The sequence below is a fragment of the Bradyrhizobium sp. NBAIM03 genome (assembly GCF_020194055.1).
Lineage (GTDB): Bacteria > Pseudomonadota > Alphaproteobacteria > Rhizobiales > Xanthobacteraceae > Bradyrhizobium > Bradyrhizobium yuanmingense.
On record NZ_JADYVS010000014.1, the window covers coordinates 112,058 to 169,728 of the forward strand.

Annotated in this window: 47 protein-coding genes and 1 pseudogene (2 of these 48 running past the window's edge); 27 read left to right on the forward strand and 21 right to left on the reverse strand. The window is 65.7% G+C overall.

Annotation, left to right across the window (positions count from 1 at the left end; translation table 11 throughout):
- The 4 genes from I6F21_RS21670 to I6F21_RS21685 form a co-directional block, all read left to right on the forward strand.
- Positions 1-272, forward strand: partial view of an aspartate/glutamate racemase family protein gene (locus tag I6F21_RS21670; protein WP_225142152.1) — the final stretch only. Its footprint begins 400 nt before the window's first position; the window shows 272 of its 672 coding nt (coding positions 401-672); its start codon lies off the left edge, out of view; its stop codon occupies positions 270-272.
- Between the two features lie 147 nt (positions 273-419).
- Positions 420-2,141, forward strand: coding sequence for an AMP-binding protein (locus I6F21_RS21675; protein WP_225183408.1), 1,722 nt, complete (start codon positions 420-422; stop codon positions 2,139-2,141).
- Positions 2,142-2,149: 8 nt separating this feature from the next.
- Entirely contained in the window at positions 2,150-5,455 is a 3,306-nt protein-coding gene (locus tag I6F21_RS21680) for a carboxyl transferase domain-containing protein (RefSeq protein WP_225142150.1), read from the forward strand.
- Between the two features lie 96 nt (positions 5,456-5,551).
- Complete coding sequence (locus I6F21_RS21685) at positions 5,552-7,405, forward strand: sigma-54-dependent Fis family transcriptional regulator (RefSeq protein WP_225142149.1); 1,854 nt, start codon at positions 5,552-5,554, stop codon at positions 7,403-7,405.
- 174 nt (positions 7,406-7,579) lie between these two features.
- On the opposite strand, the gene I6F21_RS21690 is transcribed toward I6F21_RS21685, so the two are convergent.
- Both I6F21_RS21690 and I6F21_RS21695 read right to left on the reverse strand, forming a co-directional pair.
- On the reverse strand, positions 7,580-8,134 hold the full coding sequence (locus I6F21_RS21690) for a flavin reductase family protein (protein WP_036009648.1): 555 nt from the start codon (positions 8,132-8,134) through the stop codon (positions 7,580-7,582).
- A 115-nt stretch (positions 8,135-8,249) separates the two neighbouring features.
- On the reverse strand, positions 8,250-9,347 hold the full coding sequence (locus tag I6F21_RS21695; protein WP_157284997.1) for an LLM class flavin-dependent oxidoreductase: 1,098 nt from the start codon (positions 9,345-9,347) through the stop codon (positions 8,250-8,252).
- Between the two features lie 217 nt (positions 9,348-9,564).
- Here I6F21_RS21695 and I6F21_RS21700 point away from each other — a divergent pair, with 217 nt between their 5' ends.
- From I6F21_RS21700 to poxB, 3 genes are all read left to right on the forward strand, one after another.
- Positions 9,565-10,479, forward strand: a complete 915-nt coding sequence (locus tag I6F21_RS21700) for a 2-dehydro-3-deoxygalactonokinase (RefSeq protein WP_225142148.1) — start codon at positions 9,565-9,567, stop codon at positions 10,477-10,479.
- Between the two features lie 15 nt (positions 10,480-10,494).
- A complete protein-coding gene (locus tag I6F21_RS21705) occupies positions 10,495-11,127 on the forward strand; it encodes a 2-dehydro-3-deoxy-6-phosphogalactonate aldolase (RefSeq protein WP_225142147.1) in 633 nt (210 codons plus the stop codon).
- 109 nt (positions 11,128-11,236) lie between these two features.
- The gene (gene poxB, locus I6F21_RS21710) at positions 11,237-12,973 is read left to right on the forward strand and encodes a ubiquinone-dependent pyruvate dehydrogenase (protein ID WP_225142146.1); all 1,737 of its coding nucleotides are present in this window, start codon (positions 11,237-11,239) and stop codon (positions 12,971-12,973) included.
- Positions 12,974-12,975: 2 nt separating this feature from the next.
- Here the strand turns inward: poxB and I6F21_RS21715 are convergent, their stop codons facing one another.
- Together I6F21_RS21715 and I6F21_RS21720 are read right to left on the reverse strand one after the other, a co-directional pair.
- On the reverse strand, positions 12,976-13,335 hold the full coding sequence (locus tag I6F21_RS21715; protein ID WP_225113897.1) for a hypothetical protein: 360 nt from the start codon (positions 13,333-13,335) through the stop codon (positions 12,976-12,978).
- A 68-nt stretch (positions 13,336-13,403) separates the two neighbouring features.
- Positions 13,404-14,312 carry a PaaI family thioesterase gene (locus I6F21_RS21720; RefSeq protein ID WP_225126717.1) on the reverse strand — a complete coding sequence of 303 codons (909 nt, stop codon included), beginning with the start codon at positions 14,310-14,312 and terminating at the stop codon, positions 13,404-13,406.
- A gap of 136 nt (positions 14,313-14,448) precedes the next feature.
- On the opposite strand from I6F21_RS21720, the gene I6F21_RS21725 reads away from it, so the two are divergent.
- Positions 14,449-14,769: a hypothetical protein gene (locus tag I6F21_RS21725; protein WP_036009675.1), complete on the forward strand. Its 321-nt coding sequence runs from the start codon at positions 14,449-14,451 to the stop codon at positions 14,767-14,769.
- A gap of 232 nt (positions 14,770-15,001) precedes the next feature.
- Here I6F21_RS21725 and I6F21_RS21730 read toward each other — a convergent pair whose 3' ends face one another.
- Both I6F21_RS21730 and I6F21_RS21735 read right to left on the reverse strand, forming a co-directional pair.
- A complete protein-coding gene (locus tag I6F21_RS21730) occupies positions 15,002-16,474 on the reverse strand; it encodes an amidase (RefSeq protein WP_225142144.1) in 1,473 nt (490 codons plus the stop codon).
- Positions 16,475-16,590: 116 nt separating this feature from the next.
- Positions 16,591-17,700, reverse strand: a complete 1,110-nt coding sequence (locus I6F21_RS21735; RefSeq protein WP_225142143.1) for a ring-opening amidohydrolase — start codon at positions 17,698-17,700, stop codon at positions 16,591-16,593.
- A gap of 242 nt (positions 17,701-17,942) precedes the next feature.
- On the opposite strand from I6F21_RS21735, the gene I6F21_RS21740 reads away from it, so the two are divergent.
- Positions 17,943-20,279: a Tex family protein gene (locus tag I6F21_RS21740; protein WP_225142141.1), complete on the forward strand. Its 2,337-nt coding sequence runs from the start codon at positions 17,943-17,945 to the stop codon at positions 20,277-20,279.
- Between the two features lie 39 nt (positions 20,280-20,318).
- On the opposite strand, the pseudogene I6F21_RS21745 reads toward I6F21_RS21740, so the two are convergent.
- Positions 20,319-20,675, reverse strand: a pseudogene (locus tag I6F21_RS21745) (helix-turn-helix transcriptional regulator); the annotation flags it as partial.
- On the reverse strand, positions 20,672-21,538 hold the full coding sequence (locus tag I6F21_RS21750) for a S1C family serine protease (protein WP_225142139.1): 867 nt from the start codon (positions 21,536-21,538) through the stop codon (positions 20,672-20,674). The pseudogene I6F21_RS21745 and the gene I6F21_RS21750, both read right to left, overlap by 4 nt.
- Before the next feature lie 191 nt (positions 21,539-21,729).
- Here I6F21_RS21750 and I6F21_RS21755 point away from each other — a divergent pair, with 191 nt between their 5' ends.
- From I6F21_RS21755 to I6F21_RS21770, 4 genes are all read left to right on the forward strand, one after another.
- Positions 21,730-22,695, forward strand: coding sequence for a VOC family protein (locus tag I6F21_RS21755; protein WP_036009665.1), 966 nt, complete (start codon positions 21,730-21,732; stop codon positions 22,693-22,695).
- Between the two features lie 63 nt (positions 22,696-22,758).
- Positions 22,759-23,634, forward strand: a complete 876-nt coding sequence (locus tag I6F21_RS21760) for a dihydrodipicolinate synthase family protein (RefSeq protein ID WP_036009666.1) — start codon at positions 22,759-22,761, stop codon at positions 23,632-23,634.
- Positions 23,635-23,801: 167 nt separating this feature from the next.
- Positions 23,802-24,908, forward strand: coding sequence for a trypsin-like peptidase domain-containing protein (locus tag I6F21_RS21765; RefSeq protein ID WP_036009668.1), 1,107 nt, complete (start codon positions 23,802-23,804; stop codon positions 24,906-24,908).
- Between the two features lie 126 nt (positions 24,909-25,034).
- Positions 25,035-27,359, forward strand: a complete 2,325-nt coding sequence (locus I6F21_RS21770; RefSeq protein ID WP_225142137.1) for a xanthine dehydrogenase family protein molybdopterin-binding subunit — start codon at positions 25,035-25,037, stop codon at positions 27,357-27,359.
- A gap of 213 nt (positions 27,360-27,572) precedes the next feature.
- On the opposite strand, the gene I6F21_RS21775 is transcribed toward I6F21_RS21770, so the two are convergent.
- Genes I6F21_RS21775 through I6F21_RS21785 form a run of 3 tightly spaced genes read right to left on the reverse strand, consistent with a single transcriptional unit; the run spans position 27,573 to position 30,791 of the window.
- Positions 27,573-28,769, reverse strand: a complete 1,197-nt coding sequence (locus I6F21_RS21775; RefSeq protein WP_225142135.1) for an acyl-CoA dehydrogenase family protein — start codon at positions 28,767-28,769, stop codon at positions 27,573-27,575.
- A gap of 13 nt (positions 28,770-28,782) precedes the next feature.
- Entirely contained in the window at positions 28,783-29,931 is a 1,149-nt protein-coding gene (locus I6F21_RS21780) for an acyl-CoA dehydrogenase (protein ID WP_225142133.1), read from the reverse strand.
- 5 nt (positions 29,932-29,936) lie between these two features.
- A complete protein-coding gene (locus tag I6F21_RS21785; protein ID WP_036009680.1) occupies positions 29,937-30,791 on the reverse strand; it encodes an enoyl-CoA hydratase in 855 nt (284 codons plus the stop codon).
- Between the two features lie 143 nt (positions 30,792-30,934).
- On the opposite strand from I6F21_RS21785, the gene I6F21_RS21790 reads away from it, so the two are divergent.
- The 6 genes from I6F21_RS21790 (at position 30,935) to I6F21_RS21815 (ending at position 36,313) form a co-directional block, all read left to right on the forward strand.
- A complete protein-coding gene (locus I6F21_RS21790) occupies positions 30,935-31,543 on the forward strand; it encodes a LemA family protein (protein ID WP_036009681.1) in 609 nt (202 codons plus the stop codon).
- A gap of 131 nt (positions 31,544-31,674) precedes the next feature.
- Entirely contained in the window at positions 31,675-32,589 is a 915-nt protein-coding gene (locus tag I6F21_RS21795) for a YgcG family protein (RefSeq protein WP_036009682.1), read from the forward strand.
- Positions 32,590-32,594: 5 nt separating this feature from the next.
- Complete coding sequence (locus I6F21_RS21800; protein ID WP_036009684.1) at positions 32,595-33,092, forward strand: TPM domain-containing protein; 498 nt, start codon at positions 32,595-32,597, stop codon at positions 33,090-33,092.
- 361 nt (positions 33,093-33,453) lie between these two features.
- Positions 33,454-34,437: a hypothetical protein gene (locus tag I6F21_RS21805; protein WP_225183414.1), complete on the forward strand. Its 984-nt coding sequence runs from the start codon at positions 33,454-33,456 to the stop codon at positions 34,435-34,437.
- Positions 34,438-34,530: 93 nt separating this feature from the next.
- Entirely contained in the window at positions 34,531-36,069 is a 1,539-nt protein-coding gene (locus I6F21_RS21810; protein WP_225142131.1) for a hypothetical protein, read from the forward strand.
- 79 nt (positions 36,070-36,148) lie between these two features.
- Positions 36,149-36,313: a hypothetical protein gene (locus I6F21_RS21815; RefSeq protein WP_225142129.1), complete on the forward strand. Its 165-nt coding sequence runs from the start codon at positions 36,149-36,151 to the stop codon at positions 36,311-36,313.
- Between the two features lie 158 nt (positions 36,314-36,471).
- Here the strand turns inward: I6F21_RS21815 and I6F21_RS21820 are convergent, their stop codons facing one another.
- The 3 genes from I6F21_RS21820 to putA all read right to left on the reverse strand — a co-directional run bounded on the left by I6F21_RS21820 (position 36,472) and on the right by putA (position 41,604).
- Positions 36,472-37,119 carry a glutathione S-transferase family protein gene (locus tag I6F21_RS21820; protein WP_225142127.1) on the reverse strand — a complete coding sequence of 216 codons (648 nt, stop codon included), beginning with the start codon at positions 37,117-37,119 and terminating at the stop codon, positions 36,472-36,474.
- Positions 37,120-37,283: 164 nt separating this feature from the next.
- Positions 37,284-38,489, reverse strand: coding sequence for a CoA transferase (locus I6F21_RS21825; RefSeq protein WP_225142125.1), 1,206 nt, complete (start codon positions 38,487-38,489; stop codon positions 37,284-37,286).
- A gap of 115 nt (positions 38,490-38,604) precedes the next feature.
- Complete coding sequence (putA, locus tag I6F21_RS21830; RefSeq protein WP_225142122.1) at positions 38,605-41,604, reverse strand: bifunctional proline dehydrogenase/L-glutamate gamma-semialdehyde dehydrogenase PutA; 3,000 nt, start codon at positions 41,602-41,604, stop codon at positions 38,605-38,607.
- Between the two features lie 114 nt (positions 41,605-41,718).
- On the opposite strand from putA, the gene I6F21_RS21835 reads away from it, so the two are divergent.
- A complete protein-coding gene (locus tag I6F21_RS21835) occupies positions 41,719-42,180 on the forward strand; it encodes an Lrp/AsnC ligand binding domain-containing protein (RefSeq protein ID WP_036009699.1) in 462 nt (153 codons plus the stop codon).
- Between the two features lie 173 nt (positions 42,181-42,353).
- Here the strand turns inward: I6F21_RS21835 and I6F21_RS21840 are convergent, their stop codons facing one another.
- The 4 genes from I6F21_RS21840 to I6F21_RS21855 form a co-directional block, all read right to left on the reverse strand.
- The gene (locus I6F21_RS21840; RefSeq protein WP_008563500.1) at positions 42,354-42,554 is read right to left on the reverse strand and encodes a cold-shock protein; all 201 of its coding nucleotides are present in this window, start codon (positions 42,552-42,554) and stop codon (positions 42,354-42,356) included.
- 208 nt (positions 42,555-42,762) lie between these two features.
- Entirely contained in the window at positions 42,763-43,071 is a 309-nt protein-coding gene (locus I6F21_RS21845; RefSeq protein WP_036009702.1) for a cytochrome c, read from the reverse strand.
- 12 nt (positions 43,072-43,083) lie between these two features.
- Entirely contained in the window at positions 43,084-44,283 is a 1,200-nt protein-coding gene (locus tag I6F21_RS21850) for a molybdopterin-dependent oxidoreductase (RefSeq protein ID WP_225142120.1), read from the reverse strand.
- A gap of 220 nt (positions 44,284-44,503) precedes the next feature.
- Positions 44,504-46,231: an adenylate/guanylate cyclase domain-containing protein gene (locus tag I6F21_RS21855; RefSeq protein WP_225142118.1), complete on the reverse strand. Its 1,728-nt coding sequence runs from the start codon at positions 46,229-46,231 to the stop codon at positions 44,504-44,506.
- Between the two features lie 192 nt (positions 46,232-46,423).
- Between I6F21_RS21855 and I6F21_RS21860 the strand changes: the two genes are divergently transcribed.
- A complete protein-coding gene (locus tag I6F21_RS21860) occupies positions 46,424-47,986 on the forward strand; it encodes a glycosyltransferase family 39 protein (RefSeq protein ID WP_225142241.1) in 1,563 nt (520 codons plus the stop codon).
- Between the two features lie 8 nt (positions 47,987-47,994).
- Here I6F21_RS21860 and I6F21_RS21865 read toward each other — a convergent pair whose 3' ends face one another.
- Positions 47,995-49,122, reverse strand: coding sequence for a threonine synthase (locus I6F21_RS21865; protein WP_225142106.1), 1,128 nt, complete (start codon positions 49,120-49,122; stop codon positions 47,995-47,997).
- Positions 49,123-49,446: 324 nt separating this feature from the next.
- Between I6F21_RS21865 and I6F21_RS21870 the strand changes: the two genes are divergently transcribed.
- The 4 genes from I6F21_RS21870 to I6F21_RS21885 all read left to right on the forward strand — a co-directional run bounded on the left by I6F21_RS21870 (position 49,447) and on the right by I6F21_RS21885 (position 53,030).
- Complete coding sequence (locus I6F21_RS21870) at positions 49,447-50,703, forward strand: GTP cyclohydrolase II (RefSeq protein ID WP_036009713.1); 1,257 nt, start codon at positions 49,447-49,449, stop codon at positions 50,701-50,703.
- Positions 50,704-50,708: 5 nt separating this feature from the next.
- Entirely contained in the window at positions 50,709-51,953 is a 1,245-nt protein-coding gene (locus tag I6F21_RS21875; RefSeq protein ID WP_036009714.1) for a URC4/urg3 family protein, read from the forward strand.
- Between the two features lie 167 nt (positions 51,954-52,120).
- Positions 52,121-52,750 carry a uracil phosphoribosyltransferase gene (gene upp / locus I6F21_RS21880; protein WP_036009715.1) on the forward strand — a complete coding sequence of 210 codons (630 nt, stop codon included), beginning with the start codon at positions 52,121-52,123 and terminating at the stop codon, positions 52,748-52,750.
- A gap of 67 nt (positions 52,751-52,817) precedes the next feature.
- A complete protein-coding gene (locus tag I6F21_RS21885; RefSeq protein ID WP_036009716.1) occupies positions 52,818-53,030 on the forward strand; it encodes a hypothetical protein in 213 nt (70 codons plus the stop codon).
- An 18-nt stretch (positions 53,031-53,048) separates the two neighbouring features.
- On the opposite strand, the gene I6F21_RS21890 is transcribed toward I6F21_RS21885, so the two are convergent.
- Together I6F21_RS21890 and I6F21_RS21895 are read right to left on the reverse strand one after the other, a co-directional pair.
- Positions 53,049-54,158: a M48 family metallopeptidase gene (locus I6F21_RS21890; RefSeq protein ID WP_225142104.1), complete on the reverse strand. Its 1,110-nt coding sequence runs from the start codon at positions 54,156-54,158 to the stop codon at positions 53,049-53,051.
- 3 nt (positions 54,159-54,161) lie between these two features.
- The gene (locus tag I6F21_RS21895; RefSeq protein WP_225142239.1) at positions 54,162-55,307 is read right to left on the reverse strand and encodes a DUF898 domain-containing protein; all 1,146 of its coding nucleotides are present in this window, start codon (positions 55,305-55,307) and stop codon (positions 54,162-54,164) included.
- Between the two features lie 309 nt (positions 55,308-55,616).
- On the opposite strand from I6F21_RS21895, the gene I6F21_RS21900 reads away from it, so the two are divergent.
- Both I6F21_RS21900 and I6F21_RS21905 read left to right on the forward strand, forming a co-directional pair.
- On the forward strand, positions 55,617-56,882 hold the full coding sequence (locus I6F21_RS21900) for a cytochrome P450 (RefSeq protein ID WP_036009721.1): 1,266 nt from the start codon (positions 55,617-55,619) through the stop codon (positions 56,880-56,882).
- Positions 56,883-56,906: 24 nt separating this feature from the next.
- Positions 56,907-57,671, forward strand: partial view of a cytochrome P450 gene (locus I6F21_RS21905; RefSeq protein WP_225142102.1) — the 5' portion only. 510 nt of this gene lie beyond the right edge of the window; only the first 765 of its 1,275 coding nucleotides appear in the window; the start codon lies at positions 56,907-56,909; the stop codon falls past the right edge of the window.

Genomic DNA, 57,671 nt, shown 5'->3' on the forward strand with positions numbered 1-57,671 from the left:
TGCCTGATACGCTGGGCTTGCGCGCGAGCTACACGGGCACGCGCTTCGCCGACGGCGATCCGCAAGAGCTGATGCGCGATCCGGCGCAGCTGCGCGCAGCGCTCGCCGGCGCGGTTGAGGCCTGCATTGTGCGAGACAGAGCGGAAGCGGTCATCATCGGCGGCGGGCCGCTGGCTGAAGCGGCGCGCGAGCTTCAGCCGATGTTCGCGGCGCCAATCATCGCCCCGATCCCATCTGCCGTGCGACGGATCATTCGTCTCGTCGCGGCGTAACCTCCGGTTTTTCCGCGCCGCGGCATCGGCCGTGCTGCGGAAAACTGTTTTCCTTGACATCAACTCTGTGGTGCTCGACGTGTAACGAGGTCGAGCGATGCTGCCTTGCGTCCCTCGCGAAAGGAAAAGCAACACGGGAAGGACGTCATGAACACGGGCCTCGACGAGAATGACTACCTCGCCACCTTGCGCGGCCTGTGGGACAAGGCCTGGCCGAAGGGCCTGCCGCGCTCGCCGAACTATCTGCACGGCGAAGTTCCCCTGACGGAATATCTGCGCACCTGGGCAAAGCGGAGTCCGGAGCGGCCCGCGGTGATCTTCTACGGGCATGTGACCACCTATGCCGATCTCGATCAGAAGAGCGATCGCTTTGCGGCGCTGTTGCAGGCAAAGGGCGTGCGCAAGGACGATCGCGTCGCCGTCTTCCTGCCGAACTGCCCGCAATTCCACGTCGTGTTCTTCGGTATCCTGAAGCTCGGCGCGATCCACGTCCCCATCAGCCCGCTGTCGCGCGCGTTCGAATTGTCCTACCAGCTCAACGACACCGAGGCCGAGGTGATCGTCGCGCTCGACCAGCTCATGCCTATCGTTGATCAGGTCCGCGGCGAGGTGCAACTGCGCGAGATCATCGTCACCAGCTTCGCCGACGTCGTGCCGGCGGCGCCTGCGTTTCCCGCGCCGGACTCGATCCGCACGCCGCGCGTTGCGGTCTCCGGCGCAACTGATCTCCTGCCGGCGCTCGCGGCACTGCCCGCACCGACCCCGCTGCCGCCGCCTCACCTCGATGATGTCGCCGCGCGCAATTACACCGGCGGCACCACCGGCATGCCCAAGGGTTGCGTCCATACCCATCGCGATATGGTCTACACGGCCGCCGCCAATTACGGCATCTCGTTTCCCTCGGATGAGAGCAGCGTGTTCCTGTCGTTCTTTCCGGAGTTCTGGATTGCTGGCGAGAATTCCGGTCTGATCTTCCCGCTGTTCTCGGGCGGCACGCTGGTTCTGCTCGCGCGCTGGGACGCTGTCGGCGCGATGGCGGCGATCGACAAGTATAAGGTCACGATGACGGCGATGCCGGTCGACAGCGCGGTCGAGATGATGGACCATCCGCGCTGGAGCGAGTTCGACCTGTCGTCGCTGCAACAGGTGCGCGTGGTCTCCTTCGTCAAGAAGCTCAACGCCGGCTATCGCAGGCGCTGGAAGGATCTCACCGGCACGATCCTGATGGAGGCGGCCTGGGGCATGACCGAGACCCACACTTCCAATACTTTCACCGCTGGCTTTCAGGACGGGGATTTCGACCTCAACAGCCAGCCGATCTTCGTCGGCCTGCCGGTCCCCGGCGCCGAGTTCAAGATCACCGATTTCGAGACCGGTGCGCTGCTGCCGCTGGGAGCCGAAGGCGAGATCCGCGTGCGTACGCCGTCGCTGCTCAAGAGCTACTGGAACAAGCCCGAGGCGACGGCGGAATCGCTCGTCGACGGCTGGTTGCGCACCGGCGATATCGGCACCATCGACAAAGACGGCTTTCTGCACTTCCTCGGCCGGCGCAAGGAGATGCTGAAGGTCAAGGGCATGAGCGTGTTTCCGCCGGAGATCGAGGCGTTGCTGGGGCAGCATCCGAAGGTGCTGGGCTCGGGCGTGATCGGCCGTGATGATCCGGACAAGGGCCCGGTGCCGGTTGCTTACATCCAGCTCAAGCCGGAAGCGATCGGTACGGTCTCAGAACAGGAACTGCGCGCCTGGTGCGCCGAGCGCATGGCCGTCTACAAGGTTCCGGAAGTCCGCATTATCGATGCGCTGCCATTGACGGCAACGGGCAAGGTCAGGAAGCAGGACCTCATTCCAAATCCTCCTGCCGTCCAGTGAGAGAGACGATGTCGTTCAAGAAGCTCCTGATCGCCAATCGCGGCGAGATCGCCATCCGCATCGCACGGGCGGCGGCCGATGCCGGCATTGCGACGGTCGCCATCCATCCCGCCGACGATGCGCTGTCGCTGCACGGGCGCGTTGCGGACGAGGCGATCGAGATCCCCGGCCGCGGCGCACGGGCCTATCTCGACATCGAGGCCGTGGTGATGGCGGCCAAGAGCGCAGCTTGCGATGCCGTGCATCCCGGCTATGGCTTCCTCAGCGAGAACGCGGCATTCGCGAAAGCCTGCGCCGACGCCGGAATCACCTTCGTCGGGCCGAAACCGGCTGCGCTCGAGCTGTTCGGCGACAAGGTTGCGGCACGTCAGCTGGCCAAACGCTGCGGCGTGCCGATCATTGCCGGCACCAGCGGGCCGTCGAGTCTCGAGGAGATCACGGCATTCTTCACCTCGCTCGGCAGCAATGCTGCGATCGTGATCAAAGCGATGGCGGGCGGTGGCGGCCGCGGCATGCGCGTGGTGGAGAACGCGTCCGATCTTTCGGAAGCCTATGCGCGCTGCCAATCCGAGGCCAAGGCGGCGTTCGGCTTCGAGGGCGTCTATGCCGAGCGGCTGATCCGGCAGGCGCGCCACATCGAGGTCCAGATCATCGGCGACCGCCATGGTGCGATCTCCCATCTCTGGGAACGCGAATGCACCATCCAGCGCCGCCACCAGAAGCTGATCGAGGTGGCGCCGAGCCCGTCATTGAGCGATGCCCTGCGCGGCCGCATCATCGAAGCGGCAAAGCAGCTGGCGGGCGCCGCGTCTTACGATAATCTCGGCACGTTCGAGTTTCTGGTCGACGGAACCGCCGAGGAAAGCTTTGCCTTCATCGAGGCCAACCCGCGTCTCCAGGTCGAACACACCGTGACCGAAGAGGTGCTCGGCGTCGATCTCGTCCGCGCCCAGCTCGCGGTCGCCGCAGGCAGCACATTGAGCTCGCTCGGTCTAGCGCAGGCGTCGATCCCGAAGCCGCGCGGCCATGCCATGCAGCTTCGCGTCAACATGGAAACGCTGGACGTGTCAGGCGCCACGCATCCGACCGGCGGCGTGCTCGCCGTGTTCGAGCCGCCGTCGGGCCCCGGCGTGCGCGTCGATAGTTTCGGCTATGCCGGCTACAAGACCAGCGCGGCCTTCGACTCGCTGCTTGCCAAGGTGATCGTGCACACGCCGAGCGAGGCCTGGCATGACGTCGTCGCGAAAGCCTTGCGTGCGCTACGCGAGTTCCGGATAGATGGCGTCGTCACCAATATTGCCTTCCTCCAGTCGGTGCTCGCGCATCCCGATTTCAGGACCAACCGCATCGCGACTGATTTCATCGACCGCAACATTGCCAGGCTCGTGGAAGCATCGGATGGTGCCGCCAAGCCGCTTTACTTCGCCGCGGCAGAGCGCGGCGCCGGTCACAGCGCGGAGGTGCACGTCGCGCCAGCCGTACCCGAAGGCACGGTGATGGTCGCGGCCCCCTTGCAGGGAACCATCGTCACCATCCAGGTGAAGAAAGGCGAGATCGTCCGCCCCGGCCAGCAACTCGCCGTGATCGAGTCCATGAAGATGGAGCACCTCGTCATGGCCGAGCAGGGCGGGCGGGTGACAAAACTCGTCGCAGGTGACGGCGTCACGCTGATGCATGGCGAGCCGATCCTCTATCTCGAGCCGCTCGATGTCGCCGCCGACAGCACAACGGCAGAAGCCGACATCGATCTCGACCATATCCGTCCCGATCTTGCCGAGCTGATCGCCCGCCAGGCCAACACGCTCGACGAGAACCGCCCCGCTGCGGTCGAGCGCCGCCGCAACACCAACCAGCGCACCGCGCGCGAGAACGTCGCCCAGCTCGTCGACGACGGCTCGTTCATGGAGTACGGCAGTCTCGCGATCGCGGCGCAGCGCCGCCGTCGCAAGCTCGACGATCTCATCAAGAACACGCCGGCGGACGGCCTTGTCATGGGAGTCGCCACGGTCAATGCCGAGAAGTTCGGGCCCGAAGGCGCGCGCTGCATCGTCGTCGCCTATGACTACACCGTGCTCGCGGGCACGCAGGGCCACATGAACCACAAGAAGATCGACCGCATGCTGACGCTGGCGGAAGACTGGCGCGTGCCGCTGCTGTTCTATGCCGAAGGCGGCGGCGGCCGGCCCGGCGACACCGACCGGCTCGGCATGACCGGCCTCGACGGGCCGTCCTTCGTGCAGTTCGCGCGGCTCTCGGGCCTTGTGCCTGTCGTCGGCGTTGTTTCCGGCTATTGCTTCGCCGGCAACGCCGCGATGCTCGGTTGCTGCGATGTCATCATCGCCACCAAGAACGCTTCGATCGGCATGGGCGGTCCTGCCATGATCGAGGGCGGCGGCCTCGGTGTCTATCATCCGGCCGAGGTCGGCCCCGTATCATTCCAGTCGCCGAACGGCGTCATCGACATCCTGGTCGAGGACGAGGAGGAAGCGACCCGCGTCGCGCAAAAATATCTGTCCTATTTCCAGGGTGCGGTGGCGGATTGGGAGGCTGCTGACCAGCGCCTGCTCCGCCGCGCCATCCCCGAGAACCGCCTGCGCGTCTATGACATCCGCAGCGTGATCGACCTCGTCGCCGACAAGGATTCCGTGCTGGAGCTGCGCCGCGACTACGGCGTCGGCATGATCACCGCGCTCATCCGAATCGAAGGCAAGCCGTTCGGCCTGATTGCCAACAATCCGCGCCATCTCGGCGGCGCAATCGATGCCGATGCCGGCGACAAGGCTGCGCGTTTCCTCCAGCTCTGCGACGCCTTCGATCTGCCTGTTGTCTCGCTGTGCGACACGCCCGGCTTCATGGTCGGCCCCGAGGCGGAGAAGACCGCGATCGTGCGCCACGTCTCACGCATGTTCGTGACCGGCGCCAGCCTCACCGTGCCGCTGTTCGGCATCGTGCTGCGCAAGGGCTATGGTCTCGGCGCACAATCGATGATCGGCGGCGGCTTCCACGCCTCGTTCTTCACCGCGGCCTGGCCGACCGGGGAGTTCGGCGGCATGGGCCTGGAGGGCTACGTCCGCCTCGGCTTCCGCAAGGAGATGGAGGCGATCGCCGATCCCGAGGAGCGCGAGACCTATTACCGCAACAAGGTCGCCGAGCTCTATGCCAACGGCAAGGCGGTCTCGATCGCCTCCGTGTTCGAGATCGACAACGTCATCGACCCGGCCGAGACGCGGCGCTGGATCATGGCGGGCTTGCGCACGGTGCCGAAGCCCGAGCCGAGGACGGCGAAGAAGCGGCCGTGCATCGACACGTGGTGAGGGCGGTGCAGCAATAGCTGCTTTCCCGGTTCCCGATTGACATCCCCGCCCTTGCTGCCAGACTTTGCACAATAATACAGGGTGGAGACGTCCGCGATGGCCAGCCTCTCGGCCTCGAACCATGTCGCCCGTGTCTTGTCCGTCGCCAATCATGTGGCCGACGTCGATGCCTCCTCGCGGATTGCGAGTTCCTGGCGGCGCTGCCTCGTCAACCACAAGCTCGATCCCGCCCGCCAGGGCCCACCGCAGACGCTCACCGAAGCCGAAATCCGCCATGTCGCCGAGCCGATGGAGGAGACGATCCGGCTCGTCACGCCCGAACTCGACGATCTCGCCCGTGTGCTGCACGACGCCGGCTACTGCGTCAATCTCGCCGATGTCAACGCGACCATGCTGTTCAGCCGTCTGCCGGGCGAAGCCGATGCAAGGATGTTTCTGGATTGGAAGATCTACACCGGCTCGAACTTCGCCGAGGCTTGCGAGGGCACCAATGGGCTCGGCACCGCGCTGGCCGAGCAGAAGCCGATCCTGGTGCATCGCGACGAGCATTTTCGGGCGCAATGGCACATGTTCTCCTGCGCGGTGGCGCCGCTGTTCGATCCGGTCGGCCGGCTCGCCGGTGCCGTCAACATCACCTCCTGCCGTGAGGATCTGGAGCGCGCCGCGCATCAGCTTGCACTCGCGGTGACGATGGAGGCGACGCGGCGGATGGAGGGTGCGATCTTCCGCGGGCATTTCCGCAATGCCTGGATCGCCACCGTGCCCGGTGACGGCGGCAGCGGCCTCGTCGCCTATGATGACGACCGCCGTATCGTCGGGGCCTGCCGCTCGGTGCGTGCGCTGCTCGGCCTCACCGACGGCATGATCGCCTCCGGCATCGACCTGTCGCGCTATCTCAAGTTCGACCATCACGCTGCGCGTGGCAGCGGCGAGATCGTCGAGCTGCGCCATGGCGACGGCCGTCCGTTGGGGCAGGGGCATGTTGCTCCGCCCCTGCGTGCGAGATCGCATGCGCCGCGCCGCGATGCGCAAGTCGATCGCTTTGATGCGTTGCACCGGCTCGCCGGCCGCGACCCCGGCCTGATCCGAAGCGTCAAACGGCTGCGGAGCATCGGCGATCACAATCTGCCGGTGCTGCTGCATGGCGAGACCGGCGTCGGCAAGGACGTGTTCGCGCGGGCTATTCACGGTGCGAGCAACCGCGCGCGCAACAATTATGTCGCGCTCAATTGCGCGGCGATGCCGGAAAGCCTGATCGACGCCGAGCTGTTCGGCTACGAGGCGGGCGCCTTCACCGGCGCGCGGCGCGAGGGTTCGAAGGGCCTGATCGTGCAGGCCGACGGCGGTACGCTGTTCCTCGACGAGATCGGCGACATGCCGATCGGCTTGCAGACGCGCCTGTTGCGCGTTCTGGAAAACCGCGAGGTCTGGCCGCTCGGCGCGCTCAAGCCCGTCACCGTCGATATTCGCCTGATCAGCGCCACGCATCGCGATCTCGGCCGCATGGCGGAAGCGGGGGCCTTCCGCGCCGACCTCTATTTTCGCCTGCGCGGCATCGAAGTGCGCCTGCCCGCCTTGCGCGAGCGCGCCGACCGCGACGACATTATCCGCCAGATCGCGCGGGAGGAGGCGCCGAGCTGCCGGCTCTCGGAGGAGGCATGGTCGCAGCTCGCGGCCTACCCGTTCCCCGGCAACATGCGCCAGCTCCGCCACGTGCTGCGGCTCGCCGGCTGCACGGCGGAAGATGGCGTCATCACCGATGCCGATCTCGATCTGCCGCCGTTTGGCGGACCGACGGAGCCTGATCTCGAAGCAGCCGAGCGTGCGACGATTGTCGCGGCGCTACGTAAGCATGATGGCCGCGTGACGGAAGCCGCGCGCGCACTGAAGCTCAGCCGCGCGACGCTCTATCGCAAGATCAAGCAGCTGAAGATCGAGACGACGCAGTAGCTCTTTCTTCCCCTCTCCCCTTGTGGGAGAGGGTGGCTCGCCGCGCCGCGGCGAGACGGGTGAGGGGTCTCTCTCCGCGTATGACTCTGGTGAGTTTGCAGAGAGATACCCCTCATCCGGCGCTTGGCGCCACCTTCTCCCACAAGGGGAGAAGGAAGAAAGCGAGCACTCGTCCTACGAAAAATCCGTCCAGCTCAGATGTCGTGCGTCGAGATCGCCGATCGTCACGTTCTCGCGGAGTTCTCGTGGCGTGTGGAAATTGCTGCGCAAGTACACGAGCGGCGTGACGGCAGCGGAATGCGAGGCGCTGCGGACCTCGCCGACGAAGATCGAATGCGTCGTTGTCTCGAACTCCTGCGCCAGCACGCAGTCGAACGCGGCCACCGCGTCCGCCAGCACCGGTGCGCCGGTCACGCCACGCGTCCATTGCCCGAAGGCGAAGCGATCGTCGCCGTCGACGCCCTTCTGGCCGCTGAAGGTGAGGGCGAGCAGCGCGTGATCCTCATGCAAGAAGTTGATGGCGAAAGCACCTTCCTCCCGGATGCGGGCATGGGCGCTGGCGTTGCGGTTGACGCAGACGATCAGCGAGGGCGGCTTGTCCGACAACGAGCAGGCCGAGGTCACCGTCAGCCCCGTGCGCCTGCCGTGCTCGGCGCCCACCGTGACCAGCGCTACCGCGCCGGCACATTGGCGCATCGCCTGCTTGAAGTCCTTCGCGTCCACCGTCACGCGGAAATCTCCCAGAATAGAAGCGGGTGCGGCACGATCGCGCCGCACCCGGCGCCAAGAGTCTAGCATGATCTCTTCGGAAAACCGCTATGCACTTTTCCGGATCATGCTTGCGTCAAGCCGCCTTCTTCGCGGAGCCGAGATGCGCAAGGCGCGGCATCACCTCGTTCTTCAGCAGCGAGAGCGAGTGGTGCCAGGCCTCGGCCTTGTGCTTGTAGTCGAAGCCGAACACGAGTAGCACGCCGAAGCCGCCGACCTCGTCGTAGATCTTCTCGATCTTCTCGGCGACCGTCGCGGGCGAGCCGACGATCCAGTTCCGCTTGGCGCAATATTCGACCGTGACGTCGCTGTCTGGCACATCGGGCGCGTGCTTCAGATAGTCCTTGAAGCCGAAATGCCCGAGCAACGGCAGGAAGTACTCGCTCATCATTCGGCCCATCATGTCGCCGGTCGAGAGCTTCCAGGCCTCTTCGTCGGTGTCGGCGACGAATACCTCGCGCACCAGGCGCCAGTCCTGGCGGTTTGGCTTGCGGCCGGTCTTGGCCGCCCCGATCTCGACCGAGTCCCAATGGCTCGAGACATAGGCCGGGTTGAGGTTGAGGCTCATCGGGATGAAGCCGCGCTCGCCGGCGAGCTTCAGCGTGTCCGAGTTCTTGGAAAGGCCAGCAACGCCGATCGGCGGATGCGGCGCCTGCAGCGGCTTGATATGAGGCTTGAGGAAGTCGAACATCGTGTCCGGCTTGGTCACCGTCCAGTACTTCCCCTTGTGGGTGAAGGGTGCAGGCTCGGTCCACAGCTTCAGGATGATCTCCAGCGCCTCGCGTGTCATGTCGCGGTTCTGCCCGCTCATGCCGTCGACGTTGAACATCGCCCAGTCGCTCGGTAGCCCGCTCGCCGCCACGCCGAAATTGAGCCGGCCTTCGGAGAGATGGTCGAGCATCGCGACGCGGTTGGCGAGCTCGGCCGGGTGGTGATAGGGCAACAGGAAGCCGCCCGGTCCGATGCGAAGCTTCTTGGTTTGCATCAAGGCCTGCGCGATCAAGAGGTCCGGCGTGGGATTGGGTTCCCAAGGCGCGGTGTGGTGCTCGCCGACCCAGGCCTCCTGGTAGCCAAGCTCGTCGAGCCAGCGCATGACCTGCAGGTCCCAGTCGTTGCCTTCCTTGAGGCCGCACTCCGGCGGATGCGAGGGCATCGTGAAATAGCCGATCTCCATGGGTTTCCTCATCTGATGTTGACGCGTCTTGTCGCGCGTTGACGGAGTTGAGTGACGAAGTGTCAGCAAGCGGTGTGCCAGCGCGGCGAAGCCTCAAATTCAAGAGAAAAGGCTGGTTTGCCCGCGCAATAGCCGGTATCTCGACGGGAGCCTGCCGGACATCGTCTCATATGTCGCGAGACGGCGTCTTGGCCATGAGACGAGGACGAGACTTGAAATGACCGAACCCGCCTATGTCGCGGTGGACTGGGGCACCAGCAGCTTCCGGCTCTGGCTGGTCGATCGCGCCGGTCAGGTGCTGGCCGAGCGCCGCAGCGGCGAAGGCATGCTGGCGGCGGCGAAGACCGGCTTTCCCGCGGTGCTGCAAGCGCATCTGGCCGCGGTCGAAGCGCCCGCGCATCTGCCGGTTCTGGTCTGCGGCATGGCCGGTGCCAAGACCGGCTGGGTCGAGGCCGGCTATGTCGACACGCCGGCACGGCTCTCCGCCGTCCTGCAACAGGCCGTGCGTGTCCCTGGCGAAGCGTGCGACATCCGCATCCTGCCGGGTATCGCCCAGCGCGATGCCAAGGCGCCGGACGTCATGCGCGGCGAGGAGACGCAGTTGCTCGGCGCGCTCGGCCTCGATGCCGCGGGCGAGGCGCTGGTCTGCATGCCCGGCACGCATTCGAAATGGGTTCGGGTGAAGGACGGCACGGTCGAGCGCTTTTCCACCTTCATGACCGGCGAGCTGTTCAGCGCTGTCTCGCGCGAGACGATCCTGTCGCTCGCAGTCGCCGGTGCTGATGACGCCGAAGACATCGCGAGCTTCAAGGCGGCCGTGAAGGCCGCATTCGCCGCCCCGGCCTTCGCCGCCAACCTGCTGTTCACCGCGCGGTCGCGCCAGCTTCTGTTCGGCGGCACGCCGGCCGCGGCGCGCGAGACGCTGTCGGGCACGTTGGTCGGCGTCGAGCTGGCGGCGGGCCTCTCCGGCACGGTGCCGCAAGCGGGCGTCCAGCTGATTGCCGCGGGGCGGCTTGCGGTGCTGTATCGGCTGGCATTCGAGGCGCTCTCGGTAACCGCAAATCCGGTCGATGCGGATGAAGCCGTCCGCCGCGGCCTGTCGATGGCGGCAGCCGCGATCTGGACGAAGTAGAAAGGACTGCGAGAGATGAGCGTTCCCTTTCCGCCGATGCAGCGGCCGCTGGTCGCGATCCTGCGCGGCATCAAGCCTGAGGAGACCGAAGCGATCGTCGGCGTCTTGGTCGAGGCCGGCATGACCGCGATCGAGATCCCCCTGAATTCACCCGATCCGTTCCGCTCGATCGCGCTTGCCGTGAAGCTCGCGCCATCAGGCGTGTTGATCGGCGCCGGCACGGTGCTGACGACGGCAGATGTCGATCGTCTCAACGATGTCGGCGGCAGGCTGATGGTGTCGCCCAATGTCGACACCGAAGTGCTGGCGCGCGCGCATCAGCATCGCATGGTGACCATGCCCGGCGTGTTCTCGCCGACCGAGGCGCTGCTGGCGGCGCGCGCGGGCGCGTCGGGCCTGAAATTCTTTCCGGCGAGCGTGCTCGGCGCTGCCGGCATCGCCGCGATCCGTGCCGTGCTGCCGGCAGGCGTGATGATCGCCGCCGTCGGCGGCGTCTCCGACCAGAATTTTGTCGAGTACATCAAGGGCGGGGTGACCGCCTTCGGGCTCGGCTCCAGCCTCTACAAGCCAGGCATGACGGCAACAGATGTCGCAGCCCGCGCAGAGGTGACAATTGCCGCTTACGATCGGGCAATTGAGAAAGATTGAGCCGACAATAAACTAGCCGTAATCCTGACTTGGTCTATTCTGCCATATGGTGGCGCGATGCCGACATGCGCGCATCGTGTTATGCGACTGGCTGAATCAGGAGACCGACATGGCGATCAACAACGTGGCCGATCTGTTCGTGGCAACGCTCGAACAGGCCGGGGTCAAGCGCATCTACGGCATCGTCGGCGACAGCCTGAACGCGCTCACCGAGGCGCTGCGCCGCCGCGGCACGATCGAATGGATTCATGTCCGGCACGAGGAGGTCGCGGCCTTCGCGGCGGCCGGCGAAGCCGAGATGACCGGGAGCCTCGCGGTCTGCGCGGGCTCCTGCGGCCCCGGCAATCTGCATCTGATCAACGGCCTGTTCGACGCGCATCGCAGCCGCGTTCCCGTGCTGGCGATCGCGGCGCAGATCCCGACCGCCGAGATCGGCGGCGGCTATTTCCAGGAGACGCATCCGCAAAACCTGTTCCGCGAATGCAGCCATTATTGCGAGCTGGTGTCGGACCCGAGCCAGCTGCCTTTCGTGCTGGAGAATGCAATTCGCGCGGCGGTCGGCTTGCGCGGCGTTGCCGTCGTCGCGATGCCCGGCGATGTCGCGTTCCGGAGTCCTCCGAAGCGCGCGCTGTCGACGACGCGTGGCCTTGCACTGGCTCCGCCGAAGGTCGTGCCGCAAGCGGATGAGCTGCAGGCGCTCGCGGATCTCCTCAACGGCGCCGAGCGCATCACGCTGTTCTGCGGCCGCGGCTGCGCCGGCGCGCATGCGCCTTTGATGCAACTCGCTGAAGCGCTGAAGAGCCCGATCGTGCACGCGCTCGGCGGCAAGGAGCATGTCGAATACGACAACCCCTATGACGTCGGCATGACCGGCTTCATCGGCTTCTCCTCGGGCTACGCCGCGATGCACGCCTGCGATGCACTGGTGATGCTCGGCACCGACTTCCCCTACAAGCAGTTCTTCCCTGATGATGCGAAGGTCGCGCAGATCGATATCCGCCCGGAGAATCTGGGGCGGCGCTGCAGGATCGATCTCGGTCTCGTCGGCGACGTCAAGCTCACCATCGAGGCGCTGCTGCCGCTGCTCAAGACGAAGACGCAGCGCAAGCATCTCGACGACGCCGTCGCGCATTACAAGAGGGCCCGCGAGGGCCTCGATTCGCTAGCCAAGGGCACGCCCGGAGCCAAGCCGATCCATCCGCAATATCTCGCCAAGGTCATCAGCGACCATGCCTCCGACGATGCCGTCTTCACCGCCGATGTCGGCACCCCGACGGTGTGGGCGGCGCGCTATCTCGACATGAACGGCCGCCGCCGGCTGATCGGCTCCTTCGTGCACGGCTCGATGGCCAATGCCATGCCGCAGGCGATCGGGGCGCAGGCTGCGCAGCCCGGGCGCCAGGTCATCTCGCTCTCCGGCGACGGCGGCTTCACCATGCTGATGGGCGACCTGATCACGCTGACGCAGGAGAAGCTGCCGGTGAAGGTGGTCGTCTTCAACAACGGCGTGCTCGGCTTCGTCGCGCTGGAGATGAAGGCGGCGGGCTTCGTCGACACAAATGTCGACCTGGAGAACCCGGATTTCGCCGCGATGGCGCGCGCGATGGGCATCTTTGCCAAGCGCGTCGAGGATCCCGGCGAGCTTCCGGGCGCGATGAAAGAGATGCTGGCGCACAATGGGCCGGCGCTGCTCGACGTCGTCACCGCCAAGCAGGAGCTGTCGATGCCGCCGACCATCACGGCCGAGCAGATCAAGGGCTTCAGCCTCTGGGTGCTCCGCGCGGTGATGAACGGCCGCGGTGACGAGGTGCTCGACCTCGCGAAGACGAACCTGTTGCCGCGGTGATATCAGCCGGCGCGGTGGTTCACCTCTCCCCGCCGAGGAGAGGTGAACGTCTGCCAGTGCAGCACGACGCCGATCAGCATCGCCGGCACGAAGCCGAGCGCGATCAGGAAATGCGGCAGCTGCTTCGGCGAGATGAGGGCGATGGCGATATCGGAGATCAGCCACAGCGCTGCGAACATCACCGCAAAATCCGTTCGCGGGCACCGCAGGTAATAGAACACGGCGGTGATGACGATGGCCGGGCCGATCGCGATGCCGATCATGATCGCGGTCAGCTCCTTCGGCGTCAGCGTGTCGAGCACCATCGATGCCAGCAGCCAGAGTGCGGCGAACATGGCAACGATGTCGAGCGGATGCCGCAATCCAATTCCTCTGGCGAAAGGCGCGCTATCGTTGGGGCCGGAGCTGCGGCCGTCAAGTCAAAATGGGCTTATTCCTCGTCACTTCCAGGCGTCGGGCGCAGCATGAAGTGACCGAAAGCGGTGGCGATCGGCCTCGTCGCATCGTCCTGCCAGGCCCGCGCCTCGAAGGCGACGATACGTCGGCCCTGCTTCACGATCGAGACGTCGGCAAACGTGTCGAGCGCGCGTCCGGAGCGCAAGTAGTTGACGGTGAGGCCGATCGGCTTGGGCGGTGCGCTAGCGCCGAGCTCCCGCGCCACGCCGATGATGGCGGTGGTCTCGAGGAAGGCGCCCGTCATGCCGCCATGGATCGCCGGCAGGATCGGATTGCCGATGATCTGCGGCGAGAACGGCATCGTCAGCGTGCCGTCATCGTTGACGCGGATGCCGAGCGCGCGCGCGAACGGGCTGCGCGCAAAGGGCCCGTCCGGATCCTCCGGCGCCTCCAGCGTCGGGATGCTGCGCGCATCCATCCGGCGGTCGGCGAGCATGTTGGTGCGGTTGGCGCCGATCATGAAGCAGGCGGTCGCGGTCGCGACCGGATCGTCCTCGGACTCCTGATAGGCGGTGGAGCGCACGAAGGCGATCGAGCGCGTGGTGCGGTAGCAGACCGAATGCGCTTTGATGTCGAGGCCGGGCGTTGCCGGCTTCTGGTAGTCGATGCGCAGATCCAGGGTCGCGATCGCGCGGGTGCCGTCGAGCGCAAGTTGCACCGCCATGCCGCAGCTCTCGTCCAGCATCGCGGTGACGACGCCGCCATGCAGCACGCCGGTCGCGGTGTCGCCGACGAAGACCGGTCGATAGGGCAGGCTGGACCAAGCCTCGCCAGGTGCGAACCGGTCGAGCTGGAGCCCGCTGATATGGCCGTAATCGGAGCGGCGGCCCTTGATGGCCTCGGCGAGTTCCTCGAAGGCAAGCGTGGTCGGCGTGGTGCTCATGGGGACCTTCTAGACCAGTGTCGGGCCTCGCGCAAAATCCCGAATGAGCCCCGCATGGGACGGTTTGGTCTCGACAGGGCGCGCCGAAGCGTCGATGTTGGGCGCTTCGTTCGTCGATGAACTGCAAGGAGCGCCCATGGCCGACCCCGAAACGCCCTCGACCGCCCAGGGGCCCGTCACCATTTCCACCTCCAGCGCCGAGCGGGCGCCGATCATCTATTTCGACGGCGCATCCTGCTTCGGTCACCACAACGGCGCGATCCAGATCGAGCTTGCCGCAAACCTGTTGATGCCGGTCGGCGCTGCCGTCAGGGTCGACGTGGTCCAGACCGCGCATCTGCGTTGCAGTGTCGCCGCAGCACTGGCACTGCGCGAAGCCCTCGAAAAGGCGCTCGCGATGTATCAGCAGGGTCAGAAGCAGCCGGTGGCGGAGGAGATACCGGCGGTCAAGAACTGAGGCTGTTGCGATCGCGTATCGATGCGATCGCACACTTGCTAAAGCGAGATCCATGCCACGGGCTCGCTGCAACCTCTCCCGCTTGCGGGAGAGGTCGCGCCGAAGGCGCGGGTGAGGGCTTTCTCCTCTAGGGGATTGTCCCATCGCGGAAACACCCTCTCCCCAGCCCTCTCCCGCAAGCGGGAGAGGGAGTGCACCTCCGCCGTAGCGATCGAACTGATCTCATCACGCTCTAGTAGCCTACATGCACCTTCGGTTTCTTGCCGCCGTTCCACTTGCCGTCGAGCGCGCGCTCGATCTGGGCGGCGAGCTGCAGCAATAGGCCGTCATTGGCCTGCTTGGCGATCGCCTGGATGCCGAGCGGCAGGCCGTGGTCCTGGCTTGCCATCGGCATCGAAATCGCCGGCATGCCGCAGAGATTGGCGAGCGGCGTGAAGGTGAAGAAGCGCCACAGATTGTCGAACCAGTCGCGCACATCAGGATTGTCCGAGATGGTGAGATATTCCCTGGTGCCGACCTTCGGCGTCGGCAGCGCCGTGATCGGCGTCAGGATCACGTCCCATTGCTCGAAGAAGCTGCCGAAGCCGCGCGAGGTCGTGTTGAACACGGCCTGCATCTTCGCCCGCTCGGCAAAGCTGGTGTGGCGCCCGGCTTCCCAGATGCGGATGTTCATCGGCTCGATCAGATCCTCCGGCGGCTTTTCCAGTCCGCGCGCAGCGAGCATGTTGGAGATCACCACCGCGAAGTTCGAGATGTAGCAGGTGGTCTGCGCCTCGAAGGCGGCCGGGAGGTCGATCTCCGGCAGCGCATAGTCGACGTGATGGCCGAGGCCTTCGAGGAAGCGTCCGGCCTTCTCCAGCTCGGCAGCGAGCTCGGGCGTCGCGGTGTAATTGCCCCATGTGTGCGACAGCGCGATGCGAAGCTTGCCGGGATCGCGCTTGATCATCTCGCAATAAGGCTGCGCCGTGGTCCAGAACGGCATGAACTCGCCGGGCGCAGGCCCGCGCGCATGATCGACGAAGGCGGCAGTGTCGCGCACCGAGCGCGACTGGCAGCCCTGGATCGAGACGAGGCCGGTCAGGTCCGACATGTGCGGCGCGAGCGAGAACACGCCGCGCGAGACCTTCAGGCCGATATTGCCGTTGACGCCGGCGGGAATGCGGATCGAGCCGCCGCCGTCGGTCGCATGCGCGATCGGCACCACGCCCGCGGCCACCATCGCCGCGCTGCCTGCCGATGAGCCGCAGGTGGTGTAGTCCGTATTCCAGGGATTGCGCGTGACGTAGACGGCAGGATTGTCGGCCGACGAGCACACGCCGAATTCTGGCGTCGTGGTGCGACCGATCAGGTTGAGCCCCGCCTGACGGAATTTGCCGGTGAGGAACGTATCGGCGCTCGCGCGATTGCCGCGCATCAGCAGCGATCCCATCTCCTGCAGCCGGCCCTTCATGGTCGGTCCGAGGTCCTTCATCAGGAAGGGCAGACCGGCGAACGGACCTGCGAGATTGGCGCCGTCCTTGGCGGGATCGGCGATCACGTCCTCGAACAGCTCGACCACGCCGGACAGCGCTGGATTGACCTTGGCAACGCCCGCGGCGGCCTGGCGCGCCAGCTCCTTCGCCGTCAACTCGCCCTTGCGAACGCGCCCCGCCAGCGCGACGCCATCGTGCTGTGCCCATTCATTCCAGCTCATCGGCAAAGTCATGAAGTCAAATCCCCTTAAGGCCGCGGCGTCACCTTTTTCGCAACGGCCCGCGTGAATCAACCGAGGCGCCACGAGGGGCAGGGTTGCGCCCGGCGGAGAGGTCGGGCTGCCGGCTATCAATCCGACAGTCGTGCGATCGCTGCAACCGGGCCGCCGCCGGCCGGCCCCTGATGCTCGGCGCCGCCGGACACGTAGACCGCGCCGGTGCCGGCAAGGCCCGCGATCAGGCCGCCGACCGCTGCGCGGGCGTGGCGTGTCGAGCTGATGTCAGTGTCTTCAAGCATGGTGTGGCGGAAGCCGCGCACGGTGCCGTCCGGCGAGGCCTCAGCCTTGGCGAAGATGTTGACGAGCGTGCGGCCCGCGGTGGTTTGCGGCGCAGCGCCGAGCCCGACACTGTTCAACGCCGATAGCACCGCCGCGGCGTCGATCGCATCCTCCATCACGGCATGGCCGATCTCGAACTCACTCGCTGAAGATGCCGAGTTGCCGAGCACGATGACGACGTTATGCATCAGCTCGATCCCCGACGAGGTCGAGGCCACCTTGGAGAACAGATCATAGCGCCGCAGCACGTCCTCATCGTCGAGGTCGGAGCCGATCTCGCCGAGCGCGACCGCAACGCCGAGCGCGGACGCGCCGCGCGAATAGGCCATTGAGCTGTAAGCGCTTGTCGTTGCCGTTGTGTTGCCGCGGGCGTTCGCCGCCGCAGCGCGCTCGCTGGTCAGCAGCGGGCACTTGATCTGAACGAAATGAACGTCCGCGGGATCGTTGATGCCGGCATCGGCCATTGCGGACTGCACGGCCTTCGCTGTCTCGGCGATTTGCGCGGCGCGGCCGAGTTCCTCGGGCAAGAAGTCCCGCGTGTGCGCCATGCCGATGCTGAGGCGCTTGCCGGAAAGGCCTGCCGGGCGCTCGGCCTCGCTGCGCGTGAACACCGTGATGTGCGGGCTCAGCACGCCCTCGGTGCCGCCGGACATCACGAAGGCGATACGCTGCTCGACTGCCTCCGCCGACAGGCCAAGCTTGGGTGCCAGCGCCGTACATAGCGCGGCCACCGCGTATTCCCGGGTAAAATCGTTGACGCCGCCGTTACCCTCGGTCTTGCCGAGAACGGCGAGGATCGAGGTGGGATCGATCGCGCCGGAGCCGATCAAGTCCATCAGGCCGGAGACGTCGCCGGGTCCCGTGGTGGCGATCCTGAAGACGCCGACCGATGTGGTACGCATGATTGGTCCTCGTGCGGAGAGTTCATTGGCCCGGCGGGAACAAGCAGGCGCGGAACGCGGGGCCGATGTCAAGTCGCCGCGCCCCCACGAATGTGGCGAGATCGCATCGGTCGGGCAAAAAATCCTCTGTCGACGGTTGCGCACCGCACCTTGATGAATCAACCTTGGTTGGTCCATAAGCGGCGTCCCGCGGCCGGTGGTTCGCCCCTGCGCCCGCGTGCTTGGATTAGAGGGAATCTCGCGTGGCAAACATCAACCAGAAAATTGCGCAGGAGCTTGGGGTTCGCGCCGAGCAGGTCGAGGCGGCGGTGACACTGCTCGACGGCGGCGCCACGGTTCCCTTCATCGCCCGCTACCGCAAGGAAGCGACCGGTGCGCTCGACGACGCGCAATTGCGAACTCTGGAGGAGCGCCTGGTTTACCTGCGCGAGCTCGAGGATCGCCGCAAGGCCATTCTCGAATCGGTCCGCGAGCAGGGCAAGCTCGATGCGGCCCTCGAGGCCTCGATCATGGCCGCTGACAGCAAGGCTCGCCTCGAGGACATCTATCTGCCGTTCAAGCCGAAGCGCCGCACCAAGGCGGAGATCGCCAAGGAAGCCGGCCTTGAGCCGCTCGCCAACCAGCTTATGGCTGAGCCCGGCAATGATCCGAAGGTCGTGGCGGAAGGCTTCATCAACGCCGAGAAGGGCGTCGCTGACGCCGCTGCCGCGCTCGACGGCGCCCGCGCCATCCTGGTCGAGCGCTTCGACGAGGACGCCGATCTGATCGGCGCCCTGCGCGAGGAGATGTGGACCAATGCGCGCATGGCCTCCAAGGTGCGCGACGGCAAGAAGACCGAGGGCGAGAAGTTCGCCGACTATTTCGATTTCTCCGAGCCGCTGACAAAACTGCCCTCGCACCGCATCCTCGCGATGTTCCGCGGCGAGAAAGAAGAAATTCTCGACCTGCAAATTCAGCCCGAGGCCGAGGCGCCGCCGCCGGGCGTGCCGAGCGCCTATGAATTGAAGATCATGAAGCGGTTCGGCATTGCCGATCTCAAGCGTCCCGGCGACCGCTGGCTGATCGATACCGTGCGCTGGGCCTGGCGCACCAAGATCCAGGTGCATCTCAATATCGATCTGCGCATGCGGCTGTGGAATTCGGCCGAGACCGAGGCCGTGCGCGTGTTCGCCTCGAACCTGCGTGACCTCCTGCTGGCCGCGCCCGCCGGCACCCGCGTCACCATGGGGCTCGATCCCGGCTACCGCACCGGCGTGAAGGTCGCCGTCGTCGATGCCACCGGCAAGGTGGTCGACACCACCGCGATCTATCCGCACGAGCCGCAGCGGCAATGGAACGAGTCGCTGGCGACGCTCGGCCGGCTCGCAATCAAGCACCGCGTCGAGCTGATCGCGATCGGCAACGGCACCGCCTCGCGCGAGACCGACAAGCTCGCCACCGAGCTGGTCAAGGGTCTGCCTGAGCTGAAGATGAACAAGATCGTGGTGTCGGAAGCCGGCGCGTCCGTCTATTCGGCCTCGGCCTTCGCCTCGGAGGAGCTGCCCGGCCTCGACGTCACCCTGCGCGGCGCGGTGTCGATCGCGCGGCGCCTGCAGGATCCGCTCGCCGAGCTCGTCAAGATCGAGCCGAAGGCGATCGGCGTCGGCCAGTATCAACACGACCTCGGCCAGGCCAAGCTCGCCAAATCGCTCGACGCCGTGGTGGAGGATTGCGTGAACGCGGTCGGCGTCGACGTCAACACCGCCTCCGCGCCGCTGCTGGCGCGCGTGTCGGGTGTCGGCTCCGGCCTCGCCCAGAGCATCGTGGCGCATCGCGACGCCAATGGTCCGTTCAAGTCGCGCAAGGCGCTCAAGGACGTGCCGCGGCTCGGGCCGAAGGCGTTCGAGCAGTGCGCGGGCTTCCTGCGTATCCTCGGCGGCGAGGATCCGCTCGATGCCTCCGGCGTGCATCCAGAAGCCTATCCCGTGGTGCGCCGGATTCTCGAAGCGACCAGGAGCGACATCAAGGCGCTGATCGGCAACAGCGACGTCGTGCGCACGCTGAAGCCGAAGGATTTCGTCGACGAGACCTTCGGTCTGCCGACCGTCACCGACATCCTTCGCGAGTTGGAAAAGCCCGGTCGCGACCCGCGCCCTGCGTTCAAGGCGGCGGTGTTCAAGGAAGGCGTCGAGGAGATCAAGGATCTCAAGAAGGGCATGATCCTCGAGGGCACCGTGACCAACGTCGCCGCCTTCGGCGCCTTCGTCGACATCGGCGTGCACCAGGATGGCCTCGTGCACATCTCGGCGATGTCGAGGACCTACATCAAGGATCCGCGCGAGGTGGTGAAGCCCGGCGACATTGTCAAGGTGAAGGTGCTGGACTTCGAGGTCGCCCGAAAGCGCATCTCGCTGACGCTTCGCCTCGACGACGAGGTCGGGCCTAAGAAGGACGCCCCCGGCATGCAGCGCGACAACAATCAGCGCAACGCAAGCCGCATGACGTCGGCGGCGCCGCGCAAGCAGGAATCTTCTGGCGGCGGCGCGCTCGCCGAAGCGCTGCGCCGCGCGGCGGAGAAGAACGGCGGCAAGCGGGTGTAGCGGCTGAGCGGCGCCGTTAGGGCTGTCAAAGCTCGACGCGCCGCGGCGCGCCGCATGCGCCACCGCATCGGTGCGGCCGGTGGCGTCGAGCTTGTCGAGCAACGAGCCGACATGGAATTTCACGGTGTGCACGGAGATGCCGAGCTGCCGTGCGATCATCTTGTTGGAGGCGCCCTCGGCCATCAGCGCGAGCACGTCGAGCTCGCGCTGCGTCAGCGCGATGTCCGCAGGCATGATGCGCGTATCGCGGGCGACGATCGTTGCGGCGGGCTGCTCGCCGGGCGCTGCGAGGCGAAGCCCGGCGACATTGCCGAGCAGGGCCGCGAGGCGATCGGCGAGGGCGGAATCGTCGATCTCAAGCGACAGTACGATCTCGGCCGTCTTGTCCTCGCTCACGCCTCCGGCCTTTCGCCGACCGTGACCTTGAAGCTGACCGGCTCGCCGCCACGGTGCACGGCGAGGTCGACCACCGCGCCGACGCTCGCAGGTCCCAGCGTCCGCGACAGCGCGCGCACGCCCGACAGCTTCTGGCCGTTGACCGCCACGATCACGTCGCCCTGGCGGATGCCGGCCGCGGCCGAAGGTCCGGCCTTGTCGACATTCATCACCATCGCGCCGATACCGTCGTCGAGCCGCACCGGCTGCAGCCCGAGGCCGAGATAACCGCGTGCGATGCGGCCGCGCGCCTCGAGCTGGGGCGCGACACGCTCGATCGTCGCGGTCGGGATCACCAGCACGCGCCGCGGCCCGAGCACGGCCATGCCGAAGGCTTTGCCCGATGCATCGAGCGCGAGGCCGCCCTGCTGGCTGCCGCGCAGGCGGACGTCGAGCTCGATCCGCGCATCGATGTCGCCGCCGCGCAAGGAACGCCAGCTCTTTCCGGATGCCGATACCATTCCAAGCGCCGCACTCGGTGTCTCCCGGTTGGTCGTGACCACGATCGACAATGTGCCCAGCGGCGGGACTGTACTTCCGAGCTTGACCGGCGCGACGGCGGCCTCCGTGCGCAACAGCGCGATATCGGTCGTGTGGTCACGGCCGACGATCGTGGCAGCGACCCGACTACCGTCGGCGAGGCCGATCTCGACTTCGCCCTCCTCGGCCAGCGCCTCGTCGGCGGTGACGATGAGGCCGGGCTTCCACGCAAAGCCGGTCGCGCGAGCGCGATGCGAATGCACGGAGACGACGGACGGCGCGGTGCGCGCCACAATGTCCGCGAGCGCGGACGACAGTGAGGGTAGGGGACTAAGATCAGTCATGGCGGGCTCCCGTAAGCTGTCCTCAATCTGGGATGCCGCGGGCGATTGCGAAACTGGCCGGGTGGCCAGGACCAGGACGGCCTCCGCAAGACCACGGCCGACGAATATGTGATTGGGAGCGCCTCACGGGAACGTGTAGCAATCCCAAAATTGGGCCATTTGGCCTCGAGGATTTCCAGCGAGCCCGACCGATGACCATCGACTTGACCCGCCGCACCCTGCTGCAGCTCGCCGGCGCCACCTCGCTCGCCATGGCCGCCGCAGCCGCGGCCCGTGCCGAGGGCACAGCGCAGGGCGGCGGCCCCACCTTTGCCAGCCGTACGCCGATGCGGGTCGGCATGGTGACGCTGCGGGTGAAGAGCCTCGACAAAGTCGCAGATTATTACCGCGATGTGATCGGGCTCACCGTGATGGAGCGCTCGGCGGCCACAGCCAAGCTCGGCACATCAGGCCTCACGCTGCTGGTGCTGGAGGCCCGTCCCGAAGCCGCGATTGAATCGCGCAGCGCCGCAGGCCTCTACCATACCGCCTTCCTGATGCCGACCCGCAAGGATCTGGCGCGCTGGCTGGTTCATGCCGCCTCGCACCGCGTGCCGTTGTCGGGCTTTGCCGATCATCTCGTCTCCGAATCCGTCTATCTCGACGACCCCGAAGGCAACGGCATCGAGGTCTATGCCGACCGCGACCCCTCGCAATGGCAATGGAGCGAGGGTAGCGTGAAGATGGCGACCGACGAGCTCAACATTCCCGACCTGTTGTCGCTCACCAATACGCGCGTTCCCGATTATGCCAAGGCGCCGGACGGAATGCGCATCGGCCACATGCATCTGCGCGTCGGCGATCTCGCCCAGGCCGAGAGCTTCTATCACGGCACCGTCGGCCTCGACCCGACTCGTCGCCGCAGCGGCGCCGCGTTCCTGGCGTCGGGCCGCTATCACCATCACCTCGGCATGAATGTCTGGCAGAGCCAGGGCGCCGGCCAGCGCGACGAGTCCACGACCGGTCTTGCCTGGTTCTCGCTGGTGATGGCGAAGCCGGAGCTGCTCGCCGCGCAGGAAGAACGGCTGCGCAAAGGCGGTGTGAAGGTCACGGCGCTTGCGGACGGGGTGGAGGCGATCGATCCCTGGGGCACGCGGGTGCGTCTGCTCAGGGTTTGATCGCCGGCGCCGGCATTGGTAATAGCCGTCAGCCGCAAACCAATCGACCGGGATCCGCGCCGCATGTCCGAATTCCACGGTGTCTTTCCGTATCTCGTCTCGCCCATCGATGCCGACGGCACGGTGCGAACCAACGTGCTGGCAAAACTCTGCGACGACCTGATCGGCGCCGGCGTGCACGGGCTGACGCCGTTGGGCTCGACCGGCGAATTCGCTTACCTGAACGCCGCGCAACGCATGGCGGTCGTGCAGACCACGATTGAGGCCGCGCAGGGGCGCGTGCCTGTTATCGCCGGCGTCGCCTCGACCGCAACGGCGGATGCGGTGGCGCAGGCGAAAGCCTGCCAGAAGTGTGGGGCCGACGGCATCCTTGCGATTTTGGAGGCGTATTTCCCCCTGGCCGATGCGCAGGTCGAATCCTATTTCCGCGCCATTGCCGATGCCGTCGACATTCCCGTCGTCATCTACACCAATCCGCAATTCCAGCGCTCCGATCTCACGCTCGACGTCATCGCGCGCCTCGCCGAGCATCCGCGCATCGGCTACATCAAGGATGCCTCGACCAACACCGGTCGGCTGCTCTCGATCATGAACCGCTGCGGGGACTCCTTGCGCGTGTTCTCCGCCTCCGCCCACATTCCGGCGGCGGTGATGCTGATCGGCGGCCGCGGCTGGATGGCGGGACCTGCCTGCATCATCCCGCGCCAGAGCGTGATGCTCTACGATCTATGCACGGCCGGCCGCTGGGACGAGGCCATGGCGCTGCAGCGGCGGCTGTGGCGGATCAACGAAGCCTTCGCCCGTTTCAATCTCGCGGCGTGCATCAAGGCCGGCCTTGCGATCCAGGGCTATGACGTCGGCGGCCCCGTCCCGCCGCAGGCGCCACTGACGGCGGATGCGCGCAAAATCGTGGAAACGGCGCTGCGCGAGCTGGAATAGCTCGCCACGCGGCAATATGCCCCGGCATCCGTGCCGGGCGCAAAATGGTCCATACCTGACCGAGAAACTTCCGCGCGTTTGCGACGTTGCTGCGTAAGCGAGATCCTGCCACTTCATGCATGTGCATCTCACAGCCCGCATTCAGCACAAGACACGGTGATCACCCAATGAATCGTCGCTATGCGATTGCCGCGGCAGCCTTCGCCGCCCTGCTGGTCGCGGTCACGGCCGCGAAGATCCTGCATGTCCCCGTCTCGTATGTCCCATGGGCCGCGCCCTCCGCACGTGCCGTCGAGCAGCGCGGGCCGCTGTGGGACGGCGAGAAGGCAACCATCGACATCTTCGAGCGCGTATCGCCGTCGGTCGTTCAGGTTGCGGCCAAGTCGGCGGCAAGTCCCCTCATGGGCGAGGAGAGCCAGGCCGGCGGCGGTGCTTCCGGCACGGGATTTGTCTGGGACCGCGACGGCCACCTGGTGACGAACAATCATGTTGTCGCCAATGGCGGCGAGATCGCCGTGCGCTTTGCCTCGGGTGAGGTGGCCCAGGTCGACCTGGTCGGCACGGCGCCCAATTACGATCTCGCGGTGTTGCGCATCCGCAGCGTGCGCCAGCTTCCAGCGCCGATCGCTCTCGGCAGTTCGAGCGACCTGAAAGTCGGACAATCCGCTTTCGCGATCGGCAATCCCTTCGGGCTGGATCAGTCGATGACTTCCGGCATCATCAGCGCGCTCAAGCGCCGGCTCCCGACCCATGGCGGCCGGGAGATCGCGAACGTCATCCAGACCGATGCCGCGATCAATCCCGGCAATTCGGGCGGGCCGCTATTGGATTCCGCCGGCCGGCTGATCGGCGTCACGACTGCGATCATCTCGCCCTCCGGATCGAACGCCGGCATCGGCTTCGCGGTGCCGGTCGATGTCGTGAACCGGATCGTGCCCGAGCTGATCCGCAACGGCCGCGTGCCGACGCCGGGCATCGGCATCGTGGCCGCCGGCGAGGATGTGTCGACCCGGCTTGCTGTCGAAGGGGTGATCGTGGTGCGGACGGCCCCCGGCAGTCCTGCCGAGCGGGCGGGGATTCGCGGCGTCAACTTTTCCACGGGAGCGGTCGGAGACATCATCACCGCGGTGGAAGGCAAGCCGGTGCGGCGCCTTGCCGACCTGACCGATGCGCTCGAGCAGGCCGGGGCCGGAAAGACCGTTCGGCTCACGGTCAAGCGCGGCTCGGACACCCGTGACGTGAATGTGAGCATTGTCGATATCGACAGGTCCTAGCCGCCCAATCCGCCCCTGCAAGGGGCTCTGACGCGCATCGCAGATGTGCCGGGGCTCGGTTGTCTGGCGCGCAAAATCGGTTAAAACCGCCGCCGTCGTTTTTCCCGATCTCGAGGATACAGCGGAATGAACATTCTTCCCGGCAATTTGCGTTTCGGAGCGGGGCAGCCCGTCAAGCGTTTGGAAGACCAGAGGCTGCTCACCGGGAAGGGACAGTTCATCGACGATAAGCCGGCCGACGGCGCGCTGTGGTTGCACGTGCTGCGCTCGCCGCACGCCCACGCCAAGATCGTCTCGATCGACACCAGCGCCGCGGCTTCGATGCCGGGCGTTGCCGCGATCTACACCGGCGCGGACTTGGTCAAGGACGACATCGGCACCATCCCGACGCTGAACATCTTCAAGCGCCCGGACGGCAAGCCGATGACCGTGCCGCCGCGCCGGCTGCTCGCCCATGAGGTCGTCCGCTATGCCGGCGAGGCCGTGGCCGCGGTGGTGGCCTCCTCGCGCGTGGAGGCGCAGAGCGCGGCCGAGGCGATCGCGGTCGAATACGATGTGCAGCCCGCGGTGGTCGATCCCGTCGAGGCGGTGAAATCAGGCGCGCCCGTGGTGTGGCCGGAGGCGCCCGACAACATCGTCGGCGCCATGAGCTACGGCGATGCCGCCAAGGTCGACGAGGCCTTTGCCAAGGCGGCGCACACCGTCGAGCTCGATATCGTCAGCCAGCGTCTCGTTCCGTCCGCGATGGAGCCGCGCTCGACCATTGCCGAGATCGACAAGAAGTCCGGCCGTCTCCTGCTGCACGTGCAGTCGCAGACGCCGGCCTCGACCCGCGACGTGCTGGCGGAAGCCGTGCTGAAGCGTCCCAAGGACAGTGTCCGCGTGCTGGTCGGCGACATCGGCGGCGGCTTCGGCCAGAAGACCAATCTCTATCCCGAGGACGGCATCGTCGCCTATGCCGCGACCAAGCTGAACAAGAAGATCCGCTGGCGCGGCGACCGCACCGACGAGTTCGTCGGCGGTACCCACGGCCGTGATCTCACGTCCACGGCGTCCTTCGCGCTGGATGACAAGGGCAAGGTGCTGGCCTATCGCGTCAAGTCGATCGGCTGCACCGGGGCCTATTCCTCGGGCGCGGCCAACATCATCCCGCTGGTGCTCGGGCCATTCGTGCAGACCGGCGTCTACGATCTGCCGCTGGTGCATTTCGAGGTGAAGTCGGTGATGACCCACACCGCGCCGGTCGGGGCCTATCGTGGCGCCGGCCGCCCCGAGGCGGTGTTCATCGTCGAGCGCCTGTTCGACGCCGCTGCGCGAAAAATCGGCATGGACCCGCGCGCGATCCGCAAGGCCAATTACATCAAGCCGGCGCAGCTGCCCTACACCAATGCGGCCGGCCAGGTCTACGATTCCGGCGCCTTCGCGCACATGCTCGACCGCGCCGTGAAGCTCGCCGACTGGGACGGCTTTGCAGCGCGCAAGAAGGCGGCGAAGAAGAAGGGCCTGCTCTACGGCCGCGGACTCACCTCCTACATCGAGTGGACCGGCGGCCGCGCTCACACCGAGAAGGTCAGCCTGCACGCGACCTCGCAAGGGCGCGTCGTGCTGCATTCCGGCACCATGGCGATGGGGCAGGGGCTGCAGACCACCTACACCCAGATGATCTCCGACACGCTTGGCATTGCCATGGACAAGATCGACGTGGTCCAGGGCGACACCGATCTCGCCATGGGCTTCGGCAGCGTCGGCTCGCGCTCGCTGTTCGTCGGCGGCACCGCGGTTGCGGTCTCCTCGAATGACTTGATCCAGAAGGCGCGCGAGAAGGCCGCGAACGTGCTGGAGACTTCGGTCGAGGATATCGAATATCAGGGCGGCATGCTCACCGTGGTCGGCACCGACCGCCGCATCAGCCTGTTCGATCTCGCCGAGAAGGAGAGCGGCGCCAGGCTCAGCGTCGATTCCGAAGGCGAGGTCGATGGTCCCAGCTGGCCGAACGGCACGCATATCTGCGAGGTCGAGATCGACCCCGAGACCGGCGTCTCCAAGGTCGTGCGCTACACCACGGTCGACGACGTCGGCGTCGCCGTGAACCCGATGCTGGTCACCGGCCAGATCCATGGCGGCGTCGCGCAAGGCATCGGCCAGGCGCTGTATGAAGGCGTGTCGTATGATGCCGACGGCCAGCTGCTGACGGCGAGCTACCAGGATTACTGCATCCCGCGCGCGGACGACGTGCCGCCGATCGTAGTGACGCTGGATGATTCCGCGCCCTGCCGCACCAATCCGCTCGGCGCCAAGGGCTGCGGCGAATCCGGCGCCATCGGCGGCCCGCCCTGCGTCACCAACGGCGTGATGGACGCGCTCGCCGAGCTCGGCATCACCCAGCTGAACACGCCCCTGACGCCGCAGAAGATCTGGCAGGCGATCCGGGACGCGAAGGCGGCGGGATAGGTGCGCTAGCTGTTGCGCAGGCTATTGCACCAAACTCAGCTCGTCGTCCCGGGGCGCGCAAAGCGCGAGCCCGGGACCCATAACCACAGGAAGTGGTTGTCGTGCGAAGCTGGCAACTCCGAGTCCCCATAACCACATCTTCCTGTGGTTATGGGTCCCCGCCTTCGCGGGGACGACACCGAGCGAGTGGCTCTATCCACGCCAGCCCGCCCGTCAAATCCCCAGCATCATCTTCGCGATGATGTCGCGCTGGATCTCCGAGGTGCCGCCGAAGATGGTGTAGGCGCGGCCGTTGAGATATTCCGGCATCACCGTCAGCATCTCCTCAGGGGTCGCCGGCTCGTGGTTGAGCTTGTAGAGCGGGCGCATCGGCTCGACGGCGAGGGCGTCATGGCCGATCACGTCGGCCCCTAACCGCGTCACGGCCTGGCGGATCTCGCTGTTGCGCAGCTTCAGGATCGACGACACCGCGCCGGGATTCTGGCCGGTCTGGAGTGCCGAGAGCACGCGCAGCTCCGTCATCTCGAGCGCGTCGATGTCGACCTCGACCTCGGCAATCCGCGTCGCGATGTCGGGGCTGTCGATGGCGCGGCCCGTGAGGTCGGACTCGGCAAGATCGGCAACCGCCTTCAATCCTTCGCGCAGCTTGGCCGAGGCGATGCCCGCGCCGCGCTCGAACTCGAGCAGATATTTGCCGTAGGTCCAGCCCTTGCCTTCCTCGCCGACGCGGTTGGCGACGGGCACGCGGACGTCGTCGAAGAACACCTGGTTGACCTCGTGGTCGCCGCCGATGGTGAGGATGGGACGGATGGTGATGCCCGGCGTCTTCATGTCGATCAGGATGAAGCTGATGCCGTCCTGCTGCCGCGGCCCATCGCTGGTGCGCACCAGCGCGAACATGCGGTTGGCGTGATGGGCGTGCGTGGTCCAGATCTTGGTGCCGTTGATGATGTAGTCGTCGCCGTCGCGCACCGCGCGCGTCTTGAGGGACGACAGATCTGAGCCGGAGCCCGGCTCGGAATAGCCCTGGCACCAATAATCCTCGCCGGAGAGAATCCGCGGCAGGTAGAAATTCTTCTGCTCGGGGCTGCCGAAGCCGATGATGACGGGCCCGACCATCTTCACGCCCATCACGTTGACGTTGGGCACGCCGGCGCGGGCGCATTCAGTCTCGAAGATCCAGCGCTGCGCCGGCGTCCAGTCGGGGCCGCCATATTCGACCGGCCAGCCCGGCGCGCCCCAGCCTTGGGCGTGCAGCGCGCGCTGCCAGGCCATGCCGATGTCGGGATCGGAGAACACCGATGGCGTCAGCGCGGTCGCGCGCTTCATTTCCTCGGTGAGATTCTTGGCGATGAAGCCGCGCACCTCGCTCTGGAAGGCGCGCTCCTCGGCATTGAACGACAGGTCCATGATGCGCTCCTTGTTAAGCAGAGATGGCCCTGCGGCTCACCTCGGCGTGGCGGGCATAGTGATGCGCGCTGCCGCCGAACAGCGTGTCGAACGCGACGAGGCGCTTGAAATAGGCGCCGACCTCAAGCTCCTCGGTGACGCCCATGCCGCCATGGAGCTGGATCGACTGCTCGCCGACGAAGCGCGCGCATTTGCCGATCTTCGCCTTCGCGCCCGAGGCTGCCCGGGCACGCTCGATCGGCGCGCTATCGGCCTTCAACGCCGCGCGCAGCGCCATCGAGCGGGCCTCGTCCACCTGCATCGCCATGTCGGCGAGGCGGTGGCGGATCACCTGGTTGGCGGAGAGCGGCCGGCCGAATTGTTTTCGGATCTTGGTGTAGTCGAGCGTGGTGTCGAGCAGCGTCTGCATGATGCCGACAGCTTCCGCACCGAGCGCGGCCATGGCGCGATCGATCGCCCATTCGATCGCGGGCACGGCGTCGCTGCCGTCGCCGAGCAGGGCGTCTTCCGGCAGATGCGCGTCGAACAGCTCGATGTTGCAGGCGCGTCCGCCGCCGAGACGCGGATAATCACTGATGACGAGGCCTGACGTCGTCGCCTGCACGAGGAACAGGCCGATCCGGCCCGAGGGGCCCCGATGATCGTGGATATGGGCGGAGACGATGATCTCGTCGGCGGCATGTCCGTCGAGCACGGCGATCTTGCTGCCGGAAAGGCGCCAGCCTTGTCCGGTCTTGTTGGCGCTGGTCGTGACCTTGGCAAGATCGAACCGGGCGGCGCGCTCCGAATGCGCCAGGGCAAGCTTCAGTGATCCGTCCGCCACCTTGGGCAGGCTCGCCTGCTTCTGCTCGCTGGTGCCGCATCTGGCGATCAGCGCGGCCCCGAGCACGACTGTTGCGACATAAGGTTCAGAAACCAGGCCCCGGCCGAAGGCCTCCATCAAGATGCCGATGTCGACCGCGCCGCCGCCGAGCCCGCCGAACTCTTCCGGAAGCGGCAGCGCCAGCCAGCCAAGCTCGGCGAACTGCTTCCAAACGGCCGGGCTGAAGCCGAGCGGATCATTCGCGATTCTGCGGCGGTGCTCGGCATCGTAGCTCTCGGCCACGAAACGTTCCGCGCTTTCGCGCAGCAACTTTTGCTCGTCACTGAGATTGAGATCCATCGCGTCTACTCCGCGGCGGCCGGCGGCTTGCGCACGGAGGGATGCAGGCCGGATGGATCGACGATCATGCCGAACTCCTGGAGATTGTGCGCGTGGCAGAGCTGATGCAGCGCGAAGGCCTGGTCGATCGCAGCCGGCTGGCCCATGACGTCGACCGAGCGGTTGACCGCCTCCTTGGTCAGCTTCAGCGCGAAGGACGGTTTTGTTGCGATCCTTCGCGCCAGCTCCAGCACGCGCGACGACAGCTCGGCGCGCGGCACGATTTGGTTGACCATGCCGAGCTGGTGCGCCTCCTGCGCGCTCCAGCTGTCGGCGGTGAACAGGAACTCCTTGGCCTTGCGTGGTCCCAGCTCCCAGGGATGCACGAACCATTCGACGCCGCACACGCCCATGGTGACGACGGGATCGCAGAACTGCGCATCGTCGCTGGCGACGATGAGGTCGCAGGCCCAGGCCAGCATCAAGCCGCCGGCGATGCACTTGCCATGCACCTCGGCAATGGTCGGCTTTGCCAGATTGCGCCAGCGCCGGGTGATCTGGAGATAAATTTCCTGCTCGCGGGCGAACCGGCCATGGGCGTTCGGCTCGGCAAAGCCACCCCAATTTCCGATCGGCGGGAAATCGACCCCAGCGGTATTCTTGTCTCCGGGGCGCAGGTCGTGGCCGGAGGAGAAGTGCGGCCCGTTGCCTGCGAGAATGATCACCTTGACCGCATCGTCCAGCACCGCCGCGTCGAAGGCGGCGTTGAGGTCGTAGGTCATTTGCAGGTTCTGCGCGTTGCGCGCCTCGGGCCGGTTCATCACGACACGGACGATCGCCGGCTCAGGCCGTTCCACGAGGATGGTCTCGAACGAGGACATCGCGTTCCCCCTGGTGTTTCCGCTCTTGTTTTGCCGGAGTTGACTATGTCGGCCGGTGCGAGGCAAGAGGCTTGCGTCAGCCTGCTGCTTTTCTCAGGCGCGCAATCTGATAGTTTGCGCCGGATTCCACCGGGAGAAATTTAATGCGCAAGATCCTGACCGTGCTGGCCGCCCTGGCCTCGCTGAGCCTGACCAATTGCGGCTACAACGCGATCCAGAGCGAGGACGAGCAGATCAAGGGCAATTGGTCCGAGGTCGTGAACCAGTATCAGCGGCGCGCCGATCTCGTGCCCAATCTCGTCAACTCGGTGAAGGGCTTTGCCCAGCAGGAGAAGGACGTGCTGCTCGGCGTCACCAATGCACGCGCCAAGGTCGGCAGCATTCAGGCGACGCCGGAGGTGCTGAACGATCCCGCCGCGTTCCAGAAATTCCAGGCCGCGCAGAGCGAGCTCTCCAGCGCGCTGTCGCGCCTCCTGGTCGTCACCGAGAACTATCCGCAGCTGAAGTCCGATGCCCTGTTCAAGGACCTGATGTCGCAGCTCGAGGGCACCGAGAACCGCATCACGGTGGCGCGCAACCGCTACATCAAGGCGGTGCAGGATTATAACGTCACCGTCCGCTCGTTCCCGACCAATCTCACCGCGATGGCGTTCGGCTACAAGGAGAAGCCGAACTTCTCTGTCGAGAACGAGAAGGCGATCTCGACCGCGCCGAAGGTGGACTTTAACGCGGCGCCGGCGCCGTCGAAGTAAGCGCGTCGTTTCGAATGCGCGCCCCACACTCCGCTGTCATTCCCCGCGAAGGCGGGGAATCCAGTACGCCGCAGCCTCTCCGCATCCCACGGGCGTCTCTGGAATACTGGATCGCCCGGTCAAGCCGGGCGATGACAGCGAGGATTTGGTGGGCGCATCGAGCGATCGCCTCTTTTGTGTTCGCCATCGCCCTCCTCCTCACCTTTGCCTTCCCCTCCCATGCCGACGTCGCCGTCCCCCAGCTCACCGGCCGTGTCGTCGATCAGACCGGCACGCTCTCCAGCAGCGACATCGCCACGCTCACGCAAAAGCTGCGCGACTTCGAAAACCGCAAGGGCAGCCAGATCGCTGTCCTGATCGTCGCGACCACGCAGCCGGAGACGATCGAGCAATTCTCGATTCGCGTCGCGGAGGCCTGGAAGATCGGTCGCAAGAAGGTCGACGACGGCGCGATTCTCGTCGTCGCCAAGAACGACCGGCATTTGCGCATCGAGGTCGGCTACGGTCTCGAAGGCGTGCTCACCGACGTCACCTCTCGGCGCATCATCGACGAGGCGATCACCCCCAAGTTCAGGAGTGGCGATTTCGCCGCGGGCATCAGCGCAGGCGTGGACCGCATGTTGCGGGTGATCGACGGCGAGCCGCTGCCGTCACCCTCGCGCAGCGTCAACTTCGCCCACAATAGTCTGGATGATCTGGCGCCGGTGTTTGCGGTGGCGCTGTTTGCCTCGATCGGCGTCGGCGGGTTCTTCCGCGCCATCCTGGGGCGGCTGCTCGGATCATTGGTGACCGGGGGCATCATCGCAGCGGTAACCTGGCTCATTCTCGGCTCCGCGGCGCTCGCGGCGGCTGTCGGCATCCTCGGCTTCATCGTCGGATTCATCGCCGATCTGTTTTCGGCGATCACGCCGGGCACGGGCCGCTCGCGCGGCGGCTCGTGGTCGAGCGGCTCCTCCGGCGGATGGAGTAGCGGATCGTCGAGTAGCGGCGGCTTCAGCGGCGGCGGCGGCAGTTTTGGCGGCGGCGGCGCCTCGGGGAGCTGGTAGCGATCATGAGCATCAAGCGCATTGCCCGACATCTCGTGCAGCATCACTGGCGGGCGAAGCAGATCTTTCCGCAAGCGGTGCTCGACCGCATCGAGCAGGCGATCAAGCGCGGCGAAGCCACCCATTCCGGCCAGGTCCGCTTCGTCGTCGAAGGGGCGCTCGACGGCGGCCCGCTGTTCCGCAACCAGCCGGCCCGCGAGCGCGCGCTCGACGTGTTCTCGCATCTGCGTGTCTGGGACACCGCCCACAACAATGGCGTTCTAATCTATCTCCTGCTCGCGGACCGCGACGTCGAGATCATCGCCGATCGCGGCATCGACGCGAAGGTCGGCGCGGAGGGTTGGGAGACGATCTGTCGCGCGATAGAGGCCGAGTTCAGATCGGGCCGGTTCGAACGCGGCGTGATCAGTGGCATCGAGGCCGTCTCGCGCGAAATGGCAAAGCATTTTCCTAAGCAAGGGCCGCATGCGAACGAGCTGCCGGATGCTCCCGTCGTGATGTGACGGATAGTGATTTGATCGGAGCGCGCGCGGCGCGCTCCGTCATTGCGAGGAGCCCTTGCGACGAAGCAATCCAGACTGCCTCCGCGGAGAGACTCTGGATCGCTTCCGCCCTCGCCAAGGCTTCGGCGGACCAGTCCTGCGCTCGCAATGACGCCATGGGGAGCCATTCCGCCCCCGTTCATCTTCCCCCGATTACGAACTGTTTCACGCCCGCCACACCGGTTCCACTTTCCCGGCCCAATTCGGCCCCGGATGAATTCCTAAAATTTCGGTAAGCGGGTCCCGAGGTAAGGATTTCGCAAGCAATGAAAGTTACCAAAAGGTCAACCGAGACTGGAGTATTTGAGCCGTGAGCGAACCAATGCCCGAGCAGGCTGCCCAGGATTCCGCTGCCATCGACGCGGCAGCGCCGCAGGCCATCGAGGCTGCCGCGGGTATCGAGGCCCCCTCGATCGCCCCCGACCACGAAGCGCCGCCCAAGCCCGATCCGGTCAAGGCGGACGCCCCGAAGATTGAGCCGCCGCGGATCGAAGTGCCGAAGTTTGAAGCCAAGACTGACGCCAAAGCTGAGGCCAAGCCTGAGCCGAAGCACGGCAAGCTCATCGTCATGCCGCCCGCCGACCGCGCCTCGGAGCGCGAGGAGTTCGCCCCGCATGGGAAGGCCGACGAGCCGCGCGAGTCCGGCAGCAAGCGCCGGCTGTCGGCGATGGCCGCGGTGGTGGCGATTGCCGCCAGCGTCGGCGCGATCAGCGGCGCGCTTGCGACCGCCGGCATGATGCGTTTCGCCGCACCCGCCCCGGCTCCGGTCCAGGTCGCCGATACCAGCGCGCTGGATGCGTCCGTGGCGCGGATCGACGCCGACCTCGTCGCCCTGAAGGCCAATGTCGAGCAGAGCTCGAAGACCGGCCTCACCCAGTTCAACCGGGCCAACGACCGCCTGGACAAGCTCGAAAAGGCGCAGGCCGAGCCGTTGGCCAGGATCGCAAAGCTGTCCGAGGCCGTCGACAAGCTCCGCGCCACGCCGCCCGCCGCGCCTGCGCAGGCCGCTGCAGCGGTGCCCAAGGAGACCACCGGCTCGATCGCGCCGACGCAGGTCGCGACCGCGGCGGCCGCACCGGTCCCGGCGCCCGCAGCTCCCAAGACCGAAGTTGGGCGTCTGCCGACGATCGAAGGCTGGCGGCTGCGCAGCGCCGGCAATGGCGGCGCGCTGATCGAGGGCCGCGACGGCCTCTACGAGGTCTATCCCGGCGACCCCATCCCCGGCGTCGGCCGTGTCGATGCGATCCGCCGCCAGGATGGCCGCTGGGTGGTCGTCACCTCGAGGGGGCTGATCACCGGACGCTGAGCGTCCGATATCCGACTTTCGAAGAGGCGCTTCACTGCGATGTGAGGCGCCTTTTTGCTTGAATAGGTGTCCCTGCGCGGTGTTACCTCAGGCATGGGCCGCGCCTTGCGAATTCTCGTTGCTGCCGCCGCATTGCTGGGCGGTGTGGTTTCGCTGTTCGCAGCGGAGAATGCCGCGCTGACGCGCGGCACCGCGATTACCGATCCCGATCTCCTGCGCAAGCTCGACCAGAACAACACGCTGATGATCTCGCGTCTTTTGTCGCCGGAGCGGAATTCGGACGTCCCGCTCACGACCGAGCCGATGTTCGCCTCGCTGCCGCAGCTGAAAGACATTCTGCCCGCGATCGATGCGGAATTCGACCGCTATATCGCATGGTTCAGGGCGACCTATCCGGGCGAGACCATCGGCGTCGGCGAGGGTTTCGACGTACAATTGTTCGATCGGGCCAATCTGAAATCGCGCGAGGCGCGCTTCGTGCTGGCCGGCATCGTCAATCGCATGGATCGTGCCTATGTCTCGGAAGAGTCCTGTGGCGAGATCCGGCTGATCTATCGTCTGGCGCGCTTCGACAGCGGGCCGGATGGCGGCAAGACCGCAACGCGCCTGCCGATGACATTCAACCTCGTGATGAAGGCGCGCGATGGGCGCCAGACGGATGCGAACGGCAAGCCGATCAGCTGCGCCGAGATCGCGCGGCGCTGGCTCGACAATGGCGACTGGCAGGGCTTGATCGGCGGTCGCGCTCCGCCTGACGACGCCATGCTCGACAGCATCGAGACCAACATCCAGGTCTCGGTCGCGCCGAAATCGGCGCTGCACGATTTCCGCTCCGACTATCTTCTCAAGGTGTTCAAGTACAATGCCGCCACCAGGACATTCGTGGAATCGACGCTGGAGAACCAGATCGACCGCGATCGCATTCTTGCCGACGATGCGCTGCGGCGCGACTTCAAGGCGTGGCTGCTCGCGCCGGAGAACTTACGCGCGTTCGATCGCGGCACCGTGTTGATCCCGGAGAAATTTCTGGCCAGGGCCGCAATCGTGCCGACCCCCGCCGGCCTCGACGCCTCGGCGTTGCAGCCGGAGTTCGGCATGATGCAGGGGGAGGGCAAAGGCGATCCCGTCTTTACCGACAATGACGTGGTCGGCGCGCTGAAGCAGGCGGCGGCCCACGGCCTCGACATGCAGAACGTCCGCTCGGTCGCAGGCTTCCAGCGCCGTCTCAACGACGTCACCTGCACCGGCTGTCACCAGACCCGTGGCATCGGCGGCTTCCATTTCCCGGGCGTCGATTGGCTTGCGGACAGACCGTCGAATGCCGCCATCGTGGCGGCCTCGCCACACTTCTTCGGCGACCAGCTCCGCCGCCGCGACATCCTGACCGCGTTCGCGGCCGGAAAGATCCCTGATTTCTCACGCGGATTTGCCAGTCGGCCGCAGACCCGCGGCAGTCGCGAGCTCGCCGGCAGCGAATATCAGGACGGCTGGGGCGCGCATTGTTCCCTGCAAGATCCGGGATCGGGAACGCCGGACAGGAGTTTTACGTCATGGAGCTGTGCTAGCGGTCTGACCTGCCAGGCCGCCGCGGCCTCGCGCCGCATCGGCATGTGCTTCATCAAGACGCGTTAGCGCGTGATCCAGGAAAAGTGTGGAGCGGTTTTCCGAAGGATCACGCGCAAGATAAAGTCTCAAGCGATTTGGATGACCCATGACGGATGCCGGCAACGCCAACAAGGCGCGCAATCGCGAGATCGCGCGGAACGAGGAAGTCAAGCAGGTCACCGGCAGCGCCCGCGTCAGCATCTGGGCCGTTGCGGTGGCCGTCATCGTCGGCGGCATTCTGTTCACGCTCGGCTGGCTGTCGTTGAGGTGAGCTTGCTTACCTCTCCCCGCTTGCGGGGAGAGGTCGAATTCGATCGCAGATCGAATTCGGGTGAGGGGGTACAGGTCTCACGATAATCTCAGGTGTGGAGAGAAGCCCCTCACCCAACCCTCTTCCCGTAAGAACGGGAGAGGGAGAAGAGAGTGTCCTCACCTCGCGTAATTCGTCATCCGTTTTCCCGGCAGCAGCTCGTAGGCCGGCTTCCAGCCCGGCAGCGCCGCCATGCGGCCGAGCCAGGCGTGGATGGCGGGATGGCTCGATGCGAAATCGAAGCCATGCTCGTCGCTGGGATAATGCAGATAGGCCATCATCGAGATGTCCGCGACCGTCGGCCTTGCGCCGATCGCGAATGCATTGTGCTGGAGATGGCCGTCGAGGATACCGAGAAAGTCTTCGAGCCGCCGGCGAAAATGCTTCAGCACCTGCGGATCGTTCTTCTCGGTGAAGGCGCGCATGAAGCGGTAGGTCGCCATGTAGCCGGTGAGCTTGTGGTTGTCCCAGAACAGCCAGCGCAGCAGCTCGAACTTCTCGTCCTCCGTCTCGGCGCCGAAACGGCCGTATTGCTCGGCCAGTTTCAGCAGCAGCGGCGCAGTCTGCGTCATCTTCACGCCGTCGATCTCGAGCACGGGAATCTCGCCCATCTCGTTGACGGCCTTGCGCCATTCCGCCGTGCGCGTGACGCCGCCGGCAAAATCGGTCCAGACCGGCTCAAACGTCTCGCCGCAGAGCGTCAGCATCAGCGCCAGCTTGTAGCTGTTGCCGGATTCGGGGAAGTAGTGCAGGCGGTAGCTGGGCATGGGACCTCGCGGCACTGTGTGTTGCCGATTGTTATAGCGAGATAGTCCGGCATCGTCATTGCGAGCGCAGCGAAGCAATCCAGAATCTTTCCGCGGAGACAGTCTGGATTGCTTCGTCGCAAGGGCTCCTCGCAATGACGGTGTTCGGAGCAACCGACTCGGCCTTACCCCACCGCTCCCGACCCCCGCAGCTGCTTGATCGCCGCCTCGTCAAATCCCGCCTCGCGCAAAATCTCGTCACTGTGCTCGCCGACCGCTGGCGGCTTGCGCGGCTGCACCTTCTTGGCGCCGTCGATCCAGATCGGGCTGTTGATGGTCAGCATGGTGTCGTTCTCGAACGGCACCAGCACTTCATTGTCGAGCATCTGCTTGTCGTTGGGGATGTCCTCCAGGATGGCGACGACGCCGAACACGAGGCCGTTGCCGTCGAGGATTTTGCGCCATTCGGCGAGATCCCTGGTGGCGAAGGTCTCGTCCAGGATCCTGATCAGCTCGACCGAGCGGGCGTGACGGTCGGCCTTGGTGGCGAAGCGGGGATCGTTGATCAGATCCTCGCGGCCCAGGCACTTGGCCAGCGTCGGAAACTGCTTCTCTTCGTTCAGCAGCGACAGGATCAGCCAGCGGCCGTCCTTGCACTGGTAATGATTGGCCACCGCGTTAAGCGCGCGCTCGCGCGGGCGCCGCTCGCCGAACTTGGCGCCGCAGAGCTTGGCCTGCGCCAGCACGCTCGCGGCCCACACCCCGTTCGCCATCAGGTTGGAAGCGACGTGCGAGCCCTTGCCGGTCTTCTCGCGCTGATACAGTGCGGTGACGATCGCGCCGTAGAACGCCATGGCGCAGGGATGGTCGCCCATGCCCGCGACCGAGCGCGCCGGCGTGGTGTCGGTGTCGGCGCGGACGAGATCCATCAGGCCGGACCGCGCCCAATAGGCGTTGCTGTCGAAGCCGGGCTTGTTGGCTTCCTCGCCCTTCTCGCCATAGCCGGTGAAGGAGGCGTAGATCAGCCGGTCGTTGAGATGGGCGAGATGATCATAGGTGATGCCGAGCTTGGCGCGCACCGGCGGCGGCATGTTGGTGATGAAGACGTCGGCCTCCGCCACGAGCTTGTAGAGCACGGCTTGCGCCTCCGGCTTCGACAAGTCGAGCGCGATGCTCTTCTTGTTGCGCGCCTCCAGCAGCCAGGCGAAATTGTGCTCGCCTGAGGGATAGCCCGGCAGGTTCGGCAGGTTGCGATAGGGGTCGCCAGTGCCGGGCGGCTCGATCTTGATAACGTCTGCGCCGAAATCCGACAGCACGGTCGCGGCCGCGGGCGCTGCGATGAAGCTCGCGCAGTCCAGAACCTTCAGGCCTGCAAAAATGCCCTTCTCCATCGCGGCGTCGCTCCCTCGCTTCAATCGTTTCCCGCGCGCTGGAATTGGCGCGGGCGCGTGATGAGAGCATTAGACCGATGTTTTGCCGGGATGCAACGGCGCCTGGCGCAGGGCCTCACTCCTCCCCCGCAAGCAATGCGGCATTGCCGCCTGCCGCAGCCGTGTTGATCGTCACCGTCTGCTCGGTGGCAAAGCGCGCGAGGTAATGCGGGCCGCCGGCCTTGGGGCCGGTTCCGGAAAGGCCGCTGCCGCCGAACGGCTGCACGCCGACCACGGCGCCGATCATGTTGCGGTTGACGTAGATGTTGCCGACCTGGACGCGGTCGACGATGGCCTCGATGGTGTCGTCGATGCGCGAATGGATGCCGAGGGTGAGCCCGTAGCCGGTGCGCGCGATGGATTCCAGCACACGCGCCAGGTTCTCCGCGCGATAGCGCACGACATGCAGGATCGGGCCGAACACCTCTTCGGTGAGCTGACCGGCCTCCTTGAGCTCGAAGATATGCGGCGCGACGAAGCAGCCATCCGGCGCGGTGCCCGCAAAATGCAGCCGCGCCTCGCGCTTCATCCGCGCGATATGCGCATCGAGGCGCTGCTTGGCCTCCTCATCGATCACCGGACCGACATGGGTCGCGACATCCGCGGGATCGCCGATCTTCAGTTCGCGCGCGGCGCCCGCGATCATCTCGACCATGCGGTCGGCGACATCCTCCTGCGCGAACAAAAGCCGCAAGGCCGAGCAGCGCTGGCCTGCGGAGCGGAACGCAGAGGTCACGACGTCGTCGGCGACCTGCTCGGGCAGTGCGGTCGCATCCGCGATCATGGCATTGATGCCGCCGGTCTCCGCGATCAGCGGCACGATCGGCCCGTCCTTGGCGGCCAGCGTCCGGTTGATCTGGCGCGCGACGTCGGTCGAGCCGGTGAAGACTACTCCGGCGACATCAGGATGCGCGGTGAGGACGCCGCCGATGCGGCCGTCGCCGGTGACGAGATGCAGCGCGCTTCTGGGGATGCCGGCCTCGTGCAGCAGGGCTACGGCCTCGCGCGCGATGCGCGGCGTCTGCTCGGCGGGTTTCGCCACCACGCTATTGCCGGCCATCAGCGCCGCGGTCACCTGGCCAAGGAAGATTGCGAGCGGAAAATTCCACGGCGAGATCGCGACGAACACGCCGCGGCCGCGCAGGCTAAGCACATTGCTCTCGCCGGTCGGGCCGGGCATGGCGGCATCGTTTCCGAACAGCTTGCGGCCCTGCGCGGCATAGTAGCGGCAGAAGTCGGCGGCTTCGCGCAGCTCGGACAGAGCGTCGTCGAGCGTCTTGCCGCCCTCGGCTTGCAGCAGCGCGATGAAACGGGCGCCGCGGGTTTCCAGAAGATGCGCGGCCTGCTCCAGCGCCGCCGCGCGCGTGCCTGCAGGCGTCCGGCTCCAGCTGCCAAAGCCGGCGCGCGCAGCCGTCACCGCCGCGTTGGCCTGATCCGGTGTTGCGTCAGCGACAGGCTTAAGCTCGGCCGCCGCGGCCTTCACGTCCGTCAGGAGCCCGTCGAGTGCGGCACGCTCACCGAATTCGACGCCGCGCGAATTGCGCCGATCCGGCGCGAACAGATCTGCCGGCAACGGAATCTTGGCATGAGGTGCCTGTTGCGCCCGGCCGATGGCATCTGCCGGGCGCTGCAGCAGCGCCGAAACCGGCACGCGATAATCGGCCGCCTGCGCCACGAACGAGGAATTGGCGCCGTTCTCCAGAAGCCGCCGCACCAGATAAGCGAGCAGGTCGCGATGGCTGCCGACCGGCGCGTAGGTGCGGTAGGCGATGTCAGGACGATCCTTTGCGAGTTGCTCGTAGAGCGCTTCGCCCATGCCATGCAGGCGCTGGAACTCGAAGCCGCCGCCATCTGCTGCGAGCTCCAGCACGGTCGCGACCGTCAGCGCGTTGTGGGTGGCGAATTGCGGGAAGATGCGCGGCCGCAAGGCGAGAAGCTTCGTCGCGCAGGCGACGAAGTTCAGATCGGTCATCGCCTTGCGCGTGAACACGGGATAGCCGTCGAGCCCGCGCTCCTGGGCGCGCTTGATCTCGGTGTCCCAATAGGCGCCCTTGACCAGGCGCACCATCAGCTTGCGGTCATGCGCGCGGGCGAGTTCATCGACATAGTCGATCACCGCGCTAGCACGCTTCTGATAGGCCTGGATCGCGAGGCCAAATCCGTCCCAGCCGGAAAGCGATGGATCGGCGAGTGTCGCCGCGATCACGTCGAGCGACAGCTCCAGCCGGTCGGCTTCCTCGGCATCGACGGTGAAGTTGAGGTCATGCGCCTTGGCGCGCTGCGCAAGGTCCAGCAATAGCGGCACCAGCTCGGCCATCACGCGGCCGCGGCTGATCGCCTCGAAGCGCGGATGCAGCGCCGAAAGCTTGACCGAGATGCCGGGCCGGTCGGGCAGGGGATGGTTGCCTGCCGCCTTGCCGATCGTGTCAATCGCGCTGGCATAGGCGTCGAAATAGCGCTTGGCATCGGCGGCCGTGCGCGCGCCTTCGCCGAGCATGTCGAAGGAATAGCGCGGCTTCTGGCCCGAGCGCGGCCGAGCCCGCTCCAGCGCCTGCTCGATCGTCTCCCCTAACACGAAATGATTGCCCATCAACCGCATCGCCTGGCGCGTCGCGGTGCGCACCGCCGGTGCGCCGAGCCGCTTCACCAGCCGGCCGATAGTGCCGTCGGGCGTCTCGCCCGGCTGGATCACCCGCGCCGACAGGCCGAGCGCCCAGGCCGAGGCGTTGACCAGGAACGCGGTGGACTTGGTCTCGTGATGGATGAAATCGCCCTCGCCGAGCTTGTCCTCGATGAACTGGTCGGCCGTGCGCGCATCGGGCACGCGCAGCAGCGCCTCAGCCAGCACCATCAGCGCCAGCCCCTCCTTGGTCGAGAGCGCGAACTCCCGCAGCATGTCCTCGACCCCGCCGAGCCGATCGTCGCGCTTGCGGATCGCCTCGATCAGCCGCGTCGCGATGCGGTCGATCCGGGCCTCCCGTGCCGGGATGAGATGCGAGGCCGGCAGAACCTTTGCGGCGATCTCGGAATCATCGGGGGCGTAGGGCGCGGAGAAGGGGGGCGGGATGTTCGGCATGGCGTGTCCTGTGGCTGAAATCCAGGATAAGGCCCGCGTGACCGTAGTTCGATAGACAATTTAGCCAGTTTGCCTTAGAAAATGAAGAGGGTTAGCCATTTGGCCAGATAAGATATGGAACTCGATCGAACAGACCGGAAAATCCTCTCGATCCTGCAGGAGGATGGGCGCATCGCCAATGTCGAGCTCGCCGAGCGCATCGGGCTGTCGCCGACCTCGATCGGCGAGCGGTTGAAGCGCCTGCAGCGCGAGGGCTTTGTCGAAGGCTATGGCGCGCGGCTCAACCCGCACCGGCTCGGCCTTGGGCTCCTGGTGTTCGTCGAGGTGCTGCTCGACAAGACCACGCCCGACAATTTCGAGCGGTTCGCCCGAGCCGTGAGGCTCGCCCCTGAAGTGCTGGAGTGTCACATGGTTGCCGGCGGCTTCGACTATCTTGTGAAGGCGCGGCTTGCAGACATGACCGCCTATCGGCGCTTTCTCGGCGAGACCCTGCTGTCGATGCCGGGCGTGCGCGAGACGCGAACTTATGCGGTGATGGAGGAGATCAAGCGCGACGCACCGCTGCCGGTGGGTTAGCGAAGTGCAGTCGCGATTGTCATTGCTGTGGTTCGATGAGCGGTCTTCGCAAGGAAAAAATAGCTATCCTCGTGCAATCGCAACGCCTGTCGTCGAATGCACCGGCCGTCTTCTTAAATTTTTCTTGGCCCGCTCCCGGACAAATCCGGGAGGCAGCAAAGGCTGGCGCGGGCTTATACTTTGAGGTTTTCCGCGGAGGTCTTGCCCCGGTTTGCGATCTCTTCGTATTCCACCGTCTGTCCCTCGTTGAGGGTCGACAGACCGGCCTTCTGCACCGCCGAGATATGCACGAACACATCCTTGCCACCCGACGCAGGCTGGATGAATCCATAACCCTTCGTCGGGTTGAACCACTTGACCGTACCTTTAGCCATCACGACTTCTCCGCGGGTCTTCCTCCGAGATCTCGAACCGCCAGTCCCCGCCAACCGGCCGGTTCGGTCCTAACAGGATACGCGGAATGTGGCAGGCTTGGTAGCTCAAACCACATCGCCATTTCGCCGAATTCCGCTCAACTTCGCGGCGTTTTTGCCGGTTTTGCCCGTTTCGCGGTCAAATGGCAGGAGCGCGTGATGCCATCCCTCAGTAGGTCGCGGTCAGATAATCGACGATCTTGCCGACATCGGCATCGTCGATCGGTGCGCCATAGACCTTGATCATCTTGGTCACCTCGGCCTGCCAGAACGCCCTCTTGTCCTTCATCGGCGGCTGCGTGGCGACGTAGTCGGACGAATGGCAGGCGCTGCAATTGCCCTGCACGACCTCGAGATTGGGACCGGGCTTGAAGGCGGCGACTTCGTCCGGGGTCTTGTAATTGACGGGCGCTGCAAGTGACGAGCCCATCAATGCGGCGACGGCGAGCGTGATGGCGAGGAGAACGATGCGCTGCATGATCAGTCTCCTTCAGGCCACGCTGACGCGAACGGTTTCGACGACGTTGCGCAAGTAACCCGCCGGGTTCCAGCGCGGCATGTCCGGCTGGGTCTCGCCGCCATTGCCGGTGGCGCGGACCTTGAGCTCGTGGCTGCCGGCCGCGAGCTTCACCGGCAGCTTCCAATTGCGGAAGGCGTACTTGCCGAGGTCCTTGCCGAGCTTGGCGCCGACCCAGGTCTTGCCGCCGTCGGTGGAGACCTCGACCTGCTTGATGCCCTTGCCGCCATCGAACGCGATGCCGCGCAGGGTCACGGCTCCCGCCTTCAGCTTGGCGCCATCGGGGACGCTGGTGATGAAGGAGCGGATGGTGAAGCGGTTGATCGGGATCGTCGCCTTTGGCGCGGTGCCCGGCTCGACCGCATTGTTCGGCGTGTCGGGGATGCGGTAGGCCGACTTCATCCAGAAGCCGTCATAAACGTCGTCGATGACGGTGATCTCGTTGAGGTGCTTGACCCAGTAGGTGCCGAAATAGCCGGGCACGATCAGGCGCAGCGGAAAGCCGTTGAGGAACGGCAGGTCCTCGCCGTTCATGGCATAGGCCAGCATCACCTCGCCGTCGGTGGCGTGATCGATGTCGAGTGCCTTGATGAAATCCGGCGTCTTGTCGTTGACCGGTCCGTCCATGCCGTTGAAGGTGACCTGCCTGGCGCCGCTGTGCACGCCGGCCATCTCCAGCACGTTCTTCAGCGGCACGCCGCGCCAGCGCGCGCAACCCATCGCGCCGTTGGCGAGCTGACCGCCGGCGACGCGCGGCTCGAAGAAGCCGCGGCTGTTGCCGGAGCACTGGTTGACGGCGACGATCTCCGTCGCCTTCATCTTGCGGATGTCCTTCAGCGACAATTTCAGCGGCTTGTCGACCTTGCCCTTGACCTCCAGCGTGAACTTGTCGGGGTTGAGATCGTAGGGCAGGTCGGAGAGGTGGTAGCGCACGAAGAACGCGTTGTTCGGCGTGATCGGGCCGTCGTTGAACACCGCAAACGGGGTCTCGAGCTGCGGCGGCCGGCTGGTCAGGCCGATCATCGGCCGCTTCTGCGGATATTTCACCAGCGGCCGTTCGCCATTGGCGAAGGGCAGGGTCACCGTGTCGAGGGCCAGCGCCTTGGTGGAATTCAGTGTGGCCGCCATGGCGGCAAGGCCTGCTCCCTTGAGCAGGTCGCGTCGATCGAACATTCTTTCTCCTCCCGGAGCTTCTCGTTGGATCGGCGGTCATCACCACGATCCTGCGCTCATCTGTCGCAACCATTTGCGTGAAGTCAATTCGCGCTTTCGCAGCAAGCCCATGCCGCTGCGTTGCAGCAGGCCGGTGTTGTGCTCGTAACGAGATTGACGAGCAGTAGGCCGCGACGACGGTGCGCTCCCTCGCCCCGTTCTTACGGGGAGAGGTAAAGAATCACGCCGCCACGCGCTTGCTGCGATCGACCAGCGCCGCCAGCTCCCTCGCATTCGCCACCACGCGCACTGCGAGCGGCTGGTCGCGGCCGCGGATGGCGACCTCCTGCTGCGGCAGTGCGTCGTCGGAAATATCAGCTGTACGGCGGACTTCATCCGAGACGACGGCCTCGCAGGCCAGCGTCTTGGTCATGTCCTGCAAGCGGGCGGCGACGTTGACGGCATCGCCGAGCGCGGTGAAGACGATGTGATCGCGATAGCCGATGTCGCCGATGATGACCTCGCCGCCGTGGATGCCGATGCCGAAGCGGATCGGCTGGCGCAGATCGTGGCTCAGGAGATCGTTGAGCTCGTCGATATGCGCAGCGATTCCCGCGGCTGCCTTCATCGCCTGCCGGCAGGCGGTTTGCGGGTCGGCCGCGAGTCCGAACAGCGCCAGCATGCCGTCGCCGACGAACTGGTTCGGCTGGCCGCCGTTCTCGATTACCGCTTGCGACACCGCGCCGAGGAAGCGGTTGACGATGAAGACCGTGTCGAACGGCAGGCGCTTCTCGGCCAGCTGCGTCGAGCCGCGCATGTCCACGAACAGGCTGACGAGATAGCGCTCCTGGCCGATACTGGCCGATGTCGAGGCTCCGTCCGTTGCATGCGTGTGAGCTGCGAAGAGTTGGAAGAACGAGAGATCGGAGGTCGGACGCAGCTGACAGGCCAATCTGATCGAGGGATCGGCGGTGCCGACGCGGGTGAGCACGAAAGCCTCGCGCTGCGACGGAGTGGGCAGGGCATCATGATCGCCGATGATACGGATGCGGCAGGTCGAGCAGCGGGCGCGGCCGCCGCAGACGCTGGCGTGCGGCACGTTGTGGCGCAGGCTCGCCTCCAGCACCGACAGGCCCTTGGGGACCCGCACCGTCTTGCCGTTGCCGTAGGACAGCGCGATCATGCCGCCGCGCCGTTCGCGCAGGGCGCGCACGCCGCGCGCCGCCAGCACCAGTCCCAACAGACCGAAATAGCCCATGGTGAGACCGCCCGCGATGCGCTCGAGCGTGTTGCCTTCCGCAACCGTGCCGACCTTGCTGCGGGTGAGATGCTGCTTACGCCATTCGCCGTCGTCACTGTCGGCGGCGACGCTGCGGCCGCCCTGGTAGATGCCGAGCAGCGATAGCGTCGGGATCAGCACGGCGGCCGCGAGCAGATAGGGCGCCGCGCGCGTGAAGAACGGCTTCAGCCGAAGCCAGAAATAGACGCCGATGCAGCCGTGCACCCAGGCGATGAGAAGCAGGATCGTCATCTGCCAGAGCAGGCCCGGCGCCGCGACGAAGAACAAATAGAGCTCCTGCGGATACAGCTTCTCGTGTCCGTACAGCGTCTGCGCGAGCCGCACGCCGATGACATGGCCCATGACGAGGACGGGGATGCTCAAGCCGAGCACGAGCTGGAGCGGCTCGATCGTTCGCCAGCGGAACTGGCGGCGCTGATACAGCGCGTAGACGCCGAGGCCCATATGGGTGAGGGCGGCCGTGTAGAACACGATCGCGACCGGGAGGAACTGCCAGAACAGCGTGTGGTAGTAGACCCCGGTCTCCATGGCATCGACCGAGATGTTGCCGAGCGCGTGGTTGAGGAAATGACTGACCACAAAGGCGAACAGGATGATGCCGCAAACGAGTCGCACCTGCCGCACCCCGGCGGCGCGGACGACTGACATCTGTGTGGGAGCGGTGGCCATGATTCGGTTGTGTCAGGTCCTGGAGGAGACCAGCCAGCGTAACCTTTAATTTCCGATATGGACAGCCAGCAGGATCACAGGGACGACGGCCCCACATTGACTCCCCCTTCCAAGTCGGGGAAAAGCGCCGCCGTGACGATCGCTCCCGACATCTCTGCAAAGCCTGACGGCGCCGAACGGCGTCTGATCCTCATGGCCGCAGCGATCATCGCCGCGATGACGCTGCTCCGCATCGTCTATGCCTCGGCCATCGAGCTGCGCACCGACGAAGCCTATTACTGGACCTGGTCGAAGGAGGCTGCGCTCAGCTTCCTCGATCATCCGCCCGGCATCGCCTGGCTGATCCGCTTCGGAACCGCGATCTTCGGCGACACCAATCTCGGCGTCCGCTTCGGCGGCATCGTCGCGATGCTGGTGACGCAGCTATTGCTCGCTGACATCGTCCGCCGCCTCACCCATGATGCGCGCGCGATCGTGTTCGCGGTGCTGATGCCGGAGGCCGCGCTTTATTACGGCCTGTTGATGGCCAAGGTTGCGCCCGATGTCGCGATGATCCCGTTCGCGGTCGCGATGATGTGGTCGCTGGTGCGGCTGGCGCAAAGCGGCGATGGCCGCTGGTGGTTGGCGGCCGGTCTGTTCGCGGGCCTCGCGATGCTGTCGAAATTTACTGTGATCATGTTCGCGCCGGCCGTTGCCGCCTTTCTGCTGGTGCCGGATTGGCGCTGGCGCTGGCTGCGCAGTCCGTACCCCTATCTCGCCGTCCTGGTCGCGATAGCGGTGTTCTCGCCGGTGCTGATCTGGAACGTGCAGCACGACTGGGCCTCGTTCCGTTTCCAGGGCGTGCGCGCCACCGCCAATTACGGCGTCTCGCTGCGTACGATCGGCGATTACATCGGCCTGCAATTCGGCCTGGTCGGTTTCGTCTTGCTGCCGGTGGTGCTGACGGGCCTGGTGCTGACGGCGTGGCGCGGCTATCGCACGCGCGAGCCAGTCGCGATCCTTTTGTCGACGGCGGTGCTGGTGCCGTTCGCCTACTTCCTCTTCAAGTCGCTGACGCTGCGCGTCGGCGACACCTGGCCGATGTTCATGTGGCCAGTCGGTTTTGCCGCCACCGCGGTCAATCTCGTCACGATGAGGAAAGAGGGATGGTCCGCCCGAATGCTGAGGTCCTCGCTGTTCTGGGCCAGGACAGCGATCGTCTTAGGCATTCCCTTCGTCATCATCGTGTTCCTCTACTACGTTGCCGCGCCCTGGAATCTGCTCGGCAAGATCGACCCGATCGGCGCCGAGGCCGGCTACGAGCAGGTCGCCGCGCGGGCGCAAGCCGCCCTCGACGCGACAGGCGCGACCTGGATCGCAACCACGGACTACCGCACCTACGCCATGATGCGCTGGCTGTTCCGGGGCCGCGTGCCCGTGATCGAGATCAACGAGCGCGGCCGTTTCCAGGATTTCCGCGACCCCGGCATGGACAGGATCAAGGGTCATGCCGGCATCTATGTCGGGCGCGAGCCGGACAACCGCGCATCGCTGTGGGAGCACATTCCGGCGCAGCGCGAGCAACTCGCCACGGTCGAACGCCGCTGGCGCGGCGTCGTGACGGACACCTATGTGATCGAAAAGCTCACCGGCTGGACCCCGCAGCTCTCGCCGCCAAAGGACTCGCCGCTGTTCCAGTGGAAGGTGCTGGCGGACGCCGGCGGGCGCTCGCGTTCTCTCTCCAAGCCTCTCCAGGAGCCTGGAGCGGGAGGGTAAGCGCGAGCCTACTGCACGAGATCGGCGACGGTGGTTGCGGCCTTGAGGCCGGTGCCGGTGAGAACGGCCACCGTGGTCTCGTTCGCATTGATGGCGCCGGTTGCGGCGAGCTTGTCGAGCGCCGCAGCCGCGCTGGCGCTGGTCGGCTCGGCAAACAGGCCCTGGCGCGCGAGGCGGCGCAGGGCGGCGACGATCTCGTCCTCGGTGAGCGCGATGGTGCCGCCGCCGCTCTCGCGCAGGGCGGCGATGATCTCACGCAGGCGGAGGGGAGTCTTGATCGCGGTGCCCTCGGCAACGGTCTTGCTCACCTCGCGCGCGACCGGCGTATCGACACCGGCCTTGAAGCTTGCATCGATCGGCGAGCAATTGAGCGGCTGCGCCGCGAACAGGCGCGGCAGTTTCGAGATCTGCCCGGCCTTCAACAGCTCGCGGAAGCCGAAGGCGCAACCCAGCAGACTGCTGCCGGCGCCGACGGGAACGATGATGTTGTCGGGCGCGCGGAATCCCAGATCTTCCCAGATCTCGTAGGCCAGCGACTTGGTGCCTTCGAGGAAGAATGGCTGCCAATTGTGGCTGGCGTAGAAGGTCTGGTTCGACTGGCGGATGGCCTCGGCTTCGGATTCCTCGCGCGGGCCCTCCACGAGCTGCACGGTCGCGCCGTAGGCGCGCACCTGCGCGATCTTGGCCGGCGACGTCGAGGCCGGCGCCAGAATCTTGACGCGCATGCCGCCGGCCGCACCCAGCCCCGCCATGGATGAGCCGCCGTTGCCGGAGGAATCCTCCAGAATGGCGTCGACGCCGATCTGTCGCAGGAACGACAGCATCACCGCCGAGCCGCGGTCCTTGAAGCTGCCTGTCGGGTTGAACCATTCGAGCTTGAACAGCGGGCGCAACGCGCCCCAGTCCTGCTGGACCAGCGGCGTGCAGCCCTCGCCGAGCGTAATCGGGTTCTCGATCTCGACCGGCAGCGCCGCCCGGTAGCGCCAGAGCGACCGCGTCCGGCCATCGATGTCCTCGCGTGAGATGCCCGCCCCCGGCGTCACCAGCAGCGGCGTGCGCTCGTCCGAGCACCAGCGCGGCTGGTCCAAGGGATAGAGCTTTCCGTTGCGGGGATCGATGTAGCTGGCGGCAGGCATAGCAGTCTCCAGGGCGGGGGCGGCGCAGTGCACCGGACTTGAAGCCGGCCGCACGAAGCAACGCCTCCTTGAAAACACGAAAAACGAAACTATTTCAATTCTTTAAACCGGCCTCACCGGCAGGCGGCGAACGCGATGAGCGGCGTCGGCAGGCCCGATGACGGGAATTTGGCCCCGAACGGCCCCTGCGCCCGGCCACGATTAACTTGTCTGTCGTCGCGGGCCGCTACAATATGTTGGATTGAGCTTGCGCCGCCGGTTCGGCGTCGCAAGTGAGCCAGGCCCGTCCGAGCGGCGGGCCGTTGGCTTTTTGGGAGCCTGGACATGAGCCGTGCCAACCGTACCGACCACATCCGCCTGACCTCCCATCCGGAGCCGGGCAGGAAGGCCGCCTTTCCCATCCATTGGGGCGCCGCTGATGCGCGCGCGCGCGGGCCGATCATCGGTACGGTGTCGCGCGCCGGGGATCGCAACGTGATCGGCAGCCATGGCGGGTCCTACGCGATGTACCGCGCGCTCGCGGTCTCCGCCGGGGCGCTGGACCCGATCAGGCGTCCTGACCTCACCAATACCTTTCCGGCCGCCACCATCGGTCCGTTCGAGCAATGGACCGATCCCACAAAAATCGTCGCGCTCGATCCCTGGGGGCATCTGGTCGCCGAGAATTTTCGCCAGGAGATCGCCGAGGGCGCGGACATCCGCCCGAGCATCGCGGTGACTCGGGCGCGGCTCGACCTGCCGGAGATTCGCGATGCGCTTGCCGCAAAGCGGCTGCGCGCCGATGGCGAGGTCGTGCACGCCAATGGCAGCGTGTCGGTGGTGAAGATCGCGATCGATCCGGTGTGGTACCTGCCGGGCCTTGCGGCGCGCTTCGGCACCGGCGAGACCGAGCTGCGGCGCACGCTGTTCGAGCAGACCGCCGGCATGTTCCCGGAGCTGGTGACGCGCCCGGACATGAAGGTGTTCCTGCCGCCGATCGGCGGCACCACGGTCTACCTGTTCGGCGACGTGACGAAACTGCCGGACCATCGCACCAGGATCACCTGCCGCGTGCATGACGAGTGCAACGGGTCCGATGTGTTCGGCTCCGACATCTGCACCTGCCGGCCCTATCTGATCCACGGCATCGAGGAATCCGCGCGCGGCGCGCAGGAGGGCGGGCTCGGGCTGGTCGTCTACAACCGCAAAGAAGGCCGCGCGCTCGGTGAGGTCACCAAATTCCTGGTCTACAATGCGCGCAAGCGGCAGGAGGACGGCGATGCGGCCGCCGCTTATTTCGAGCGCACCGAGTGCGTGGCTGGCGTCCAGGACGCGCGCTTCCAGCAATTGATGCCGGATACGATCCACTGGCTCGGCCTCAAGCGCATTGACCGCTTCCTGTCGATGAGCGACATGAAATACGACGCGTTGACCTCGCAAGGCATCGACATCGTCGAGCGTGTGCCGATCCCGCTGGAGCTGATTCCCGCCGACGCCCATGTCGAGATCGCCGCCAAGAAGGCCGCGGGCTACTACTCGACCGACATCGCACCGGAAAAGGACGTGAACGGCGTGGTCGGGCGTTCGCTGGAAAAATACTGATCGCGATGGCGGACGCTTTGGAATCGCAGGCACGCGCGCTGCTCACCGCAAAGGCGGTGCGCGCGCGCGCCGGACAGATGCTCGAGCTCGGCCTTGCCGGCGGGCTCACCCATTTCACGGTCGATCTCGACCGCATCGATGGCGTTGCCGATGCCGTGCTCGCGGTGACCCGTAAAGCCTATCCGACACTCGACATTCCCTTTCATGCGCGCTGGCGGCACTTCGTGCTCGGCGGCATCGACCGCTGGTCGTCCTTAGAGGAAGTGGAAGTCGCGTCTTGGCCGGATCGCGCCGCGCGTGCGCGCGCCGAATTCGATCTTGCGATCGTCAGCGTGCTGCTGGATGCCGGCGCCGGCGCTACCTGGCGCTACCGGGACGCCAAGACGAGGATGGATTTCGGTCGATCCGAGGGACTTGCGCTTGCCAGTCTCAACATGTTTGTGGAGGGCGCGTTTTCCGGCGATCCACGCTCTCCCTTCCGCGTCGATGCGGATGTGATCGCGCAGTTGTCCATCGATCGGCTCCGATCAGGGTTTCGTGTAACTGACAACAATCCGCTGCTCGGCCTCGAGGGGCGCACCGATCTGCTGCGTCGCCTGGGCAAGCAAGTTGCAGCGCGCCCTGAAATCTTCGGCCTGCACGATACGCCGCGGCCGGGCGGGCTGTTCGATCATATCGCGGCGCAAGCGAGTGGCGGCGCCATTGCCGCGCCCGCGATTCTGTCGGCCGTCCTGAACCGGCTTGGACCGATCTGGCCCTCGCGACTCGAACTCGGCGGCATTCCGCTCGGCGATTGCTGGCGGCATCCGGCGATCAAGGCGGACGACGGCACGGCAGGCCTCGTGCCGCTGCACAAGCTGTCGCAATGGCTGAGCTATTCGCTGATCGAGCCGCTGCAGCGCGCCGGCTTTGAGGTGACCGATATCGATGGCCTGACCGGGCTCGCCGAATACCGCAACGGCGGTCTGTTCGTCGATCATGACGTGCTGCGCCTGCGCGATGCCGCCGATGCCGCGCGTGCGCATGAAGTGGATTCGCTGCTCGTCGTGGAGTGGCGCGCGCTGACGATTGCATTGCTCGACAGGTTGGCGGAGCGCATTCGCTCCAAGCTCGGCCGCACCCCTCGGACCTTGCCGCTTGCGAGCATCCTCGAAGGCGGCACGTGGGCGGCGGGCCGCGCCATCGCATTTGCACGCCGTCCCGATGGATCGCCGCCGCTCAAGGTGATCAGCGACGGCACGGTGTTTTAAACCCTCTCCCCTAGTGGGAGAGGGTGGCTTCGCGAAGCGAAGCCGGGTGAGGGGTTGTCGCCGCGGGCACATCTCTCAGTTGGAGTTCGCGGAGAGATACCCCTCATCCGGCGCTTCGCGCCACCTTCTCCCACAAGGGGAGAAGGGAAAAGCAAGAGCATCTCATCATGGAAGGCGTCACGATCGTCGATCATCCGCTGGTGCAGCACAAGCTGACGCTGGTGCGGGACAAGTCCATCTCGACCAAGTCGTTCCGCGAGCTGATCAAGGAGATCGGCATGCTGCTGTGCTACGAGGTGACGCGCGACCTGCCGCTCACCGACACCGTGATCGAGACGCCGCTGGCGACGATGCACTCGGCCAAGATCGCCGGCAAGAAGCTGGTATTCGTGCCGATGCTGCGCGCCGGCACCACCTTCGTCGACGGCATGATGGATCTGGTGCCGACCGCGCGCGTCGCCCATATCGGGCTCTACCGCGAGCCGCACAGCTTTGCCGCGGTGGAGTATTTCTTCAAATCGCCGTCTGACCTCAGCGAGCGCCTCGCCATCGTGGTGACGCCGGTGGTCGCCACCGCCAACACCGCCGTCGCCGCCATCGACCGGCTGAAGGAGCGCGGCGCCAGGGACATCCGCCTCGCCTGCCTGATCGCCGCCCCGGAGGGGCTCGAACGGCTGCGCGGATTGCATCCGGACGTGCCGATCTGGACGGCCGCCGTGGATGAAGGGCTCGACGACAACGGGTTCATCCTGCCTGGCCTCGGCGATGCCGGCGACCGCGCCTACGGAACGCGGTAAGTGCTGGGCGCGTTTTAGGAACAGCTTCCACCGCGCGAGGTTCTCCTGCACCAACAGGGAGAGCACGATGACCTATCAGAATGATGACCCCAGGACTGACCGTGCGCGCCGCAACAGCCCGGTGGGCTGGGCGGTCGGCGCGATCTTCGTGATCGCCGTGGTCGCGGCCGTCTTCTTCTACAATGGTCGCGAGTTCGGTCCCCAGACCACGACCTCGAATCCGAACACGGCGCCGAACGTCACCACCGGATCGAATCCCCCTGCTGCGCCGGCGAAGTGATGCGCTAGGAGCGGGCCGTCACACCTTCCCGCTGCCGCAAATGCCCTTCAGTGCCTGCCACTCCTTGTCGGTCAGCAGCGGCGGGCCGCTGGCGGGCCGGTCCTCCTTCGTCATGCGCGCGAGGCGGTCCTCGGTCAGCGGATGGCTGGCGAGGATATTCGTCAGGCCGGAGCCGCCCTCTTTGCCGGTGATGCGGAACATCAGCTGGGCCGCGGGCTTCGGCGACCGGCCGAGCGCATGCATGATCTCGATCGCGAAAGTGTCGGCGCCGGTCTCGGCTTCGCGCGAATAGGACGCTTCGACCAGGCTGCGCGAGGCGAAGATCACGGCCGAGGAGCCGGTGATGTCGCCGAACAAGAGGCCGATCAGGAACGAGGTGCCGCCGTTGTAGATCAGGCCGCGCATGTTGTCGTAATGCTTGAGATGGCCGAGCTCGTGGGCGAGGATGCCGGCGAGCTCGTCGGGACTTTCGGCCTTGTCGAGCAGGCCCTTCAGCACGAACACCTTGCCGCCGGGCAGCGCGAAGGCATTCGGTATCGAGCTCGGCAGCACGCCGGCCGTCATTGTGTCGTCGAGGCCGGCCGCATCGCGCAGGCGGTTGACGAGCTTCGTGAACGCGGCCTTGCCCGCGGGGTCTTCGCACACGCCGCGGCCGAAGATGGTCTTCATCTGCACTTCGGCGGCATCGCCGATGCGCCGTTCCACGGGCTTCGGCACCAGCGGCGCGAGCCGGTCGGCGGCGAGCGGAACGCCGAACAGGACGACGCAGACGATGGAGACGGCGGCGGCAACCGACCAGCCCACGATTTTCGCGACGCCGCTGCGCGTCGTCCGGTGCTCGTCGAGCCGCGTGCAGCGGGCCGCCACCTCCGCGGCAAGCGCGGCATCGCGGATCTCCAGCCGCGCCAGAGGCGGTGCGGACGTCGCAGCCAGGCGCAGGATTCCGGGCGGACTGTCGGCACGGCGAATGTCGGCATAGGGCCAATGAAGGAGCGTTCCGCCCTCTTCGTGGATCTCGAGCGCATCGCCGAGGATCAGCGTCACCTGCCGCCTGCGGCTGGACACGCCGTCGAAGAAGATTGTCGGCTTGCCGGACTGCACAGGGGTATCGGCGAACACATCACTCAAGGCTCAAAATCCTGCAACATCCAGTCCATCGGCAAAGCCTTCGCCGAGCGCGCCGGCAAGCTGACCGCTGCCGCGTACGTCCGCCGCGGCCGCGATGTCGTGCACCTCGACGGTCTCCAGCACCTTGGCCCAAAGATCGCGTTGAAGATAGACCCGCATGACGATGTTGATGGCAAGAGCGAGCGCGAAATAGCCGATCACCATCATCGCCACCATCGGGATGCTCTTCGTCGCATTGTCGCCGGCGAAGATCTCCTCGGCGGAAACGCCGGTGAGCGAGACGACCAGGAAGGCGCTGCCGCCCATATAGGCTGCGAACGCGACCGTGAGCAGCATCCACCAGCCGATCACTTTCCAATACAGGCCGTAGAAGGCATCATGAGGCAATTCCGAGGACAGGCTGACGCCACCGATGCGGATGCCGTCGAGCCACCAGCGCCATTCGCGCGCCTTGAACTCGGCATAGAAGAACGGTGCGAGCGGGAAGATGATCAGCGCGATCGGGCTGAGCAGCCAGAGCCACCAGCCGCGCTTGAAGAAGGTCCAGCCGTCGGCGTCGAAATCGCCGCGGAGATCGCCGTAATGGGTGTGCCGCATCTTGTAGCGTTCGAGCGCCGCCGCGCGCCAGGGCAGCGCGAGACCGAGCGTCAGGAGCACCAGCAAGCCCCATAGCATGGCGCGAAACGCGTAAGCCCAGCCGGAGCCGTCCATCCAGAAGCGGACGCCGCGCCAGACCGTGCGGGTCAGGCGGTAGCGCCGCGCGCGAAAAATCGCGAACTGGCCGAAGGCGTAGAAGGCGATGAATAGCGGCGTCGAGGCAAAGGCCTGCCAGCGCTCGAACTCGATGCCAATGAGAAAATAGGCGAGATAGATCGGCAACAGGATCGCGAGCGCGAACAGGAAGCCGACCAGGAGCTCCTTGGCCCGTCCGGTGTATTCGGCCGCATCGCCATCGATCGCGGTGTGCGTCCACAGATGACGGCGGATGTCGGTGACGAGCCAAAACCGGTAGAAGCCGAAGGTCACGAGCTCGAGCATGGCACCCTTGGTGACCATTTTGCGGAACTCGGAGCGGCTGCCGGAGAAATCGACCCGCGTCGCCGGCAGCGGCGGGGGCAAGGGTTCGGACCCGATCGGGGTCCATTGCATGTCGTTCACGGCGGCAACCTCGGGATGCGGATCTGTTCCGGCCAAACTATAGATCAGAGGTTAGTCGATCCCCAAGATGAGCGGGTTCGATTTAGCTCGATTCCAGCGGGTTTCTCGCACGATTCTCTGTCGTTCGGCGTGCGGGAGGTCACGTTCGCGTGGCGTCGTGACGATCGTGCAACGCGCTCGTGAAGGCTGGATGTGGCAAAACTCTCCCTTGCCCCGGCGCAGACAACCGGCTGTAATTGCAAATCAAATACCGCAGCGCAGAATTCAACGACGCGCGGTTCATATCCAGGGAGAACGGTCATGCATGGGACCATCGAAAGCGCGGCCAAGCTCGACGCCTTGCGCGAGCGCGCCATGTCGCTGCCGCTGGAGCAGTTCGATCCCGGCGACCCCGAATTGTTCAGAACCGATACGTTCTGGCCCTATTTCGACCGGCTGCGCCGCGAGGATCCCGTGCATTACTGCAAGGACTCGATGTTCGGGCCGTACTGGTCGGTGACGCGCTACAACGACATCATGGAGATCGAGACCAACCATGCGGTGTTCTCCTCGGCCTCCGCGCTCGGCGGCATCACCATCCGCGACATCGATCCGGATCTGCGCCGTGAGAGTTTCATCTCGATGGACCCGCCGCGCCATGCCGCCCAGCGCAAGACCGTGGCGCCGATGTTCACGCCGACACACCTGGACAATCTCGCCATCAACATCCGCAAGCGCTCGGCCGAGTGCCTGGACAATCTTCCCCGTGGCGAGGTGTTCGACTGGGTCGATCGCGTCTCGATCGAGCTCACGACGCAGATGCTGGCGGTGCTGTTCGACTTCCCCTGGGAGGATCGCCGCAAGCTGACGCGCTGGTCCGACGTCGCCACCACGATTCCCGGCCCGGACGGTCTCGTCGCCACCGAGGACGAGCGGATGGCCGAACTCGCCGAATGCGCGGCCTATTTCTCGAGGCTGTGGAAGGAGCGCATCGAACAGCCGCCGAAGAGCGACCTATTGTCGATGATGGCGCATGGCACTGCTACGCGCGACATGGATGCGAAGAACTTCCTCGGCAATCTTATCCTCCTGATCGTCGGCGGCAACGACACCACGCGCAACACCATGTCGGGCTCGCTTCTCGCGCTGAGCCAGCATCCGGAGCAATATCGCAAGCTGCGCGAGAACCCTGACCTGCTCGACAGTTTCGTGCCGGAGGTGATCCGCTGGCAGACGCCGCTCGCGCATATGCGCCGCACGGCGCTGTCCGATTTCGAGTTCCGCGGCAAGCAGATCAAGAAGGGTGACAAGGTCGTGATGTGGTACGTCTCGGGCAACCGCGACGAGGACGTGATCGACAGGCCCTACGAGTTCATCATCGACCGCGCCCGCCCGCGTACGCACCTGTCCTTCGGCTTCGGCATCCATCGCTGCGTCGGCCTGCGGCTCGCCGAGCTCCAGCTCAAGATTATTTGGGAGGAAATTCTCAAGCGGTTCGACCATATTGATGTGGTCGGCGAACCCACTCGGGTCTATTCGAGTTTTGTAAAGGGTATCGAAACGCTGCCGGTGAAGATTGCTGCGTGAGTCGAACGCAACGGAGCCACGATCATGAACATCCAAGCGCCGGTTAAAGTGGACAAGGCCGAACGCATGCGGAAGGCGCGCGAGGAGGCCTATGCGACGCCGTTGTCGCAATTCCACCCCGGCGCGCCCCGGCTGTTCCAGGACGACACGCTGTGGCCCTGGTTCGAGCGGCTGCGTAAGGAAGAGCCGGTGCATTACTGCACCAATGCGCCGATCGAGCCGTATTGGTCGGTGGTGAAGTACAACGACATCATGCATGTCGACACCAATCACGGCATCTTCTCCTCGGATTCCAAGCTCGGCGGCATCTCGATCCGCGACGTGCCGGAAGGCTACGACTATCCGAGCTTCATCGCGATGGACCAGCCCCGGCATTCGGCGCAGCGCAAGACGGTGTCGCCGATGTTCACGCCGACACACCTGGACGAGCTGGCAAAGCTGATCCGCCAGCGCTCGCAGACCGTGCTGGACAATCTGCCGCGCAACGAGACGTTCAACTTCGTCGAGCGCGTCTCCATCGAGCTGACCACGCAGATGCTGGCGACCCTGTTCGACTTCCCCTGGGAGGAGCGGCGCAAGTTGACGCGCTGGTCCGATGTTTCCACCGCGCTGCCCAAGAGCGGCATCGTCGCCAGCGCCGAAGAGCGCCGCCGCGAGATGGACGAGTGCTACGCCTACATGTCCAAGCTCTGGAACGAGCGTGTCAACTCCGCGCCGCGCAACGACCTGTTGTCGCTGATGGCCCACAACGAGGCCACGCGCCACATGGACCCCGACAACCTCATGGGC

Bases quoted from the DNA above. Each gene is read 5' to 3' on its own strand.
- I6F21_RS21675 (WP_225183408.1), top strand. From the start codon at position 420: ATGAACACGGGCCTCGACGAGAATGACTACCTCGCCACCTTGCGCGGC.
- I6F21_RS21680 (WP_225142150.1), top strand. From the start codon at position 2,150: ATGTCGTTCAAGAAGCTCCTGATCGCCAATCGCGGCGAGATCGCCATC.
- I6F21_RS21685 (WP_225142149.1), top strand. From the start codon at position 5,552: ATGGCCAGCCTCTCGGCCTCGAACCATGTCGCCCGTGTCTTGTCCGTC.
- I6F21_RS21695 (WP_157284997.1), bottom strand. From the start codon at position 9,347: ATGGAGATCGGCTATTTCACGATGCCCTCGCATCCGCCGGAGTGCGGC.
- I6F21_RS21700 (WP_225142148.1), top strand. From the start codon at position 9,565: ATGACCGAACCCGCCTATGTCGCGGTGGACTGGGGCACCAGCAGCTTC.
- I6F21_RS21705 (WP_225142147.1), top strand. From the start codon at position 10,495: ATGAGCGTTCCCTTTCCGCCGATGCAGCGGCCGCTGGTCGCGATCCTG.
- poxB (WP_225142146.1), top strand. From the start codon at position 11,237: ATGGCGATCAACAACGTGGCCGATCTGTTCGTGGCAACGCTCGAACAG.
- I6F21_RS21720 (WP_225126717.1), bottom strand. From the start codon at position 14,312: ATGAGCACCACGCCGACCACGCTTGCCTTCGAGGAACTCGCCGAGGCC.
- I6F21_RS21725 (WP_036009675.1), top strand. From the start codon at position 14,449: ATGGCCGACCCCGAAACGCCCTCGACCGCCCAGGGGCCCGTCACCATT.
- I6F21_RS21730 (WP_225142144.1), bottom strand. From the start codon at position 16,474: ATGACTTTGCCGATGAGCTGGAATGAATGGGCACAGCACGATGGCGTC.
- I6F21_RS21735 (WP_225142143.1), bottom strand. From the start codon at position 17,700: ATGCGTACCACATCGGTCGGCGTCTTCAGGATCGCCACCACGGGACCC.
- I6F21_RS21750 (WP_225142139.1), bottom strand. From the start codon at position 21,538: ATGACTGATCTTAGTCCCCTACCCTCACTGTCGTCCGCGCTCGCGGAC.
- I6F21_RS21755 (WP_036009665.1), top strand. From the start codon at position 21,730: ATGACCATCGACTTGACCCGCCGCACCCTGCTGCAGCTCGCCGGCGCC.
- I6F21_RS21760 (WP_036009666.1), top strand. From the start codon at position 22,759: ATGTCCGAATTCCACGGTGTCTTTCCGTATCTCGTCTCGCCCATCGAT.
- I6F21_RS21765 (WP_036009668.1), top strand. From the start codon at position 23,802: ATGAATCGTCGCTATGCGATTGCCGCGGCAGCCTTCGCCGCCCTGCTG.
- I6F21_RS21770 (WP_225142137.1), top strand. From the start codon at position 25,035: ATGAACATTCTTCCCGGCAATTTGCGTTTCGGAGCGGGGCAGCCCGTC.
- I6F21_RS21775 (WP_225142135.1), bottom strand. From the start codon at position 28,769: ATGGACCTGTCGTTCAATGCCGAGGAGCGCGCCTTCCAGAGCGAGGTG.
- I6F21_RS21780 (WP_225142133.1), bottom strand. From the start codon at position 29,931: ATGGATCTCAATCTCAGTGACGAGCAAAAGTTGCTGCGCGAAAGCGCG.
- I6F21_RS21785 (WP_036009680.1), bottom strand. From the start codon at position 30,791: ATGTCCTCGTTCGAGACCATCCTCGTGGAACGGCCTGAGCCGGCGATC.
- I6F21_RS21790 (WP_036009681.1), top strand. From the start codon at position 30,935: ATGCGCAAGATCCTGACCGTGCTGGCCGCCCTGGCCTCGCTGAGCCTG.
- I6F21_RS21795 (WP_036009682.1), top strand. From the start codon at position 31,675: ATGACAGCGAGGATTTGGTGGGCGCATCGAGCGATCGCCTCTTTTGTG.
- I6F21_RS21800 (WP_036009684.1), top strand. From the start codon at position 32,595: ATGAGCATCAAGCGCATTGCCCGACATCTCGTGCAGCATCACTGGCGG.
- I6F21_RS21805 (WP_225183414.1), top strand. From the start codon at position 33,454: ATGCCCGAGCAGGCTGCCCAGGATTCCGCTGCCATCGACGCGGCAGCG.
- I6F21_RS21810 (WP_225142131.1), top strand. From the start codon at position 34,531: ATGGGCCGCGCCTTGCGAATTCTCGTTGCTGCCGCCGCATTGCTGGGC.
- I6F21_RS21815 (WP_225142129.1), top strand. From the start codon at position 36,149: ATGACGGATGCCGGCAACGCCAACAAGGCGCGCAATCGCGAGATCGCG.
- I6F21_RS21820 (WP_225142127.1), bottom strand. From the start codon at position 37,119: ATGCCCAGCTACCGCCTGCACTACTTCCCCGAATCCGGCAACAGCTAC.
- I6F21_RS21825 (WP_225142125.1), bottom strand. From the start codon at position 38,489: ATGGAGAAGGGCATTTTTGCAGGCCTGAAGGTTCTGGACTGCGCGAGC.
- putA (WP_225142122.1), bottom strand. From the start codon at position 41,604: ATGCCGAACATCCCGCCCCCCTTCTCCGCGCCCTACGCCCCCGATGAT.
- I6F21_RS21835 (WP_036009699.1), top strand. From the start codon at position 41,719: ATGGAACTCGATCGAACAGACCGGAAAATCCTCTCGATCCTGCAGGAG.
- I6F21_RS21840 (WP_008563500.1), bottom strand. From the start codon at position 42,554: ATGGCTAAAGGTACGGTCAAGTGGTTCAACCCGACGAAGGGTTATGGA.
- I6F21_RS21845 (WP_036009702.1), bottom strand. From the start codon at position 43,071: ATGCAGCGCATCGTTCTCCTCGCCATCACGCTCGCCGTCGCCGCATTG.
- I6F21_RS21850 (WP_225142120.1), bottom strand. From the start codon at position 44,283: ATGTTCGATCGACGCGACCTGCTCAAGGGAGCAGGCCTTGCCGCCATG.
- I6F21_RS21855 (WP_225142118.1), bottom strand. From the start codon at position 46,231: ATGGCCACCGCTCCCACACAGATGTCAGTCGTCCGCGCCGCCGGGGTG.
- I6F21_RS21860 (WP_225142241.1), top strand. From the start codon at position 46,424: ATGGCCGCAGCGATCATCGCCGCGATGACGCTGCTCCGCATCGTCTAT.
- I6F21_RS21865 (WP_225142106.1), bottom strand. From the start codon at position 49,122: ATGCCTGCCGCCAGCTACATCGATCCCCGCAACGGAAAGCTCTATCCC.
- I6F21_RS21870 (WP_036009713.1), top strand. From the start codon at position 49,447: ATGAGCCGTGCCAACCGTACCGACCACATCCGCCTGACCTCCCATCCG.
- I6F21_RS21875 (WP_036009714.1), top strand. From the start codon at position 50,709: ATGGCGGACGCTTTGGAATCGCAGGCACGCGCGCTGCTCACCGCAAAG.
- upp (WP_036009715.1), top strand. From the start codon at position 52,121: ATGGAAGGCGTCACGATCGTCGATCATCCGCTGGTGCAGCACAAGCTG.
- I6F21_RS21885 (WP_036009716.1), top strand. From the start codon at position 52,818: ATGACCTATCAGAATGATGACCCCAGGACTGACCGTGCGCGCCGCAAC.
- I6F21_RS21895 (WP_225142239.1), bottom strand. From the start codon at position 55,307: ATGCAATGGACCCCGATCGGGTCCGAACCCTTGCCCCCGCCGCTGCCG.
- I6F21_RS21900 (WP_036009721.1), top strand. From the start codon at position 55,617: ATGCATGGGACCATCGAAAGCGCGGCCAAGCTCGACGCCTTGCGCGAG.